The sequence below is a fragment of the Thiosulfatihalobacter marinus genome (assembly GCF_016019955.1).
Taxonomy (GTDB): Bacteria; Pseudomonadota; Alphaproteobacteria; order Rhodobacterales; family Rhodobacteraceae; genus Shimia; species Shimia marinus_A.
In genome coordinates this window covers 55,486-111,151 of record NZ_JAECRZ010000007.1, presented here as the reverse complement: position 1 = coordinate 111,151, position 55,666 = coordinate 55,486, and the positions used below count along the sequence as shown (strand labels likewise).

57 protein-coding genes (1 of these 57 cut by a window edge) are annotated in these 55,666 nt (G+C 62.0%); 26 read left to right on the top strand and 31 right to left on the bottom strand.

Features of this window, described 5'->3' with window-relative positions:
• On the top strand, positions 1-279 hold the 3' portion of the coding sequence (locus I3253_RS12195) for an iron-sulfur cluster assembly scaffold protein (RefSeq protein WP_197917953.1). It extends 174 nt beyond the left edge of the window; only the last 279 of its 453 coding nucleotides appear in the window; its start codon lies off the left edge, out of view; the stop codon is at positions 277-279.
• A gap of 232 nt (positions 280-511) precedes the next feature.
• On the opposite strand, the gene I3253_RS20640 is transcribed toward I3253_RS12195, so the two are convergent.
• The 5 genes from I3253_RS20640 to sciP form a co-directional block, all read right to left on the bottom strand.
• A complete protein-coding gene (locus tag I3253_RS20640; RefSeq protein ID WP_269648685.1) occupies positions 512-634 on the bottom strand; it encodes a hypothetical protein in 123 nt (40 codons plus the stop codon).
• Between the two features lie 118 nt (positions 635-752).
• Positions 753-2,843, bottom strand: a complete 2,091-nt coding sequence (gene recG, locus I3253_RS12190) for an ATP-dependent DNA helicase RecG (protein ID WP_197917952.1) — start codon at positions 2,841-2,843, stop codon at positions 753-755.
• Positions 2,840-5,092 (bottom strand): NAD-dependent DNA ligase LigA, encoded by a 2,253-nt coding sequence (ligA, locus tag I3253_RS12185; protein ID WP_197917951.1) that lies wholly within the window; start codon positions 5,090-5,092, stop codon positions 2,840-2,842. Before ligA ends, recG begins: the two co-directional genes overlap by 4 nt.
• Before the next feature lie 117 nt (positions 5,093-5,209).
• The gene (gene ctrA / locus I3253_RS12180) at positions 5,210-5,929 is read right to left on the bottom strand and encodes a response regulator transcription factor CtrA (protein WP_197917950.1); all 720 of its coding nucleotides are present in this window, start codon (positions 5,927-5,929) and stop codon (positions 5,210-5,212) included.
• A gap of 93 nt (positions 5,930-6,022) precedes the next feature.
• Positions 6,023-6,301: a CtrA inhibitor SciP gene (sciP, locus tag I3253_RS12175; RefSeq protein ID WP_197917949.1), complete on the bottom strand. Its 279-nt coding sequence runs from the start codon at positions 6,299-6,301 to the stop codon at positions 6,023-6,025.
• Between the two features lie 120 nt (positions 6,302-6,421).
• Here sciP and mnmA point away from each other — a divergent pair, with 120 nt between their 5' ends.
• Positions 6,422-7,567 carry a tRNA 2-thiouridine(34) synthase MnmA gene (mnmA, locus tag I3253_RS12170; protein WP_197917948.1) on the top strand — a complete coding sequence of 382 codons (1,146 nt, stop codon included), beginning with the start codon at positions 6,422-6,424 and terminating at the stop codon, positions 7,565-7,567.
• On the opposite strand, the gene I3253_RS12165 is transcribed toward mnmA, so the two are convergent.
• The 14 genes from I3253_RS12165 to pyrH form a co-directional block, all read right to left on the bottom strand.
• Positions 7,564-8,118 carry a hypothetical protein gene (locus tag I3253_RS12165; protein ID WP_197917947.1) on the bottom strand — a complete coding sequence of 185 codons (555 nt, stop codon included), beginning with the start codon at positions 8,116-8,118 and terminating at the stop codon, positions 7,564-7,566. The two genes, mnmA and I3253_RS12165, sit on opposite strands and share 4 nt — an antisense overlap.
• The gene (gene lpxB, locus I3253_RS12160) at positions 8,115-9,278 is read right to left on the bottom strand and encodes a lipid-A-disaccharide synthase (RefSeq protein WP_197917946.1); all 1,164 of its coding nucleotides are present in this window, start codon (positions 9,276-9,278) and stop codon (positions 8,115-8,117) included. The genes I3253_RS12165 and lpxB overlap by 4 nt, the downstream gene beginning before the upstream one ends.
• Positions 9,278-10,078, bottom strand: coding sequence for an LpxI family protein (locus I3253_RS12155; RefSeq protein WP_197917945.1), 801 nt, complete (start codon positions 10,076-10,078; stop codon positions 9,278-9,280). The genes lpxB and I3253_RS12155 overlap by 1 nt, the downstream gene beginning before the upstream one ends.
• 3 nt (positions 10,079-10,081) lie before the next feature.
• Complete coding sequence (gene lpxA, locus I3253_RS12150) at positions 10,082-10,864, bottom strand: acyl-ACP--UDP-N-acetylglucosamine O-acyltransferase (RefSeq protein ID WP_197917944.1); 783 nt, start codon at positions 10,862-10,864, stop codon at positions 10,082-10,084.
• A gap of 2 nt (positions 10,865-10,866) precedes the next feature.
• Positions 10,867-11,334: a 3-hydroxyacyl-ACP dehydratase FabZ gene (gene fabZ, locus I3253_RS12145; protein ID WP_197917943.1), complete on the bottom strand. Its 468-nt coding sequence runs from the start codon at positions 11,332-11,334 to the stop codon at positions 10,867-10,869.
• Between the two features lie 73 nt (positions 11,335-11,407).
• Positions 11,408-11,962 carry an OmpH family outer membrane protein gene (locus I3253_RS12140; protein WP_197917942.1) on the bottom strand — a complete coding sequence of 185 codons (555 nt, stop codon included), beginning with the start codon at positions 11,960-11,962 and terminating at the stop codon, positions 11,408-11,410.
• A gap of 6 nt (positions 11,963-11,968) precedes the next feature.
• The gene (bamA, locus tag I3253_RS12135; protein ID WP_197917941.1) at positions 11,969-14,320 is read right to left on the bottom strand and encodes an outer membrane protein assembly factor BamA; all 2,352 of its coding nucleotides are present in this window, start codon (positions 14,318-14,320) and stop codon (positions 11,969-11,971) included.
• A 186-nt stretch (positions 14,321-14,506) separates the two neighbouring features.
• Entirely contained in the window at positions 14,507-14,644 is a 138-nt protein-coding gene (locus I3253_RS12130) for a hypothetical protein (RefSeq protein ID WP_197917940.1), read from the bottom strand.
• Between the two features lie 79 nt (positions 14,645-14,723).
• Entirely contained in the window at positions 14,724-16,070 is a 1,347-nt protein-coding gene (rseP, locus tag I3253_RS12125) for an RIP metalloprotease RseP (RefSeq protein ID WP_197917939.1), read from the bottom strand.
• Positions 16,071-16,079: 9 nt separating this feature from the next.
• On the bottom strand, positions 16,080-17,252 hold the full coding sequence (gene dxr, locus I3253_RS12120; protein WP_197917938.1) for a 1-deoxy-D-xylulose-5-phosphate reductoisomerase: 1,173 nt from the start codon (positions 17,250-17,252) through the stop codon (positions 16,080-16,082).
• A complete protein-coding gene (locus I3253_RS12115) occupies positions 17,249-18,034 on the bottom strand; it encodes a phosphatidate cytidylyltransferase (protein WP_332255688.1) in 786 nt (261 codons plus the stop codon). Before I3253_RS12115 ends, dxr begins: the two co-directional genes overlap by 4 nt.
• Positions 18,031-18,753, bottom strand: coding sequence for an isoprenyl transferase (locus I3253_RS12110; RefSeq protein ID WP_197917937.1), 723 nt, complete (start codon positions 18,751-18,753; stop codon positions 18,031-18,033). The genes I3253_RS12115 and I3253_RS12110 overlap by 4 nt, the downstream gene beginning before the upstream one ends.
• 4 nt (positions 18,754-18,757) lie before the next feature.
• Positions 18,758-19,324 carry a ribosome recycling factor gene (gene frr, locus I3253_RS12105; protein WP_197917936.1) on the bottom strand — a complete coding sequence of 189 codons (567 nt, stop codon included), beginning with the start codon at positions 19,322-19,324 and terminating at the stop codon, positions 18,758-18,760.
• 61 nt (positions 19,325-19,385) lie between these two features.
• Positions 19,386-20,120 carry a UMP kinase gene (pyrH, locus tag I3253_RS12100; protein WP_197917935.1) on the bottom strand — a complete coding sequence of 245 codons (735 nt, stop codon included), beginning with the start codon at positions 20,118-20,120 and terminating at the stop codon, positions 19,386-19,388.
• Between the two features lie 116 nt (positions 20,121-20,236).
• Here pyrH and miaA point away from each other — a divergent pair, with 116 nt between their 5' ends.
• The 6 genes from miaA to I3253_RS12070 all read left to right on the top strand — a co-directional run bounded on the left by miaA (position 20,237) and on the right by I3253_RS12070 (position 27,670).
• Positions 20,237-21,118 (top strand): tRNA (adenosine(37)-N6)-dimethylallyltransferase MiaA, encoded by an 882-nt coding sequence (miaA, locus tag I3253_RS12095; RefSeq protein ID WP_197917934.1) that lies wholly within the window; start codon positions 20,237-20,239, stop codon positions 21,116-21,118.
• 113 nt (positions 21,119-21,231) lie between these two features.
• Positions 21,232-22,086 (top strand): AraC family transcriptional regulator, encoded by an 855-nt coding sequence (locus I3253_RS12090; RefSeq protein WP_197917933.1) that lies wholly within the window; start codon positions 21,232-21,234, stop codon positions 22,084-22,086.
• Between the two features lie 395 nt (positions 22,087-22,481).
• Entirely contained in the window at positions 22,482-23,567 is a 1,086-nt protein-coding gene (locus I3253_RS12085) for an ABC transporter permease (RefSeq protein WP_197917932.1), read from the top strand.
• Positions 23,568-23,582: 15 nt separating this feature from the next.
• A complete protein-coding gene (locus I3253_RS12080) occupies positions 23,583-25,034 on the top strand; it encodes an ABC transporter permease (protein ID WP_197917931.1) in 1,452 nt (483 codons plus the stop codon).
• A gap of 109 nt (positions 25,035-25,143) precedes the next feature.
• The gene (locus tag I3253_RS12075) at positions 25,144-27,231 is read left to right on the top strand and encodes a dipeptide ABC transporter ATP-binding protein (protein ID WP_197917930.1); all 2,088 of its coding nucleotides are present in this window, start codon (positions 25,144-25,146) and stop codon (positions 27,229-27,231) included.
• Between the two features lie 103 nt (positions 27,232-27,334).
• Positions 27,335-27,670, top strand: a complete 336-nt coding sequence (locus I3253_RS12070; RefSeq protein ID WP_197917929.1) for an antibiotic biosynthesis monooxygenase family protein — start codon at positions 27,335-27,337, stop codon at positions 27,668-27,670.
• Here I3253_RS12070 and I3253_RS12065 read toward each other — a convergent pair.
• Positions 27,667-28,815: a cytochrome-c peroxidase gene (locus tag I3253_RS12065; RefSeq protein WP_232237024.1), complete on the bottom strand. Its 1,149-nt coding sequence runs from the start codon at positions 28,813-28,815 to the stop codon at positions 27,667-27,669. The genes I3253_RS12070 and I3253_RS12065 overlap by 4 nt on opposite strands.
• A 71-nt stretch (positions 28,816-28,886) precedes the next feature.
• On the bottom strand, positions 28,887-29,474 hold the full coding sequence (locus I3253_RS12060) for a lytic transglycosylase domain-containing protein (RefSeq protein ID WP_197917928.1): 588 nt from the start codon (positions 29,472-29,474) through the stop codon (positions 28,887-28,889).
• Positions 29,475-29,711: 237 nt separating this feature from the next.
• On the opposite strand from I3253_RS12060, the gene ssb reads away from it, so the two are divergent.
• Together ssb and pepT are read left to right on the top strand one after the other, a co-directional pair.
• Positions 29,712-30,215 carry a single-stranded DNA-binding protein gene (gene ssb / locus I3253_RS12055; protein WP_197917927.1) on the top strand — a complete coding sequence of 168 codons (504 nt, stop codon included), beginning with the start codon at positions 29,712-29,714 and terminating at the stop codon, positions 30,213-30,215.
• 19 nt (positions 30,216-30,234) lie between these two features.
• Positions 30,235-31,479, top strand: a complete 1,245-nt coding sequence (gene pepT / locus I3253_RS12050; protein WP_197917926.1) for a peptidase T — start codon at positions 30,235-30,237, stop codon at positions 31,477-31,479.
• Between the two features lie 48 nt (positions 31,480-31,527).
• On the opposite strand, the gene aroB is transcribed toward pepT, so the two are convergent.
• The gene (gene aroB / locus I3253_RS12045; protein WP_197917925.1) at positions 31,528-32,640 is read right to left on the bottom strand and encodes a 3-dehydroquinate synthase; all 1,113 of its coding nucleotides are present in this window, start codon (positions 32,638-32,640) and stop codon (positions 31,528-31,530) included.
• Positions 32,641-32,642: 2 nt separating this feature from the next.
• Positions 32,643-33,188, bottom strand: a complete 546-nt coding sequence (locus tag I3253_RS12040; protein ID WP_197917924.1) for a shikimate kinase — start codon at positions 33,186-33,188, stop codon at positions 32,643-32,645.
• Between the two features lie 130 nt (positions 33,189-33,318).
• On the opposite strand from I3253_RS12040, the gene I3253_RS12035 reads away from it, so the two are divergent.
• The 5 genes from I3253_RS12035 to I3253_RS12015 all read left to right on the top strand — a co-directional run bounded on the left by I3253_RS12035 (position 33,319) and on the right by I3253_RS12015 (position 38,424).
• Positions 33,319-33,468: a hypothetical protein gene (locus I3253_RS12035; protein ID WP_197917923.1), complete on the top strand. Its 150-nt coding sequence runs from the start codon at positions 33,319-33,321 to the stop codon at positions 33,466-33,468.
• Positions 33,458-34,981: a hypothetical protein gene (locus tag I3253_RS12030; RefSeq protein ID WP_197917922.1), complete on the top strand. Its 1,524-nt coding sequence runs from the start codon at positions 33,458-33,460 to the stop codon at positions 34,979-34,981. Before I3253_RS12035 ends, I3253_RS12030 begins: the two co-directional genes overlap by 11 nt.
• 2 nt (positions 34,982-34,983) lie before the next feature.
• Positions 34,984-35,925, top strand: a complete 942-nt coding sequence (locus tag I3253_RS12025) for a site-specific tyrosine recombinase XerD (protein WP_197917921.1) — start codon at positions 34,984-34,986, stop codon at positions 35,923-35,925.
• A gap of 62 nt (positions 35,926-35,987) precedes the next feature.
• On the top strand, positions 35,988-37,295 hold the full coding sequence (locus tag I3253_RS12020; protein WP_197917920.1) for an HlyC/CorC family transporter: 1,308 nt from the start codon (positions 35,988-35,990) through the stop codon (positions 37,293-37,295).
• Between the two features lie 256 nt (positions 37,296-37,551).
• Positions 37,552-38,424: a DMT family transporter gene (locus I3253_RS12015; protein ID WP_197917919.1), complete on the top strand. Its 873-nt coding sequence runs from the start codon at positions 37,552-37,554 to the stop codon at positions 38,422-38,424.
• Between the two features lie 284 nt (positions 38,425-38,708).
• Here the strand turns inward: I3253_RS12015 and I3253_RS12010 are convergent, their stop codons facing one another.
• The gene (locus I3253_RS12010; RefSeq protein ID WP_197917918.1) at positions 38,709-40,250 is read right to left on the bottom strand and encodes a sensor histidine kinase; all 1,542 of its coding nucleotides are present in this window, start codon (positions 40,248-40,250) and stop codon (positions 38,709-38,711) included.
• A gap of 321 nt (positions 40,251-40,571) precedes the next feature.
• On the opposite strand from I3253_RS12010, the gene eno reads away from it, so the two are divergent.
• Entirely contained in the window at positions 40,572-41,846 is a 1,275-nt protein-coding gene (eno, locus tag I3253_RS12005) for a phosphopyruvate hydratase (protein ID WP_197917917.1), read from the top strand.
• A gap of 52 nt (positions 41,847-41,898) precedes the next feature.
• Here eno and I3253_RS12000 read toward each other — a convergent pair whose 3' ends face one another.
• Complete coding sequence (locus I3253_RS12000) at positions 41,899-42,189, bottom strand: DUF1330 domain-containing protein (protein ID WP_197917916.1); 291 nt, start codon at positions 42,187-42,189, stop codon at positions 41,899-41,901.
• Positions 42,190-42,208: 19 nt separating this feature from the next.
• Complete coding sequence (locus I3253_RS11995) at positions 42,209-42,457, bottom strand: DUF1330 domain-containing protein (RefSeq protein ID WP_197917915.1); 249 nt, start codon at positions 42,455-42,457, stop codon at positions 42,209-42,211.
• A gap of 127 nt (positions 42,458-42,584) precedes the next feature.
• Between I3253_RS11995 and I3253_RS11990 the strand changes: the two genes are divergently transcribed.
• Positions 42,585-43,022, top strand: a complete 438-nt coding sequence (locus tag I3253_RS11990; protein ID WP_197918090.1) for a cupin domain-containing protein — start codon at positions 42,585-42,587, stop codon at positions 43,020-43,022.
• A 10-nt stretch (positions 43,023-43,032) separates the two neighbouring features.
• Here the strand turns inward: I3253_RS11990 and I3253_RS11985 are convergent, their stop codons facing one another.
• Positions 43,033-44,139: an anhydro-N-acetylmuramic acid kinase gene (locus I3253_RS11985; protein ID WP_197917914.1), complete on the bottom strand. Its 1,107-nt coding sequence runs from the start codon at positions 44,137-44,139 to the stop codon at positions 43,033-43,035.
• A gap of 63 nt (positions 44,140-44,202) precedes the next feature.
• On the opposite strand from I3253_RS11985, the gene tyrS reads away from it, so the two are divergent.
• Both tyrS and I3253_RS11975 read left to right on the top strand, forming a co-directional pair.
• A complete protein-coding gene (gene tyrS, locus I3253_RS11980) occupies positions 44,203-45,450 on the top strand; it encodes a tyrosine--tRNA ligase (protein ID WP_197917913.1) in 1,248 nt (415 codons plus the stop codon).
• A 180-nt stretch (positions 45,451-45,630) separates the two neighbouring features.
• Positions 45,631-46,386, top strand: coding sequence for an SDR family oxidoreductase (locus I3253_RS11975; protein WP_197917912.1), 756 nt, complete (start codon positions 45,631-45,633; stop codon positions 46,384-46,386).
• A gap of 128 nt (positions 46,387-46,514) precedes the next feature.
• Here the strand turns inward: I3253_RS11975 and I3253_RS11970 are convergent, their stop codons facing one another.
• Complete coding sequence (locus tag I3253_RS11970) at positions 46,515-47,015, bottom strand: GNAT family N-acetyltransferase (RefSeq protein WP_232237022.1); 501 nt, start codon at positions 47,013-47,015, stop codon at positions 46,515-46,517.
• Positions 47,016-47,223: 208 nt separating this feature from the next.
• On the opposite strand from I3253_RS11970, the gene I3253_RS11965 reads away from it, so the two are divergent.
• Positions 47,224-47,751: a hypothetical protein gene (locus I3253_RS11965; RefSeq protein WP_232272151.1), complete on the top strand. Its 528-nt coding sequence runs from the start codon at positions 47,224-47,226 to the stop codon at positions 47,749-47,751.
• Between the two features lie 226 nt (positions 47,752-47,977).
• On the opposite strand, the gene I3253_RS11960 is transcribed toward I3253_RS11965, so the two are convergent.
• The 3 genes from I3253_RS11960 to I3253_RS11950 are packed head-to-tail and all read right to left on the bottom strand — an operon-like array spanning position 47,978 to position 51,117.
• Positions 47,978-49,795: an ABC-F family ATP-binding cassette domain-containing protein gene (locus I3253_RS11960; RefSeq protein ID WP_197917910.1), complete on the bottom strand. Its 1,818-nt coding sequence runs from the start codon at positions 49,793-49,795 to the stop codon at positions 47,978-47,980.
• Positions 49,796-49,855: 60 nt separating this feature from the next.
• Entirely contained in the window at positions 49,856-50,608 is a 753-nt protein-coding gene (locus tag I3253_RS11955) for a GNAT family N-acetyltransferase (protein ID WP_232237031.1), read from the bottom strand.
• A gap of 53 nt (positions 50,609-50,661) precedes the next feature.
• On the bottom strand, positions 50,662-51,117 hold the full coding sequence (locus tag I3253_RS11950; protein WP_197917908.1) for an outer membrane protein assembly factor BamE: 456 nt from the start codon (positions 51,115-51,117) through the stop codon (positions 50,662-50,664).
• A gap of 85 nt (positions 51,118-51,202) precedes the next feature.
• On the opposite strand from I3253_RS11950, the gene I3253_RS11945 reads away from it, so the two are divergent.
• The 6 genes from I3253_RS11945 (at position 51,203) to I3253_RS20465 (ending at position 55,624) form a co-directional block, all read left to right on the top strand.
• Positions 51,203-51,760 (top strand): YceD family protein, encoded by a 558-nt coding sequence (locus tag I3253_RS11945; protein ID WP_197917907.1) that lies wholly within the window; start codon positions 51,203-51,205, stop codon positions 51,758-51,760.
• 152 nt (positions 51,761-51,912) lie between these two features.
• A complete protein-coding gene (gene rpmF, locus I3253_RS11940) occupies positions 51,913-52,119 on the top strand; it encodes a 50S ribosomal protein L32 (protein WP_197917906.1) in 207 nt (68 codons plus the stop codon).
• Between the two features lie 21 nt (positions 52,120-52,140).
• Entirely contained in the window at positions 52,141-53,238 is a 1,098-nt protein-coding gene (gene plsX, locus I3253_RS11935; protein WP_197917905.1) for a phosphate acyltransferase PlsX, read from the top strand.
• 12 nt (positions 53,239-53,250) lie between these two features.
• Entirely contained in the window at positions 53,251-54,225 is a 975-nt protein-coding gene (locus tag I3253_RS11930) for a beta-ketoacyl-ACP synthase III (protein ID WP_197917904.1), read from the top strand.
• A gap of 127 nt (positions 54,226-54,352) precedes the next feature.
• Positions 54,353-54,655: an integration host factor subunit alpha gene (gene ihfA, locus I3253_RS11925; RefSeq protein ID WP_197917903.1), complete on the top strand. Its 303-nt coding sequence runs from the start codon at positions 54,353-54,355 to the stop codon at positions 54,653-54,655.
• Positions 54,656-54,670: 15 nt separating this feature from the next.
• Positions 54,671-55,624, top strand: a complete 954-nt coding sequence (locus tag I3253_RS20465) for a MerR family transcriptional regulator (RefSeq protein WP_232237021.1) — start codon at positions 54,671-54,673, stop codon at positions 55,622-55,624.
• The last annotated feature ends 42 nt before the right edge of the window (positions 55,625-55,666 follow it).

Here is a 55,666-nt window from a genome sequence, read left to right as displayed (position 1 = left end):
GAATTCGGGCAAGACGTTAAGGCCTGTGCCCTTGGACAGGCCGCCGCCGCCGTGGTGGGTGCCAATGTGATCGGCCGAAATCGCGAGGAAATCGAAACCGCGCGCGACGCGCTCAAGGCCATGCTCAAACAGGACGGGCCGGCCCCAGCCGCCCCCTTTGACGGGCTCCAGGTGCTGCGCCCGGCGCGCGATTACAAGAACCGCCATGCATCGATCCTGCTGTCGCTGGAAGCCACGGCCGAGGCGATGGAACGCGCAGAACAGGCCAACTGTGCCTGACCGGCCCGCCCGGTTAACCACATCATAACCCGGACAGCATAAAAAAACCGCCGCACTCTCATGCGAGAGGCGGCGGCAGTCATTGCGTCTTTACGTGGGACCCGGTCCATCCCTGAAGGGGAATTGAGGCAGAACCCTTCGGGACTTGGGACAGGCAGTGTCAGTCGAACCGCATCAACAAATGGGGACAGGATGCGGAGGATGGACCGGCGTAAAGGCCGCAGGCAGAAATTCAGACAAAGCCGGGCACGTGCAGCGCCACAACCATCATGACAACAACAGCAACCCCGCCAACAGCGTCTTGAATCAGCGTGGCGCGTGAATTGCGGATCACGGTTTTGATCTGATACATCATCGGGCTGCTCCTGCTCTCGTTTATCTTGTTGCCACTTTGTTCTCATATCCTTAACGCTCTGTAAAGAACTTTTTGAGAACATTTGAGAACATTTGAGAACATTCGGGGAATTAGCGGGCTAACCTACTGAAATCAAACGGATCGCCTGATCCTGTTCCATTAGCCACATCAGAACGCGCGCGGCCCTTCCGCGTGGGCTGACCAGATCCGGATCGTCGGTCAGCAGTTTGCGCGCGTCGCTCTGCGCGATCGCCATCAGCGATGCCTGGTTTTCCAGGTCGCCAATGCGAAATCGGGGCACGCCAGACTGGGCTGTTCCGATCAGATCGCCGGCACCGCGCATCTCCAGATCGGTTTCGGCGATACGGAACCCATCCTCGCTTTCGCGCAACACCTTCAAGCGTTTTTCGCCCGCCTCGCTCAAGGGCGCCTGATACATCAAAAGACAGGTGGATGCTTGCGACCCGCGCCCGACACGTCCGCGCAACTGATGCAGCTGCGCCAGGCCAAATGTCTCGGCCCGTTCGATCACCATGATCGTGGCATTGGGAACATCTACCCCCACCTCGATCACCGTCGTGGCCACCAGAACCTGGGTCTGGCCATCCTGGAACGCCGCCATCGCCGCGTCCTTTTCCGCCGGGGGCATCTGCCCGTGCACCAGCCCCACGATCCCCTCGCCAAGTTCGGCCCGCAGGTGTCTGAAACGGTCCTCGGCCGCCGCCAGATCCACGCTTTCGCTTTCCTCGACCAACGGGCACACCCAGTAGCATTGTTTGCCCTCGCCAACCGCACGGCGCAGATGCGCCACAACCTCGTCCATGCGCCCGGTCGAGACCAGCGCCGTGGAAATCGGCTGGCGTCCGGGCGGCTTTTCGTCCAGCACCGACACATCCATATCCCCGTATTGCGCCAGCGCAAGCGAGCGCGGGATCGGCGTGGCCGTCATCACAAGCACATCCGCCCCGGCGCCTTTCTTGCCAAGTTCCAGCCGCTGGCGCACGCCAAACCGGTGTTGCTCGTCCACAATCGCCAGCCGCAGATCGGCGAAATGCACATCCGCCTGAAACACCGCATGAGTACCCACCAGTATCTGGATGTCGCCGCGCGCCAGCGCCGCAAGTTTGGCCCGCCGTTCCGCCCCCTTGTCACGCCCTGTCAGGATTTCCAGAACAACCCCCGCGCTCTCGGCCAAAGGCCGCAGCCCCGCCAGGTGCTGGCGCGCCAATATCTCGGTCGGGGCCATCATCACCCCCTGCCCGCCGGCCTCGACCGCCACCAATAGCGCCATGAACGCCACCAGCGTCTTGCCCGCGCCCACATCCCCCTGCAACAACCGGTTCATCCGCACCGGACGCGCCATATCCAATGCAATCGCCTCGATCGCCCGTTTTTGCGCCCCTGTTGGCGCATAGGGCAGCGCCGCGCGTACCAGCGCCTGCAAGTCGCCCGTCGCCTGAGATATGATCCCCTTGGCACGCTGTAGCCGCGCCCGCGCCAGCGCCAACGTCAGCTGATGCGCCAGGAATTCATCATAGGCCAGACGTTCCCGCGCCGGATCCCCCGCCGAAATCTCCTTGAGGGATCGGGGCGTATGGGCCTTGTGCATCGCCTCCTGCCAGCCGGGCCAATGCGCCCGGTCCTTCTGTGCCGGATCGATCCATTCCGCCAGTGCAGGCGCCCGCGCCAGGGCCGAGCCGACGGCCCGCACCATGGTTTTCTGCGTCACACCCGCCGTCAGCGGATAAACCGGTTCAAATTCCGGGATCTCCGCGGCCTTATCCGGGCGCAGGATATACTCGGGATGCACCATCTGCGCGATGCCGTCGAAATACTCCACCTTGCCCGACACGATCCGCCGCTCACCTTCTGGCAGAACCTTTTTCAGGTATTCGGGGCGGGCGTGGAAAAACACGATCTGAAACCCTGTCCCCGCATCCTCGGCAGCTATCCTATACGCACCGCCCCGCGCGCGCGGCGCACGGTGGACACCTATCTGCACCTCGACCGTCAAAGTTTCCGGCAGGTCGGCCCCCAGAACACTTTCCCGCCTGCGCCGGTCAATTCCGGAATAAGGCAGCAAAAACAACAGGTCACGAGGTTTGTCAATCTCGATTTGCGCCAGGTGCTGGGCGGTCCTTGGGCCAATCCCCTCCAAGGCGGTCAATTCCCCGAACAACGGGAACAGAATTTCCGGGCGCCCGCTCATAGACCCTCGATCAGCGCCAGCCAGGCATCTTCGTCGATGGTGACGACACCCAGTTCCGCAGCCTTTTTCGCCTTGGACCCGGCGCCGGGACCGGCCACCAGAATGTCTGTCTTTTTCGACACCGATCCGCTGACCTTGGCGCCCAGCGACTCCGCGCGCGCCTTGGCCTCGTCCCGCGTCATCTTTTCCAGCTTGCCGGTAAACACCACCGTCTTGCCCGCCACCGGGCTGGCCTGCGCCGGGGCGGCGGGGGCCTGGATGTCCAGATGTGCCACCAGCGCATCGATCGCCGCGCGCTCGTCTTCATTGGCCAGCGCGTCTGACAACGACAGGCCGACCGTGGCGCCAATCCCGTCGATTCCGATCAGGTCTGCCCAGGCCTCCATCGCCTCATGCGGCACGTCCAGGGGCGCAATCGCGGCATCTCGGGTTTCCTTGATCCGCGCGCGCCGGTCCTCGCGCGCCGCCGCCTGCCGCTCCCGCTCTTCGGCCTCGTCCGCCGCGCGATGGGCCTGTGCAGCCGGTCGGGCGCGATCCACCGCCAAAACCAACGCGTTCCAATCACCGTAATGCAGCGACAGATCCTTGGCGGCCACCTCACCAACATGACGGATCCCCAGCGCAAAGATCAACCGCGCCAGCGCAATTTGCCGCCGCTCGCGGATCGCGGCAAACAGATTCTCCGCGCTTTGCGCGCCCCAGCCATGGCGGTTTTTCAACCGCGCCAGGTTGCCCGCGTCGCGCGTTTCCAGCGTAAAGATATCCGCCGGTTGCCGGATCGGCAGATCCGCGTCGTCAAAGAACATCTCCACCTGTTTCGCACCCAAACCTTCGATATCGAAGGCCTTGCGCGACACGAAATGGCGCAGATTCTCCTTGGCCTGGGCCGGGCAGATCAGCCCGCCGGTGCAATACCGCACCGCGTCCCCCTCTTCGCGAACCGCAGCAGAGCCGCATTCCGGGCAGATCTCGGGGAAGACATAAGGCAGCGCGCCAGCGGGCCGTTTGCTCAGGTCCACATCCGCAACCTTGGGGATCACGTCGCCCGCGCGGTAAACCTGCACCCGGTCGCCAACACGTATATCCTTGCCGTCGCGAATCTCTGCGCCTTTGCTGTCCCGCCCGGCGATGTAATCTTCATTGTGCAGGGTCGCGTTCGACACCACCACGCCGCCAACCGTCACCGGTGCCAGCCGTGCCACCGGGCTCAGCGCGCCGGTGCGCCCCACCTGGATGTCGATCGCGTCCAGCCATGTCCAGGCCGTTTCCGCCGGGAACTTGTGCGCAACAGCCCAGCGGGGCGTTGTTGCGCGAAACCCAAGCCGCGTCTGAAAGTCCAGCCGGTCAACCTTGTAAACCACGCCATCAATGTCATAACCCAATGTCGCGCGCTGGTCCTCGATCCGTCGATACTGAGAAATCATCGCCTCCGGCCCTTCGCATAATGTGGTCAGATCATTGGTGGCAAATCCGAACTCGGCCAGCCGACACACGGCCTGCATCTGCGTTTCTGCCAAGGGTGCGCTAAGTTCTCCCCATGCATAAGCAAAGAAACGCAAGGGCCGGTTGCGCGTGATCGTGGCATCCAGTTGGCGCAACGACCCGGCGGCGGCGTTGCGGGGGTTTGAAAACGTGGGAAGGGCGCGTTGGCCGGCCTGTTGCCGGTCGCGATTGGTGGCTTCGATCCCTGTGTTCAGGGCCGCAAAATCCGCGTGGCTCATATAGACTTCGCCGCGCACCTCCAGCACGTCGGGCGCCCCGTCAATCTGATGGGGAATATCGGAGATGGTGCGCGCGTTTTCGGTCACGTTCTCGCCGGTCTCGCCATCGCCACGCGTGGCCGCGTGCACAAGAACGCCGCCCTCATACCGCAGCGACAGGCCCAGCCCGTCAATCTTTGGCTCTGCGGTATAGGCGATCCCTTCATCGCCCAATCCCAGATAGCGCCGGATCCGGGCATCAAAGTCAAAAACGTCGGCCCCGTCGAACACATTCCCCAAGCTCAGCATCGGCACCGCGTGGGTGATCTTGCCAAACCCGTCGGTCGGTGCGGCGCCAATCTGGTTGGTGGGGCTATCGGCGCGCTTCAAGGCGGGAAAGGCAGCCTCGATTTCGGCGTTGCGCCGTTTGAGCCGGTCAAAATCCGCATCTGTCATCACCGGCGCATCGGCGCCGTGATACGCGGTGTTGGCCTCACGCAGGATCCGGGCCAGACGCGCCAGTTCCTCACGCGCCTGTATCTCTGTCATTTGAGAAACGTCACCTTCGTCGCTCACCGTCGCCCACTCCCCGTCACTTCAGACAAGTGATAGGCGGGGCGGGGCGCGGCGTCCAGAGCCGGGATGGTTCAGACCGTGCGTCGCCGTTCAGGCGCGCAGGGCCATCTGCTCTTCTTCGCTGATGCTGTCCGGTTCGGGGTCGCGCAGCACATAGCCGCGCCCCCATACCGTTTCGATGTAATTGGCACCATCGGTCGCTTCGCTCAGCTTTTTGCGCAGCTTGCAGATAAACACGTCGATGATCTTGAGTTCGGGCTCGTCCATGCCACCATACAGGTGGTTCAGGAACATTTCCTTGGTCAGCGTCGTGCCCTTGCGCAGGCTCAACAGTTCCAGCATCTGATATTCCTTGCCGGTCAGATGAACCGATTTGCCATCGACATCCACCGTCTTGGCATCAAGGTTCACGGCAATGCGCCCGGTACGGATGATGGATTGGGAATGCCCCTTGGAGCGGCGGATAATGGCATGGATCCGCGCCACCAACTCGTCACGATGAAACGGTTTGGTCAGGTAATCATCCGCGCCAAATCCAAATCCCTTCAGCTTGCTTTCCGTGTCATCCGCGCCCGACAGGATCAGAATTGGCGTATCCACCCTGGCCACCCGCAACTGACGCAGCACCTCGTGCCCGTTCATGTCGGGCAGGCCCAGATCCAGCAGGATCAGATCGTAGTCATAGAGCTTGGCAAGATCGATCCCCTCTTCCCCCAGGTCGGTGGCATAAACATTCAGGTTGGCATGGGTCAGCATCAACTCGATGCTCTTCGAGGTGGTGGGATCATCCTCAACCAAAAGCACACGCATATTTCTTTCCTCGCATAGGGCGTCGTTGGAATTAACCGTGAACAAAAAAGGTTAACCTCGGGTTACTGCTACGACAAAACTAGCGGCTTCCCCCTATGGTTGTCTATAGCGCTGTATGGTTGTCGCTTTAAGTGCATCGATTCCATGTTGCGAAACGGCATTCACCCACTCGCTGAACTCCTCGTCACTCAGCCCGTATCGCTCCAGCGCCTCTTCACGGCTGATCAGCCCATAGGCCACCCCGCGCACCACCGCCGCCTTGCGCGACGCGACCCAACGCCGCGTATCTGGCGGGGGCAGATCCGCCTGGCTCATCACCTTGCCATCGGCCAGTGTCACGCAACGCGGCCCATCCACTTTCTTCAGAAACATCGTTATCATCCTTGCAGCTTCGGACATGCTGGGCGAAACCGCTTAACGAGCCATGAAACCGGGGCTTGAGAGTAATTAGGATTTTCCTATATTCTCGTCGACTTCTGATCGGAGATTCGCATGGCCCTTGATGCCGACCCCAAACTCAACTCGCTTGGGTTTGCAAAACCCCCGTCTGAAACCCGCGTGGTGGTGGCCATGTCGGGGGGCGTGGATTCGTCGGTCGTGGCCGCGCGGCTTGCCGACGAAGGCTATGACGTGGTGGGCGTGACGCTCCAGCTTTATGACCACGGCGCCGCCCTGGCCAAGAAAGGCGCCTGTTGCGCGGGGATCGACATCCACGACGCCCGCCGCGTGGCCGAGGAAAAGGGATTTCCCCATTACGTACTGGACTACGAAAACATCTTCCAGGATGCGGTGATCGATGAATTCGCCGACAGCTATCTTGCCGGGGCCACACCCGTGCCCTGCATCCGCTGCAACGAGCGGGTAAAGTTCAAGGACCTGTTGGAAACCGCCCGCGATCTGGAGGCCGACTGTATGGCCACCGGCCACTACATCCAGCGCAAGATCGGCGCAAACGGGCCGGAACTGCACAGCGCCGCCGATCCCCGCCGCGACCAGTCCTATTTCCTGTTTTCGACCACCCGGGAACAGCTTGAGTACCTGCGCTTTCCGCTTGGACACTTGCCCAACAAAGACGCCACCCGCGCGCTGGCCGCCGAATATGGCCTGGCCGTGGCCGACAAGCCCGACAGCCAGGACATCTGTTTCGTGCCCAACGGGGATTACGCCAGCGTGATCGAGAAACTGCGCCCCGGCGCTGCCGAACCGGGCGAGATTGTCGATCATCTGGGAAATGTGCGCGGCACGCATGACGGCGTGATCCATTACACGATCGGTCAGCGCCGGGGCCTCGGGATCGGCGGCCTGACCGAACCGCTCTACGTGGTCAAACTGGATGTCGACGCAAAACAAGTGGTCGTCGGCCCCAAAAACATGCTGGCCACCCGCCAGATCCCGGTACGCGAAATCAACTGGCTGGGCGACGATCCGTTCAACTCGCGCCGCGAATGGCACCTCTCGGTCAAGGTCCGCTCCACCCGCCCCCCACGCGAGGCGATCGTGCGCCCCACGGGGCCGGATACGGCCATGGTCGAATTGCTGACCCCCGAGGAGGGCGTATCTCCCGGACAGGCTTGCGTGTTTTACGAATCCGAAGGCAGCCGCATTTTCGGTGGCGGCTGGATCTGGAAAGGCGCCTAAACCGAATCCGTCGCCGTGTTCAGCAGGACGTAGATTCCCACCGCGATCATCACGAACGGCGCCAGCCGCTCTAATACGGCACCCAACCGCGCCGAAAGCCCCGAGGCACTCAGTCCGGCCAGAACAAGCGCGCTCCCGGCGGCAACCGCGCCGTAAAGCCCGGCAAACCGATACCCCGGCGCAGCGTCCGCCAACAACGGGGCCAGCACCGAGAGGCTGTCGGTCGATACGCTCAGGAAGGTCAACACCAGCGCCACAAAGGTCGAGGGCCGTTCTGCGGTTGCGGGTGCCTCCCCATGGCGGCGCAACAGCTCTCGCAGGCCCAACAGAATCGGCACGACGCCCAGATACCCCACATAGCGCGGAAACGCCTGGGCACCTTCGGCCACCAGAAGCGCCAGGATCAGAATGATCCCCAACGCCAGCGCATAGGCCCCGGCCACCTTGCGCGCGGGCAGCCGCGCCAACAGCGCCACCATCAGCGCCAGATTGTCGAGATTGGTCATCACCAGCGCCAGCGCCGCCGACATGCCATACAGCAACACGCTCACGCGCGCCTCCCCAACCCGTCCAGCACCGCGCGCGCGGCGCGCAGTCCCGGCGCCTCGCCACCCAGCCCCAGCGCCTGCATGGTCTCGGCCATGGCGGCGGCCTGTTCACCGGGGTTTTCCAGCACGTCCAGAACCGCCGGCGCGATCAGGTCCGGGCGACAGTTTTCCGCGATCAGCTCCGGCACCACCCGTGTCCCGCTGATCAGGTTGACCAGCGTGAACGTATCCACCTTCAGCATCATCCCGGCAATCTTGCGCGTCAGCCAGTTCAGATCGTAGGCAATCACCATCGGCGTTCCCGCCGCCGCCAGTTCCAGCGACACCGTGCCGGACGCCGCCAGCGCCACATCCGCCGCCCGGAACGCCGCACGTTTTTCCCGCGCCGCCACCTCGGGGCTCTTGTCTCGCGGGTCGAGCACCACCACCTCCAGGGGCCAGTCGCGCACGGTTTCCCTGACCAGCCCCGCGACCGAGGCGGTTGTCGGCAGCACCACCTTCAGATCGGGCCGCGCTTTCAGCACATTCGCCAGTGTCTGGCCAAAGACCGGCCCCAGCCGCGACACCTCGCCCCGGCGGGATCCCGGCAATGCCAGCAAAAGCGGCGCATCGCCCAGCCCGTTGGTTTCGCGCAGTTCCAAAACCTCGGCATCGTTCGCAACCGGATCGGCCACCACCGGATGCCCCACGAAATCACAGCGCATTCCGGCAGCTTCCATATAGGGCGGCTCAAATGGCAACAGCGCCAGAACCTGGTCGATCATCTTCGCCATCTTGCCGGCCCGCCCCGCGCGCCAGGCCCAGACTGTGGGGGCGACGTAATGCACGGTGCGAATATCGCTGCGGGCCTTGACGATCTTTGCCACGCGCAGCGAAAAATCAGGGCTGTCGATGGTGATCAACACGTCGGGCCTGGCCGCGACCACGGCCTCGGCAGTCTGTGCGATCCGGCGTTTGAGGTGGCGATACCTGGGCAGCACCTCGGCAATGCCCATGACGCTCAGCTCGTCCATCGCAAACAGGCTGTCCAGCCCCTGCGCCTGCATCGCCGGCCCGCCGATCCCCTCGAAGGACACCTCGGGCACCAACTGTTTCAGCCCCGCCATCAGCGCGCCGCCCAGCTTGTCGCCCGACATTTCCCCGGCGACCAGAAACACCTTCATCACAGCACGCGGCCCAAAAGGAACAAACCGGTCTCGTCCAATGCCCGGCGCGTTTCGTCGGCCTGCAACAACAGAACCCTGCCCGCCGAAACCACAATCCCCTCCAGCCCGGCGGCGGCGGCGTTGCGCACCGTGTCCGGGCCAATGGCGGGCATGTCCACCCGCAAATCCTGCCCCCGCTTGGGCGCCTTCACCAGAACACCCCGGCCCCGGCGCAGCGCTTCGGGCGTTTCGCCCACGAACCGCAGCATCGCATCGGTGCCCTGCAAGGTTTCCACCCCCAGGCACAGCCCGGCGGACACCACCGCGCCCTGTCCCACATCCAGCGGCGACAGCGCCAGCAGAATGTCAAACGCCCGCGACGCATCTGCGAGCGCCGCATCCGTTGGCACAGGACCGCCAAACAGCCCCTCGGGCACGGTCAGCTCCGGCAGCAACTCATGCGCGCCGCGCACGCAAAACCCCTGTTCCTCGAACACGGCGATCATCAGGCGCAGGATGCCATCATCCCCGCTCTGCATGGCCGGCAGCAGGCGCGGCGCAATCGCCATCATGCCTGCATCGAACTCGGCCGGGTTCAGCGCCGGACGCCCCATCGCCCCGGCCAGCACCAGGTCACTCGCCCCGCCCGCCCGCAAGGCATCGAACAGCCCGCCCATCCGGTTCAGGCTGTGTTGCTCTACAGGTGCGGGCATCTGGTGGGGCACATCGTCAAACACGATGCGCAGCGCCTCCGGGTAAGCCGCCGCCAAAGCCGCAGGCAACGCCCCCCCGCCGGACAGAATCGCCAAGCGTTGCATCGTTCAGCCCGGAGTCATGAAGTTGCGATCCGTATCGCCCAGGATGAAGGCGACGATCTCTTCCACATAGGCGCTCTCGGTTTCCTCGCCCAGCCTGCGGGCGCGATCCATGAAGGGCCCTTCGCCCTGGGCCAGCATCTGGAACGCCGCGCGCAGGGCGGTGATATCGGCCCGCGACACGCCGCGCCGCTTCAGACCGACAAGGTTCAGCCCATCCAGCACACCGCGTGGCCCCTGGACCAGCCCATAGGGGATCACGTCATTGGGCACCATCGTCATGGCGCCGATAATGGCGCCGCGCCCCACGCGCACCCACTGGTGCAACCCGCTCAGCCCGCCGATGATCACATCATCCTCGACCACGCAATGCCCGGCCACGCCAACCGAGTTCACCACGATCACGCGGTCCCCGATCTGCACATCATGGGCAATATGCACGCCCGCCATGAACAGCCCGTCATTGCCGATCCGGGTCACGCCACCACCGCCCTGCGTGCCGCAATTCATCGTCACATGCTCGCGGATGCGATTGCGCTCTCCGATCACAAGCCGGGTCTCTTCACCGCCAAATTTCAGATCCTGCGGGATCTCGCCGATCACGGCAAACGGGAAGATGATCGTATCCGCGCCCACCTCGGTATTGCCGGTCACAACCACATGGCTTTTCAGTTCGACCCGATCCCCCAGCACAACGCCGGGTCCGACCACGCAAAACGCGCCCACCTTGACGCCTTCGCCAAGCTGCGCGCCCTCTTCAATGATCGCAGTGGGATGAATATCGGCCATGTTCACTCTCCTGGTGTCCAGTCGACATAGGCCGAGAATTCGGCCTCTGCCGCAACGTCGCCCTCAACCGTGGCCACGCCCTGAAACTTGAACAGCTTGCCGCGCGGTTTGCCACGCAGCGTGGTAACGTGCATTTCCATCACGTCGCCCGGCACCACCTTGCGGCGGAACTTGCACTTGTCAATCGACATGAAATAGATCAGCAGATTGGTATCCACCACATCGAACCCGACGCCCAGCATCACACCCGCCGTCTGCGCCATCGCCTCAACGATGGTCACGCCGGGCATGATCGGGGCCGAAGGAAAATGGCCCTGGAAATGCGGCTCGTTGAACGTCACATTCTTGATCCCGCGCGCAGCCGAATAGCCGTCGATATCCACCACCTTGTCAACCAGCAGGAACGGATACCGGTGCGGCAGAATCCGCTGGATCAGTTCGATATCGGCGCTTTTCAGTTCGTTGGACATCCGCAGGCTCCCGCATTGGTCATGATTTGATGCGCCTGTCCCTAGCAACACCGGCGCGGTTGGGCAAGCGCGGCTATTGTTGCTCTGGTACCAGCGTCATGCCATCGCCGATCGCGGTGTTCAGACGCTGGATCGCCTCTTCTGTCACATCCACCGCCTTGTTGGACAACAGCACCGTACGCTGCTCCAGAATGACCGAGGCACCGAACTCGCGCATCAATTCCGCCAGAACCGGCCGCGCGGACTGGATGAACAGCGCCTGCTGCCGCTCCTGGCGCTGGGCGATCTCGCGCGATTTGTTGTCCTGCTGGGTGCGAATCTCTTCCACCCGTACGTCGAACGCATCCGCGACAGCCCGGAAATCCGCGGCTGACATCGCCTTGCGCTTTTCCGTCAGAACGCGCTCTTCCGCGCTCAACTCGGCCTCGATCTTGCGGTTTTCCGCCAACAGGATCGATTGCTCCGCCGCAATCTCGCGCGTGACCCGCTGACCGAACATCGAACGCGCGAACAGCGCCTCGCTGTCGATTGTCAGCACTGGCGCCACCGGTACGCCCAACTGCTGCGCGCCGCCCGCCCCGGCCAACGCCCACACCAGCATCACGACAAGCGCAAGGCCCCGCTTCATATCCGATCAGAACTGGGTGCTGATGGTGAAATCGAAATTCTGCTCACGGTCAAACGCTTCCTTCTTCAATGCCTTGGAGAAGTTGAAACGCAGCGGTCCGATCACCGTATCCCAGAAAATCGAGAACCCGACCACATGGCGCAGGCTGAAGTCCTGGTACAGAACATTGGCCGAGGTTTGATCCAGCCCCCAAAGCGACCCGACATCATAGAACAGCCCGCCCCGGATGCCGATCTCGTCGGCCAATCCCAGCGGGAATTCGGCCTCGAACCGCGCCACCGCGAAATAGTTCCCGCCCAACGCGTCGTCCTGTACGCCACCCGCCTGATATTCGCGCGGACCAATACCATAGGGATCAAAACCACGAATATTGCGGGCCGTGGTGATATAGCGGTCATCCACACGGCTGTCCTTGTCGGGCGAATACAACATCCCACCCTCCAAAACGGCGCGCAGCGTGACTTCCTCGTGGAAGACGCGCGTTTCCGCAACCGCCTTGGCGCCGGTTTTCACAAAGGTGTAATCACCACCCAAACCGCCAAAGTCCTGACCGAATTCCAGCAACACGCCCCGGTTCGGATCCAGACCCGTGTTGCGCGTGTCATACGTGTACTTGTACCCGACCGAACTTTTCCAGATATCGCCACGCGCCGCTTCGGCGTCAATCAGGGATCCGGCTATGCTCTCGCCCGAATTGATGGACATGTCCACGTTCTTCAGCGAATAGTTCAGGTCCAGCCGCCCGAACTCGCTGACCGGAAAGCTCAGTGTCGGGGTGAATTCGCCGACAATGTTCGAGAACCGCGCGTCGCTGGGTTCGTACTCGCGATATCCCAGCGTGAAACCCGCCGCCAGATCACGCCCCAGAAACGCGGGTTCGCCAAAGGAGATACCGTAATCCGTGATTTCCGAGGCGGTCGAAAACGAAAAGCCGAGCGATTGGCCCCGCCCAAGGAAGTTGCGTTCCTTGAACTGTGCCGTCAGGCCAAAGCCGCTGTTGGTTGAATAGGACCCGCCAAACGACAGCGAGCCCGTTGGCTGTTCCTCGACATCCACGTCGATGATCACCTGATCGGGAGAATTGCCTTCGCGGGCATTCACCTCGGCGGAAGAAAAGAACCCCAGGGCCCGGATACGCTCTGCACTCTGGCGGATTTCGCGCGGATTGAACGGGTCGCCTTCAACGATGCGGAACTGCTGACGGATCACGCGGTCCAGCGTGGTGGTGTTGCCCTCGATGTCGATGCGCTCCACAAAGATACGCGGCCCGCGCACAATGGCGAATTCCACATTCAGCGTCAGGTCGCGGTCATTGCGTGTGATGCGCGGGTCGATCCGCACGAAATCCAGACCCTGTTTCAGGCTCAGGTTTTCCATGCGGGTGATCGCGTTTTCCACCTGCAAGGGCGAATAGATCACGCCGGGCTTGAGTTTGATCGCATCCTGGTATTCCTGCGGATCAACCCCGGCCACTTCGCTTACGGTGCTCACATTGCCGAATTGAAACTGCTGCCCCTCTTCAACGTTGAACGTGATGAAATAGCTGTCGCGTTCCCGTGAAAGCTCTGCGTTCACACTGGTGACACGGAAATCCACAAAGCCGCGCGACAGGTAGAAATCACGCAGCACCTGCTTGTCGAATTCGATCCGGTCGTTGACGAACGTGTCCTGCTTGAAAAACACCCGAAACACGCCGGCCTGCTTGGTGCCCAGAACACGGCGCAGGCGGCGGTCGGAATACTCCTGATTGCCGACAAATCCGATGCGCTCGATCTCCACGATACCGCCCTCGAAGATCTCGAATACCAGATCTGCCCGGTTCTCGCTGCGCCGGATAATGCGCGGTGTAACCCGCGCCGCAAGCCGGCCGGACTCGGCATAGGCCTGGGTGATGCGCGCCGCGTCACGCTCTGCCACAGTTGGATTCAGAACCAGCCGGGGTTGTGATTCCACCAGTCCTTCCAGAACATCATCCTTGAGACGCGCGTTGCCTTCAAAACTGATCTGGTTGATCGTCGGATATTCCTTGACCTTGATCACCAGCCTGTTTCCGCTGGGCACCATATCCACGGATTCGAACAGCCCACTGTCCAGAACCCTTTGATAAGCACCGTTCAACTGTCCGCCGCTGACGGCCTGGCCCGTGGTGATTCCTGCGTAATTGATGATGGCAGAGGATTCGATCCGCTGGTTGCCCTCGACCGCGATCGACCCGAAATTGTACTGCTGCGCCAGTGCCAAATTCGGCAGTGCCAGCAAAAGTGCTGAAATCAAAAAGAAAAAGGCAAAGCCAAGCTGCCTGATTCGCGTATAGCCGCCGTCCCTGGCACAGGCCAAGGCTCTTCCTTGTTTGGACATTCCCAAACTCCGCAAGACATCCCAGTTGGAACGTGACTAGCGGGAATGGGACCACTTGTCAAAAGACCAATCGGCGCAGACTGTTGCAATACGGGAGATAAAGTTATCCACAGGCACTGGTATGAACACCACAACCCGCCACATCATCTGGTGGCGGGTTGTGGGTCTCAACCAGTCCCGGAGGGTTCAGAACTGCGCCAGGAACATCCCGATATAGGCACCCAGCATCAACCCGGCCAGAATGGCCGCCGGAAACAACAGCCGATCCCAGTTGATATCGATCAGCAAGCCAATCGCGCGATATCCGTCAGTGATGGTATGCATGGGGATCACCCTGGTTCTGTCTTCATCTGCGCCCAACATAGGCGCGAATTCTGGCAGAATTAGGGCAACGGTCGGGCGGTTATGGGCAGAACAGATCGTTGGTCAGCCCGAACAGCATCAGCCCCAGCACGATAATCAGCCCCATCGTCATCAGCACGCGCAGCGCCCCGTCACTGGGCGGTTTGCCCGTGACCGCTTCATAAGCGTAGAACACCAGATGCCCGCCATCCAGAACCGGTATCGGAAACAGGTTCAGCATCCCGATCGCGGTTGACAGAACGGCGATGAACCAGACAAAGCTCTGCACCCCCTGGCTTGCCATCGCGCCCGAGGTCTGGGCAATGCCCACCGGACCAGACAGGTTACAGCTGCTGATCGCGCCGGTAATCATGTGATACAGCCCCGAAATGGACCCTTCGATGATCCGCCCGGTCTGCTGCACGCCGCTCCATACCGCCGCCGCCGGCCCAAGCGACTCGGTCGCCGGCTCAAAGGCCAGCCCGCCGCCAATGCCGATCCGCCAATAGGTCTGGAACCCGCCATCGGCCTGTGGCTCGTCCACCCGGCGCGGGGTCAGGGCAATATCCTGCTCCTCGCCCGCCCGGTTCACCGTCAGCATCAACGTGCGCCCGTCGCCATTCTCGACCGCATCTTTCAGTTCGGAAAAGGCCACGATCGGTTTGCCATCGATTGCCGTGAACACGTCGCCCACCTGCAAACCAGCGCCATAAGCCGCGGATTTGGGTGCAAGCTGCAATACGATGGGCGGATACAGGTACGGACCCGTCACCTCGATCACCTCGTCAGCCCGGCGCACCTGATAGGGCAGCGGATTGGCCTTGGTCATCTCTTCCCAGAACCTGTCATAGGCCTCGCCATTGCCCAGCGACGGCAGCGCCTGCCCATCGATTGCCAGCACTTCGTCGCCCGGACGCAGCGTATAGCTCACATTCGGAAGCTCCCGCAATTCGCCCACGATCAGCGATTCGCCCACCTTGCCGTTAGACATCAGGACAATCGCGAAAATCAGGATCGACAGGGCAAAATTGAACACCGGCCCTGCCGCCACCGTCGCCGTGCGGGCCCAAAGCGGGGCACCGTGCATGGTGCTGCGCAATTCGTCCTCCGACAGCCGCTCCATCGCCGCGCCATCCTTGCCGCTGGCGGCATTGGAATCGCCCTTGAACCGCACATAGCCCCCCAGCGGAATCGCCGCGATCTGCCATTTCGTGCCGCGTTTGTCATCGCGCGCCCACAGAACCGGACCAAACCCCAGCGAGAACACCTCGGCATGAATGCCCGACCAGCGACCGACAATGTAATGCCCGTATTCATGGATCGCCACGATCACCGACAGCGCCACCACAAAGGCCAGCACCACGAGAATCGAATTTCCGAAGCTCGGGAGAAAGGCGAAAATGTCCAAAACCGGGTCCTACCTGTTGATGTCTGCCATGGCCGCTTCGGCCGTCTTTCGGGCCAAATGGTCTGTTTCCTGCACGGTATCAAGGGTGATTTCGGCATTCTTGAGGCATTGTGATCCCGTCAGCCGCGTCAACACCTCTTCCACAACTTCGGCCATTTGCAGAAAACCGATGCGTCGCTCCAGAAACCCGTCCAGCGCCCGTTCCTTGGCCGCGTTGAACACTGCCCCGGCCAGCCCGCCCGCCGCCAGCACCTCATGCGCCAGCCGCAGCGCCGGGTACCGGGCCGGATCGGGCGCGCGAAAGGTCAGCTGCCCGATCTGCGCGAGATCCAGCCGTTCCACCGGCAGCGCCCTGCGCGCTGGCCAATGCAGCGCATAACCTATCGCGTGGCGCATATCCGGCGGTCCGACATGCGCCATCAGCGCGCCGTCATTGAACCCGACCAGCGCATGAACCAGAGATTCCGGGTGCACCAACACCTCAATCATCTCATGCGGACACCCAAAGAACTCTTTGGTTTCAATAACCTCCAGCGCCTTGTTAAACATGCTCGCGCTGTCGATCGTGATCCGCTGGCCCATGTCCCAATTGGGATGGGTCGCGGCCTGTTCAGGGGTTGCCCCTGCCATCTGCTCAAGGCTCCAGTCGCGAAACGCGCCACCGCTGGCGGTGATGACGATGCGCTCTACCGCGTCCATGTCTTCGCCAACAAGCGCCTGGAACACCGCCGAATGTTCGCTGTCTACCGGTAGAATGCGGGCGCCGTGGCGCGCGGCGGTGTCCATAACCAGCGCGCCCGCCGTGACCAGCGATTCCTTGTTGGCCAACGCCAGCGTCGCGCCCTGCTCCAGCGCCCGAAGGCCGGGTTTCAGCCCTGCCGCCCCCACGATCGCGCTCATCACCCAATCCGCGGGCCGCGCCGCCGCCTCATCAATGGCCGCGGCCCCTGCCGCCGCCTCGATTCCCGTCCCGGCCAGCGCCGCGCGCAGTTCTTCTAGCCGCGCCTCATCAGCCGTCACCGCGACATCCGCGCGCAACCGTCGTGCATCCGCGGCCAGACGGGCAATGTTGCGTCCGCCGCTCAGCGCCACCACATCATAGGCTTCGGGATCGCGCGCGATCAGATCGATCGTGTTCTGCCCGATCGATCCCGTGGCGCCGAATATCGAAACTTTCCTCATACCGCCGGCAGCCCCAGCGCCGCCCCCATCAGCAGCACAAACAACGCCGCCCCCAGCATGGCGTCAAACCGGTCCAGCAAACCGCCGTGACCGGGGATCAGGTTGGAACTGTCCTTGATGCCTGCCCGCCGCTTTAGCGCGCTCTCGGCCGCATCTCCCATCTGCGAAGAGAAGGATGTCATCACGCTCAGAACGATCAGCGGCACACCGCCAAATACCATGCCCACGCCCGCCGCCGCGATCCAGCCCGCAACGGTGCCCGACCAGGTTTTCTTGGGGCTGACACTGGGCCAGAATTTTGGCCCACCCAACAGTTTCCCTGCGAAATATCCCGCCACATCCGTGACCACCACAACGCTGACCAGCCAGACGATCCAATAAGCGCCCCGCGTTTCGCGGATCACGATCAGCCCGAAACAGGCCAGGATCAACGCCGCCGCGTAAAGCCCGTAAACCAAACGATCTTTTTCAAGCTGAGTGGCCCCGGCTATGGCCACGGCCAACAGCACCGGGAATATCGCCTGGGCGGGCAATACCGCCGTCGACGCCAGCGCCACCGCCGCCAACAGCCCCATGGGGACGGCAAACCGCTGCTTGTCGGGCCCCATCAGGCGCGAAAATTCCCAGATCATGCCGCCGCCGATGACCGCGACCAATACCTGAAACCACATTCCACCGGCCCAGATCGCCGCGGCGCCAACCGTCAGCATCACCGCCGCCGATCCCACCCGCGCCGGCAGATCGCCCCATCTTCCGGGAGTGTTTCCGCCGGTCCCGTTCACGCGCTGATCGCACCGAATCTGCGGTCACGCGCCGAATAGGCATCCACCAGCCCGCGGAACTCTTCCTTCGAGAAATCCGGCCACAGCGTGTCGATGAACTCGTACTCGGCATAGGCCGACTGCCACAGCAGAAAGTTGGAAATCCGCGCCTCACCACTGGTGCGGATCACCAGGTCGGGATCGGGCAACACACAAGTGTCCAGATATTTCGGAAGCGTCTCCTCGTCCACGTCCTCGGGTTTCAGACGCCCCTCCGCCACATCCTGGGCCAGCCTCTGTGTGGCCCGCGCCACCTCGTCGCGCCCCCCATAGTTCAGCGCGATCGTCAGGTGCACGTCATCGTTTTCCTGGGTCAGTTCCTCCAGCTCATCCATCAGCGCGCGCAGCTTGTCGTCCAGCTTCACCCGGTCGCCGATGAAACGCACACGCACGCCCTCGGCCTTCAGCGCACGCGCTTCCTTGCGGATATACTGGCGAAACAGGCTCATCAGCCCGGCAACTTCGGCCTGGGTGCGCTTCCAGTTTTCTGTGGAAAAACCAAAGATTGTCAGATACTTGACCCCCAAAGGCTTGCAGGCGCGCACGATTTCCTTGACGCGTTTGGCGCCTGCATGGTGGCCAAACAGCCGAGGCCGCCCCCGGGCCTGTGCCCAACGGCCATTGCCATCCATGATGATGGCCACATGCCGCGGGCCCCGCGGGGACTGATCCTCGGGCATCCGCTCAGACCTGCATGATTTCGGATTGTTTGTGGTCCAGCGCCTTGTCGACCTGCCTGATGAAATCGTCGGTCAACTCCTGCACCTCGGATTCCCAGATTTTCTGGTCGTCTTCCGACATACCCGCCGCCTTGGCTTTCTTGATCTGGTCCATGCCGTCGCGGCGCACATTGCGGATCGCCACCCGCGCGTGTTCGGCATATTGTGCCGCCACCCGCGCCAGCTCGGCACGGCGCTCCTCGTTCAACTCGGGGATCGGCAGCATCACGATGGTGCCGTTGGTCTGCGGATTGATGCCCAGACCGGAATTCATGATCGCCTTTTCAACCGCGCTCACCAGCGAACGGTCCCACACGTTGATCGTCACCATGCGTGGCTCGGGCACGTTCACCGTACCCACCTGGTTGATCGGGGTTTTCTGGCCATAGGCCTCCACCATCACCGGCTCCAGCATCGTGGCCGAGGCCCGCCCCGTACGCAGCGAGGCAAACTCGGTCTTGAGCGCCCCCATCGCGCCTTCCATCCGGCGGGTCAGGTCGTCGGTATCAATCTCGAAATCTTCGTCGGACATTGGCTTGCTCTTTTTCTTTTCCGGGCCCACGGCCCCCAGTTTCTTTCCTACTCTAGCGGGATCACTGGACCTTTGTATAGGTGCCCTGCCCCGCCAGAATGCCCTTGAACCCGCCCGGCTCGTCCAGGCCGAAAACGATGATCGGCAGGTTGTTTTCCCGTGCCAGGGCGATGGCGCTGGCATCCATCACCTTCAGGCGCTTGGTAAGCACGTCATCATAGCTCACCTGATCATAGCGTTTTGCGTCACCATGCGCCTTCGGGTCCTTGTCATACACACCGTCAACCCCGTTCTTGCCCATCAGGATCGCTTCGCAGGCCATTTCATTGGCCCGCAGCGTTGCGGCGGTGTCGGTGGTGAAATAGGGGTTGCCGGTTCCCGCGGCAAAGATGCAGACACGTTTCTTTTCCAGGTGGCGCACGGCGCGGCGCCGAATATAGGGCTCGCACACCTCATCCATGCGGATCGCCGAGATCACGCGGGTGAACACACCCACGGCTTCCAGCGCCGACTGCATCGCCAGCGCGTTCATCACTGTGGCCAGCATCCCCATGTAATCGGCGGTTGTGCGCTCCATCCCCTGGGCCGAACCCTGAAGGCCGCGAAAGATATTGCCGCCCCCGATGACCATGCAGATCTCCACCCCCATGTCATGCACCGACTTCACTTCGCGCGCGATACGCTGCACGGTGGGCGGATGCAGGCCGAAACCCTGATCCCCCATCAGCGCCTCCCCCGAAATCTTGAGCATCACACGTTTGTAGGTGGTGTCCTTCGGGGCGGTGTCGTCGCTCATGTTGCACTCCGTCTGCGCGTCGAATTAGGATCGGGCGCAAAATGTCGGAAAACGCGGTCAGGTTCAATGCGAGAGTTCCCCAAATCCCACGAATTCGCGAAATGCCGGCCGCCGCAATGAGCGAACTGCCCGACATCCCCGCCGATTGCCCGGTTCTGATCGCCGGCCCGACCGCCTCGGGCAAAAGCGCGCTTGCGTTGCGCATCGCCGAGTCCGGCGGCGGCGTGATCGTCAATGCCGATGCCATTCAGGTCTTTGCAAACTGGCGGATCCTCACCGCGCGCCCCTCGGTCGAGGACGAATTGCGCGCCCGCCATGCGCTTTATGGGCATGTGGCAGGCGATGCGGACTATTCCGTAGGTCATTGGCTGCGTGAGGTGGCGCCGCTGCTGGCCGGGCCGGAACGGCCAATCATCGTTGGCGGCACCGGCCTCTATTTTTCTGCGCTCACCAACGGGCTGGCGCAAATCCCCCCCACCCCGCCCGATATCCGCGACGAGGCCAATGCCCGTGTGGCCACCCATGGATTCCGGTCGCTTCTGGCAGAGCTGGACAGCGAAACGGCGGCGCGTATCGACCGGCTCAATCCGATGCGGGTTCAGCGCGCCTGGGAAGTGTTGCGTGCCACCGGCCGGCCGCTGGCAGACTGGCAGGATGAAACGCCGCCGCCACTCCTGCCGCTGGATCAGGCCCGCCCCCTGCTCGTGGACGCGGATCGCGATTGGCTAAACACCCGTATCGCGCGTCGGTTCGATCAGATGCTGGACTTGGGCGCGCTGGACGAGGCGCGCGCCAATCTGGACGGCTGGACCCACGAAAATCTGTCGACCAAGGCCATCGGCGCGCCGGAACTGATCGCCCATCTGCGCGGCGAACTGTCTCTGGAAGAGGCCCGCAGCCGCGCCACCATCGCCACGCGGCAATTCGCCAAGCGTCAGCGCACATGGTTCCGTTCCAAAATGGGCCACTGGCATCGATATCGGCCGGATTCCGCCTGACCACCGCAGACACTCCCTTGCGCTTTTGAAACATTGCGCGCATGTTTTCCGCCGCCATGGCCGAGCACAGTTTACATATCCCATCATTCATGACCCGCAAGGGCCAACCTGCCATGCAGGAGCAAAGCCCCAGGCCGACCGTCACCGGACATCCTTCGCCGGACAAGCCCCTGGCACGCATCAAGGTTGTCACCTTCCCGCAGCTGATCAAGGGCGAATCCTGGCTACTTGAGCAGTTGCATGTGCGCAACCACCATATTCTTTTGTGGACAACACGCGGACAGGGCCGGGTTCTGCTGCACGGGATCCGGCGCGGGTTCGGCGCCCATAACGCGCTGTTTGTCCCGGCGGGCAAGCTGCTGGCCTTCGAACTTGGGCTTCAGGTACAGGGACAGGCCATTCTGATCCCCGATGACGGGCGGGTCTCCCTGCCCGATCGTACTCAGCATCTGCGCCTGACCGACGGGCTGGCCCAGGCCGAAATGACCTCGGTCTTCGATGCCCTTCGCCGCGAACTGCACGAGGACCGGCCTTTTCTGGCCGAGGCGCTCAACGCCCATGTCCAACTTATGTCGATCACGCTGCGCCGCCAGATACAGGAGGCCGGCCCGCTGCCCCCGGCCAGGGCCGCCGAACGGCTCGTGCGCCGCTTTTGCGATCTGATTGCGCAGGATTTTCGCTCGGGACAGGGCATGGCCGCCTATGCGGACCGGCTGGACATCACCCCCACCCACCTGACCCGCGTGTGCCGGCAATGCGCGGGCCTGACGGCGGCGGACATGCTCAGCCAGATGATCCAGCACGAGGCCCGCTCGCTGCTGATCCACACGGACCTGCCAATCAACGAGGTCGCCGCGTCGCTGGGCTTTGGCAGCGCGGCCTATTTCACCCGATTCAGCCAGCAGCATTTCGGCCACGCCCCCAGCCAGATTCGCAAGGTCGCCCGTGGCGAAACCACCCGCGCCTGACACGCCCTCAAGCGAAGATTGCCAAAATTCGACATGCCCAATGTCGTTTTTTGTCTCCCAAATGACGAATGCAGCCGTTGACGTGGCGCGATTTCTGATGCCGAATGGCACAATACAAGGCCGGAGCACCAGAACCATCAAACCGGCCACCAAGCTCGCTCAGCGCGCGACCCGGCATTCCAGTGGGAGGGGAATTTGCCAGACGCCCGCCGGATCACGGTCAGCTTGCCTGCTTTGGCGGGACGGTCCGACGTGATTGCACCGGTCACTTTCACTGTCGTGAACCGCTCTGAACGCAACTGAAATCGGCCTCGCCCCATGGGCGGGACCGGCCTTGCCACCGGGCCAGTCATCCGTTTCGCGGGTGCCGCCCCGGTCCAGCGACAGGGAACCACATGGGACTATTCATCTTAAGACGGTTTGGAATGATGGTGCTCACGGCTATCTGCCTGACATACATCGTTTTCTTCCTGACCAACCTTTATCCGAACCTTGAGAAACTGGCCAAGACCCAGGGCAATTTCCGCATGTCCGAAGAAGCCGTCGCAAGCTTTCTTGGGGATCGGGGATATCTGCAACCGACACCAGTGAAATATCTGCAATGGCTGGGCGTTCTGCCTGGGTACGTCAAGGTCAAGGAAGACGGCACCCAACTGGGCAAATGCGTGCGCCCCGGTATCGCCGCCGAGGACACGCCCCGGTTCTGCGGCATCCTGCAAGGCGACTGGGGCTTTTCCACCGTGGCCAAGGAGCCGGTGGCCAATGTGCTTGGCTCGCGGCTGGCAAATACCGGCAAGCTCATGTTCTGGGTGATGGTCGTGATGGTGCCCTCGGCACTGATCATTGGCGTATTGGCCGGGATGAACGAGGGGTCGCGCACAGACCGGACGCTATCCACCACGTCGATCCTGTCCACCGCCACGCCGGAATATGTGTCGGGTGTGATCTTTATCGCGCTGTTGGCCTCGACCCGGTTTGGTCTGGGGCCATGGCTGAACGAAATGGGACTGATCGAGGGCAAGGCGCTGTTCAAGGGGACGGCAAAATCGGCCATGGACGGGATCACCTTTGAAAACTTCACCCTGCCGGTGGTCACGATCGCCCTCTATGGCATGGGCTATATCGCCCGCATGACCCGCGCCTCGATGGCCGAGGTCATGACCGCGCAATATATCCGCACCGCGCGTCTCAAGGGCGTGAGTTTCCGCAACATCGTTCTCAAACACGCCCTGCGCAACGCGTTGATCGCACCCTTCACCGTCATCATGTTGCAGTTCCCATGGCTGCTTAATGGCGTGGTGATCGTGGAAACGCTGTTTTCCTATACCGGCTTTGGCTGGCAACTGGTGAACGCGGCCGGCAATAACGATATCGAGATGCTTCTGGCGGTCTCGGTTGTCTCGGTCTTCGTGGTTCTGGTGACACAGCTGATATCGGATATCGGCTATGTTTACCTCAACCCGCGCATCCGCATTTCATAAGGGAGGGTCTGAGACATGGAACCACTTACCTGGACAGGCCCTTTCGGCAGCATCGTCGATCCGGTTTTCACCATCGTCGCCTATTTCTTCATCATCACCGTGGTGTTGCAGATCATCGGCTCCTTCGTCCTTCCCGCGATAGAGGAATCCGTCAATTCCGATGGCACGATCAAACGAACCATGGGCCCGAACCTGATGATCGCCATGGGCGTGAAATACAGCCTGCTGGCGCTTTTGGCGCTTTGCGTTCTTTACATCCTTGCGGGTATGTTTACCCCGCTGGGCACGGTGGGCATCATCGGTGCGGTTGCGGCGCAGTTCGCGCCGGTCTGGATAGCGCTGGTCATCACTTTCCTTCTGTCAATCACCTACAAGCGCAAGCTGGGCCTTTATGGCAAACTGTTTGACAGCTTGATCGGCATGATCGGTTTCGGATTGCTGATGTTCTGGTTCTACACCGCGCTGTTTGTGGGCCTCTTTGACATGGTCGCCACGCTGGACCCGCTGACCCAGGCGTCTGGCATGAAGAACAAACTGCCCGGCACCCCGCTGCGTGGCGCCGAAGAGGGCCAGTATGCCTATTACCTTCTTGGCGGCGACAACCTGGCGCGCGACGTGTTTTCGCGCATGGTCTACGGCTCGGTGATCGTGATCGTGATCGCGCCCTTTGCCACGCTCTTTGCCTTCATGGTTGGCATTACCCTTGGCCTGCCCGCGGGCTATTTTGGCGGCAGGCTGGACGCGTTCCTGTCGTTCCTGGCCAACCTGGTCCTGGCCTTTCCGGTGATCCTGCTGTTTTACCTTCTGGTAACTCCGGAAATCGTGGCCACGGGCATTCCCAACTACATGGCCATGGTCCTGTTCGTGTTCCCGATCATCTTTGTCGGCGTGCTGCTGAACTCGCGATTCTACACACGCCCGAAACTGCGCACCCCGCTTTTGTCGGCCGTCCTGCTGGCAATGATCTGGATCTATCTGTCGGCGATTTCCGCTCCCGGCACTGCCATCAGCGTGCTGCCCGGGTTCATGGATCTCTTTGACATCAATTCCGGCATCCTGGTGGTGTTCGTGTCGGTGGTTTTCGTGAACTCGCCAACGGTGTTCCGGATCGTGCGCGGGCTGGTGCTTGATATCCAGACCCGCGACTATGTGGCAGCGGCCCAGACACGGGGCGAAGGCCCCTGGTACATTATGCTGTGGGAGATCCTGCCCAACGCACGTGGGCCGCTGATCGTCGATTTCTGTCTGCGCATCGGCTATACCACGATCCTTCTGGGAACTTTGGGTTTCTTCGGGCTTGGCCTGCCGCCCGAAAGCCCTGACTGGGGCACCACGATCAATGACGGGCGCAAGCTCTTGTCGATCTACCCCCATCCCGCGATCGTACCCGCGCTGTCACTGCTCAGCCTTGTGCTGGGGCTGAACCTGCTGGCCGATGGCTTGCGCGAGGAAAGCCTTAGGGATTGATCCTACTGGTGACCGGGGGGCCAGCCCCCCGGACCCCCCGGAGTATTTCCGGAACAATGAAGAGACAAAAGGGGCGCAAGGCCCACCGCTCCAACAGGGAGAACGGAACATGACAAAAATGGCGGAATATGACGGCCCGATCCTGGAAATCGACAAGTTGTCCATCTCGTTTTTCACCCGGTTGCGGGAAATCCCGGCGGTTATGGACTTTTCTGTCCGGGTTCAGCCGGGCGAGGCCGTGGGGCTTGTTGGCGAATCCGGGTGCGGCAAATCCACCGTGGCACTGGGCGTAATGCAGGATCTTGGCAAGAACGGCCGCGTTGTCGGGGGCACGATCAAGTTCAAGGGCCGCGATCTCAGCGAAATGAGCGATGCGGAACTGCGCGACATTAGAGGCAACGAAATCGCCATGATCTATCAGGAGCCCATGGCCTCGCTGAACCCTGCGATGAAGATCGGCAAGCAGTTGATGGAAGTGCCGATGATCCATGAAGGCATCGGCGAAAATGACGCCTTCCAGCGCGCGCTGGAAGTGGTAACGGATGTGCGCCTGCCCGACCCGGAGCGGATGCTGAACTCTTTTCCCCATCAGCTTTCAGGTGGCCAGCAGCAGCGTATTGTCATCGCCATGGCACTGATGTCGAAACCCTCGCTGCTGATCCTTGACGAGCCCACCACCGCGCTGGATGTGACCGTCGAGGCGGCGGTTGTCGAACTGGTCAGGGATCTGGGCAAGAAATACGGCACCTCCATGCTGTTCATCTCGCACAACCTTGGCCTGATTCTGGAAACCTGCGACCGCCTGTGCGTGATGTATTCCGGCGAGGCGGTGGAACGGGGCAGCATCGAGGACGTGTTCGACAATATGCAGCACCCCTATACTCAGGCGCTGTTCCGCTCGATCCCGCTGCCCGGCGCCGACAAGAACGCGCGCCCGCTGGTGGCGATCCCGGGCAACTTCCCCTTGCCGCACGAGCGCCCGCCAGGCTGTAATTTCGGCCCACGTTGCGATTATTTCGAGGAAGGGCGATGTGATGCGCAGGACATTCCGATGGTGAATGTCAAGGGCTTCGAACGTCATTCGACCCGCTGCCTCAAAAGCGAGGAAATCGATTGGGACGCGCCGCTTACGTTGGCCGAAACCAAGGAGAAGGGCGAAATTGGCAAGGTTGTTCTCAAGATGGACAACCTCAAGAAATACTACGAGGTCGCTGCAAACGCCCTGTTCGGCGGCGGCGGCAAGAAAGTGGTCAAGGCCAACGAGACCCTTTCCTTCGAGGCGCGAGAAAGCGAAACCCTGGCCATCGTGGGTGAATCCGGCTGTGGCAAATCCACTTTTGCCAAGGTTTTGATGGGGCTGGAAACCGCCACCGAGGGGACAATCCTGCTGGACGGCAACGAGATTCAGAATACCCCGATCCAGAAGCGGAACACCAAAACAGTGGCCGATGTGCAGATGGTGTTCCAGAATCCGTTCGATACGCTGAACCCGTCGATGACCGTGGGCCGCCAGATCATGCGCGCGCTGGAAATCTTCGGCATCGGCGACAGCGAGATCGGCCGACGCAAAAGGATGCTGGAACTGCTCGACCTTGTGAAACTGCCCCGCGCCTTTGCTGATCGGATGCCGCGCCAGCTTTCCGGCGGTCAGAAACAGCGCGTTGGCATCGCCCGCGCGTTTGCCGGGGGCGCGCGGATCGTGGTGGCGGACGAACCCGTCTCGGCGCTCGATGTGTCGGTTCAGGCCGCCGTGACGGACCTCCTGATGGAAATCCAGCGCGAGGAAAAAACCACTCTGCTGTTCATCTCACATGATCTCTCCATCGTGCGGTATCTCAGCGACCGCGTGATGGTCATGTATCTCGGCCATGTGGTCGAAATGGGTACCACGGATCAGGTCTTCGCCCCCCCCTACCACCCGTATACCGAGGCGTTGCTCTCGGCTGTGCCCATCGCGGACACGTCGGTGCAAAAGGAACATATCGTGCTCGACGGCGACATCCCCTCGGCGATGAATCCTCCGTCTGGCTGCCCCTTCCAGACGCGCTGCCGCTGGAAATCCGAGGTGCCGGGCGGATTGTGCGAACAAGACGTGCCGCCAGTCCGCCAGTTGGGCGGCGGCCACCAGGTCAAGTGTCACCTGGCCGATGATATCCTGGCACGCATGACCCCGGTCATCAAGGTCACCGCCGAGTAGCAACCCGCGCCCTGCCCTTCTTTTGGCCCCAAATATCCCGGGGGGGCCGCCCCACGGGGGCGGCGGGGGCAGAGCCCCCTCCCCGGTTCCAGACAGGTTCCCAATGTCACGTTTTGCCCCCCTGCCCGATCCTCCCTATTATGCGGTCATCTTCACCGCACAGCGCACCGAAGCCGATCACGGATATGGCGCCATGGCCGACAGGATGATGGCGCTTGCCGCCGATCAGCCTGGCCATATCGGCGTCGAATCTACCCGCGACGCCGACGGGCTGGGCATCACGATCAGTTATTGGACGGACGAAGCCAGCCTCCTGGCCTGGAAAGCCCAGGCCGAACACCTGCTCGCCCAGAAGCTCGGCAAGACTCGCTGGTACAGCCACTACACGTTGCGCGTGGCGCGGGTCGAGCGGGCCTATTGCGGTCCCGACGGGCGCTAGTTTTCCAACAGACCCTCGTATCGCGCGTCCGTCAGGGTCTTCAGGAAGGCCACAACTGCATCGATTTCCCGCTCTGTCAGCGCCTGCCCACGAGTCAATTCCCCTACCGCCAGTGTCTGGAAAGTCTCGGGCATGCGCCACGTCCTCCCGGTTTCGGGGTTGGTCTGCCATTTCTTCCGCGAGGACTGATATTTGTTATAAAACCGCACCGCTGTGCGCAAGTCGGCGAACACGCCGTTATGCATATACGGCCCCGTCACTGCCACATTGCGCAAACCCGGCACGCGAAACCGGCCGGCCTCGGCCGGATGATCCACCGCCGGATTTCCCAGCAGTCCCGGATCGCGCCCCACCATGCCGTTGCCAGCCCGTGCCGCCGTGTTCACCGGCACGCCGATATTGTGGTACTCAAAACTGGTGAACGGCTCGCGCCGATCCTGCGCCGATGCGCTCAATTGATGGCACAGGCTGCAATTCGTCGCCTCCGGATCGAAAAACAAATCCCGCCCGCGCGCCTCCTGCCGGGTCAATTCCGCTTCGCCCCGCAAAAACCGGTCATAGCGCGAATCGAACGGCGCCAGATCCGGCATACGCTCAAAAGCCGCCAACGCCCGCGTCATCGCCGCAAAGGCCGCGTCGTCGTCTGACAAGACGCCCAGCCCAAACAATGCCTCGAAGGCGCGCGTATAGGCTGCGTTCTCCGCCAATCGTTCCCGCACTGCCGACTTGTCAGGCAACCCCATCTCGATCGGGTTCAACACCGGCCCACCGGCCTGAACCTCCAGCGTCGCCGCGCGCCCGTCATGAAACAGCCCGCCCACATAACGCCCTGCCCAGGTGCGCTGGAACGGCGGCACCAGCGCCACATATCCCAGCGCGGGGGCGTTGCGATCTCCAAGCGAGACCCCGTCATCGCCCCGCGACACCGCCGCGCCGCCCGGGTCGGAAAACCCGCGCGCCGGATCATGGCAACTGGCACAGGACTGGGTGCGATTCTGGCTCAGATCGGGATCGAAAAACAACGCCTCGCCCAAACCGCTCAGCGTCACCGGCGCCGGATCAGACGCGGGCTCTGCCAGGGCAACAGCCACCGCCGCCAACAAACCCGGGAATATCGCCATCAGCCGCATCTGCCAGGACTCCATACGAAAGCTCGCAAGCAGACCTAGCAGGTTCCGGAAACGTGGAATTGATATCCGTCAACCCGGCGGCATGTTCACAGCCCCAGGATAACGCGCACGTAGTTACGGGTTTCCTTGTAGGGCGGCACACCGCCATATTTCTCCACCGCCTCCGGCCCCGCATTATAGGCTGCCAGTGCCAGCCGCCATGAACCGAACTTGCGGTATTGCTGGCTCAGATAACGCGCGCCGCCTTCAAGATTCTGCTGTGGCACCAGCGGATCCACCCGCAACAGGCGCGCGGTCTCGGGCATCAACTGCGCCAGCCCCAGCGCGCCCTTGCTGGACTTGGCGTTGGCGTTCCAGCCGGATTCCTGCTGCACCAGCTTCAGGAACAAATCCACCGGTACACCATGCAACAACGCCGCCTTGCGTGCCATGTCCAGATAAGGGCCGTCATACTTGCCCTGATAGCTGCCATCGCCCCATTTGGACGGCGTATAGATCGGCGCGGGTTTCAGCCGGACAGAGCTGTTGTATTGTTGAGAAGCGCGCCCATCCAGAAGCTTGGTCTGGTTCTTGAACAGCCGGGCCTGGGATTTCGTGGAAAACGCGGTCTGTGCCCATACCGGGCCCACCATCAGCGCGGCCACACCCACTGTTGCGATCACTTTCCAAGACATGCCAAGCCTGCCCTTGTCCTCGTTTCGCGCGGTTATAAACCATTTTCAGTGGATTTTTCCAACACTATCCGTCACGGCCGGTGTCGGGCGGCACGTTTCCGCGCCCAACTCCGCGCCCGGCCTGACGCGGAGATGGGCGGGTTTTCTCAAGAATCGGCTTCCCATTGGCGGCGCGCAATGGTGTATGGTGGCCGGAACAGAAATCGACACAGAATCTTTCGACGGGAGAATGGGCGCATGGCCGGATCGGTGAACAAGGTAATTCTGGTGGGCAATCTGGGGCGCGACCCCGAGGTGCGCAATTTTCAGAATGGCGGCAAGGTGTGCAACCTGCGCATCGCCACTTCGGAAAGCTGGAAAGACCGAAACACGGGCGAACGGCGCGAAAAGACGGAATGGCATTCCGTCGCGATCTTTCAGGAAGGTCTGGTCCGCGTGGCCGAGCAATACCTGCGCAAGGGCTCCAAGGTGTACATCGAAGGCCAGTTGCAAACCCGCAAATGGCAGGACCAGTCCGGCCAGGATCGCTACTCGACCGAGGTCGTGCTTCAGGGCTTCGGCGGCACACTGGTGATGCTCGATCCGCGCGGCGGGGGCGGCGATCAGGGCTTTGGCGGCGGCTCTCAGGGCGGCAGCTATGGCGGCGGCTACGATCAGGGCGGCGACAGCTCCTATGGCGGCGCTCCCAGCCAGGGCAGCCCGGCGCCGTCGCGCGATCTGGACGACGAAATCCCGTTCTGATCCTTTCCGGGGGGCCAACATGACCGACATGCCAGCCTTTGACCGCGCGCTGGAGGCGCGGCTGGTTGCCTATTGCTCGATCGACAGCCAAAGCGACGAGACCTCCGCCAGCCAACCCAGCACGGCGATCCAGATGGACATGCAGCGCCATCTCGTGGACGAGCTGGAACGGATCGGCGCGCAGGATGTCACGCTGACACCCTATGGTGCCGTGCTGGCCACGGTTCCGGCCACCGCGCCGGACGCCCCGACCATCGGCTTTTGCGCGCATGTCGACACCGCACCGCAATTCAACGCCACCGGTGTTAAACCGCGCGTGTTTCGCGGCTGGGACGGCAACGACATCACCTATCCCGATGCTCCGGACCTGAGCCTCAGCGCGAACGGCTCTGCCTATCTGGCGCAAAAGATCGGGCATGACATCGTGACGGCCTCGGGCCTCACGCTGTTGGGCGCGGATGACAAATCCGGTGTCGCCATCATCATGACACTGGCTGAACACCTGCTGACAACACCGGGCCTGAACCATGGCCGTGTCCGGCTGGCCTTTACCCCCGATGAAGAAATCGGGCGCGGTGTGGACCCGCGCCTGCCCGATGATTTCGGTGTCGATTTCGCCTATACGCTGGACGGCGCGCGCCTGGGCGAGATCGAATACGAAAGCTTTTCGGCCGACGCCGCGCAGGTTTCCATCACCGGCATCTCCGCCCATCCCGGCTATGCCCGGGACAAGCTGGTCAATGCCCTGCACGTGGCCGCCCATATCGTCGCCGCGCTGGATCAGCCGGGCGAAACCCCCGAAACAACTGACGGGCGCGACGGGTTCATCCATGTCTACAAGCTCGAAGGCGGTTCGTCCGAGGCGAGGATCGGTCTCCTTTTGCGCGATTTCGAACGCGACGGCCTGGAACAGCGCGCAACCAGACTGCGCGCCGCCTGTGCCGCCGCCCAAGCCGCCTTTCCCGGCGCACAGGTTCGCTGCGATATCACCAAACAATACCGCAACATGCGCTACTGGCTGGAAAACGACATGACCCCGGTCGATCTGGCGCGCACTGCGGTGCGCGACGAAGGCCTGACTCCCCATTCGGTGCCGATCCGGGGCGGCACGGACGGATCACGCCTGACCGAACTGGGCGTGCCCTGCCCCAATCTGTTTACCGGGATGCAGGAAATCCACGGCCCGCTGGAATGGATCAGCGTTCAGGACATGGCCGCGGCCACGCGCGTCTGCCTTCGCCTCATCCAAATCGCCGCCCGGTAGGCGCGGATTGCACACCGCGCGTCCGGGTCGCCTTCCGACACCCTGGCCTCAGCGGCGGGCCAGCTCCTCCCGCAACAGCCCCAGAACCGCATCACGTGGCACATCCGCCGTGACAAATGCCGCACCGATCCCGCGCGCCAGAACAAACCGCAACTGCCCGTCCACCACTTTCTTGTCCTGCCCCATCAGCTCCAGCAGCCCTTCGGCATCCGGCAGGTCTCCGGCGATGTCTTTCAGATCCACCTTCATGCCCATCTCGGCAAGGTGCTGACGCACCCGGCTCGGGTCTTCCTGCGCACACAGGCCCAATCGGGCCGACAGTTCAAACGCCAGCGCACAACCAATCGCCACGCCCTCGCCATGCAACAAGCGCGTGCCATAACCCGTCGCGGCCTCCAGCGCGTGACAGAACGTGTGGCCCAGGTTCAGCAGCGCGCGATCCCCCTGCTCGGTCTCATCGCGCATCACGATCTCGGCCTTCATCTCGCAAGAGCGTTTTACCGCCGCGATCCGCGCCGCCATATCCCCGGCAGCCAGCGCCGGGCCCTGCGCCTCAAGCCATTCAAAGAACGCATTGTCGCCAAGCAACCCGTATTTCACAACCTCACCATACCCGGCAAGGAAATCGCGCGGCGTCAGCGTGCCCAAAACCGCCGTATCCGCCAGCACCAAGGCCGGTTGGTGAAAAGCCCCGATCAGGTTCTTGCCCTGCGTGGAATTGATCCCGGTCTTGCCCCCCACCGAACTGTCCACCTGCGCCAAAAGCGATGTCGGAATCTGCACGAACCCCACGCCGCGCCGCAGAACGGCAGCGGCAAAACCGGTCAGATCCCCGATCACCCCGCCACCCAGAGCCACCACCAGATCACGCCGCTCCACCTTCTGCTCCAGCAACCATTCGACGGCGCGCTCGAATTGCGGCCAGCTCTTGGTGCTTTCCCCGGCTGGCAAAACCAGTGCCTCGCAGGCGATGCCCTCATCCGCCAGCCCGTCGCGCAACGCCTCCAGATGCAGCGGCGCCACGTTTTCATCGGTGATCACACATACCCTTTTGCGCGCCAGACCCGGCCCGATCAGCACGCCCGCCTCGGCAAGCAAGCCGGGGCCGATATGAATGTCATAGGCCCGCTCGCCCAGACCCACATGAACCGTTTCACGCATCGTCACACCTCTTTCAACACGTCAGGCCGCGTCTTCAGCGCGTCAACCACCCGGTCCGCCGTTTGCTCGATGGAACAGCCCGCTTCCGTCTTTACCGGCAGATCCGCCAACGCGTAAACCGGCACCCGCGCGGCATAGATCTGTTCCAGCGTTCCGCGCGGATTGGCTGTGCGCAACAGGGGGCGCGTATCCTTGTGCTTCACCCGGCTCCACAGCAAATCGATATCTGCATCCAGCCACACAGCGACCCCCAGATCCGAGATCATCGCCCGATTGCCCTCCGCAAGATAGGCCCCGCCCCCCGTCGACAGGATACCGCGCTCGCTTTCCAGCAGGCGTGCGATCACGCGGGCTTCCTTCTCGCGGAAAAAAGGTTCGCCATCGCGCGCAAAAATCTCGGCAATGGACATGTTGGCGGCTTTTTCAATCTCGGCATCCGAATCCAGGAACGGGACACCCAGCCGTGCGGCCAGCGCGCGGCCCACCGCCGTCTTGCCCGCGCCCATCATGCCCACCAGCACAACCGTTTTCTTCAGTTCCAAGCCCATGAACCGCCCATTTGCCGGCCCGATCGGCCAAGCCTTGCTCAAATTTCACGTTTCGGCATTGAATGACGTGATCTTGTGTAAAAGGCCAGTTATAAGTTGGAAAAAACGGGCAGGAAAATCGGGGAAAACAATGGGCAAACTGATCCGGGCGATTCTGGCGCTGGTGCTTCTGGCGGTGATTGCGTTGGTGATCTACGCCTATGTCGGGCCGATGTTCGGCGCGGATTTCTCTGCGCCGCAGGGCGAGATACGTATTCCGATGGAACTTGATGGCAAATAGCGCGCGCCTCAGCCCTGCCGCGCTGGCCCTGCTTCTTGCCGGTCAGCCGCTGACAGCGCAAGAGGCGCCGCTGTCGGCCATCGATTGGCTCAACCCCACCCCGACCGTGACCCTGGACATGGGTCTGCCCATCGGCGAAACCCCTGTGTCCGAAGGGGTGGCCACCCCCTCGGTAGATGTGACCTCGCTGGATCAGCAGGGGCGCGATTCCGTCGGCCTTCTGTCAGCCACCGTGACCGGCCTGCCCGCAACTCTCTGGTCCTATTCCTATGCCACGCGGCTGGCCGATCTGGTCTCGGACCAGCGCCCCGAAGTGCTCCCCGCGATGCAGGCGCTGCTATATACCCTGCTTCTGGCAGAGGCCAACGCCCCGCTTGACGCGGGTACGGCCAGCGAATTGCTGTTGGCGCGGGTCGACAAGCTGGTGGAAATGGGCGCGTTGGAACAGGCGGCCGCGCTTCTGGAACGCGCCGGGCCGGACACGCCTCAGTTGTTCGCCCGCTGGTTTGATGTGACCCTTTTGATGGGACATGAAAATGCCGCCTGTGAACGCCTCGTTGCCCAGCCCTATCTCGCGCCCGGTTACGGCGCGCGAATCTTCTGCACCGCACGTTCGGGCGACTGGCGCGCCGCGGCGCTTACACTGGACACAGCAAAGGCGCTGGGCCTCATCGATGACGAGCTTGACGCGCTGCTTTTGCGTTTTCTCGATCCGGATCTGTTCGAGGGCGAACCGCCCCCGGTCTCGCCTGGCCCACCCACGCCTCTCAAGTTTCGCCTGTACGAGGCGATCGGCGAAGCGCAAACCACCAGTTCTCTGCCCCGTCCCTACGCCCATGCCGATCTGCGTGACAATGTTGGATGGAAGGCCCAGCTTGAAGCCGCCGAACGCCTGGCGCGCACCTCGGCGCTGCACGAAAACCGCCTTCTGGGAATCTATAGCGAGCGCGCGCCCGCTGCTTCGGGCATGATCTGGGACAGGGTCGCCGCGATCCAGAGTTTCGATGCCGCCATGACCGCGCGCGACGTGTCCGCCGTCACCGAAACCCTGCCTGCCGCCTGGGCAGCCATGCAGCAAGTCAATCTCGCCGTTCCCTTTGCGCGGCTCTATGGGGCGAACCTGTTGTCGCTTCCCTTGCAGGGCGTAACCGCGACACTGGCACGTGACATTGCGCTTCTGTCCGGCGATTACGAACGCGCCGCCCTGTCCGGGCCGCGCGATTTCCTGGCCGGCCTCGCGTTGGGAATGCCGCCACGTCTGCCCCAGGATCGCACGCAACGCGCCATCGCCGAAGCGTGGCACGGCGCCGGCGTGCCTCAGGCCTTGTCCACCATGCTGGCCCGCGGCCAGTTGGGCGAAACCATCCTGCGGGCCATGTCGCTCATGGATGACGGCGCCGCCGGAGATCTGCGCGCCCTGACCGAGGCGCTGGCCACCTTGCGCGCTGTCGGACTGGAAGACACCGCCCGCCGGGCCGCGCTCCAGATCGCGCTTCTGGACACGCGCGGTTAGCCATGGACAACCTGCGCTGGATATCCACCTTCCTCGAAGCTCAGGCCGCCGAACTGGGCGCCGCGCAAAACACCCGGCTGGCCTATGCCCGCGATCTGCGCGACTTTTCAGATTGGGCGGACGGCAAGGCCATCGGCTTTGCAGCGATCCAACGGGCCGATATCGAATCCTACCTTGTTGACTGCGACGCCCAGGGGCTTGCCATGGCCACCCGCGCCCGGCGGCTTTCGGCCATAAAGCAACTCTACCGCTTTGCCTTCGAAGAAGGCTGGCGTACGGAAAATCCGGCAATCCAGATCAAGGGGCCGGGCCGTGCCAGGCGCCTGCCCAAAACGCTGGACGTGATCGAAGTTGACCGCCTGCTGGACGCGGCCCGCAGCACCGGGCGCACGCAATCGGACCGGCTGCGCAACACCTGCCTGATGGAATTGCTCTACGCCACCGGGATGCGCGTCAGCGAACTGGTCGGTCTGCCGGTCGCCGCGGCGCGGGGGGATCCCCGGATGTTGCTTGTCATGGGCAAGGGCGGCAAGGAACGCATGGTGCCGCTCTCGCCTCCGGCCCGCGCCGCTCTTGCTGCCTGGCTCAAGGATCGCGACACCACCGAAGACACCCGCCGGGCCAAGGGCCTCGCATCCTCGCGGTTCCTTTTCCCGTCTCATGGCAAGGCCGGGCATCTGACGCGCCACCGCTTTTACACGCTGATCAAGGAACTGGCCGTGGCCGGGGGCGTTTCGCCGGACAAGGTCACGCCGCACACGCTGCGCCACGCCTTCGCGACGCACCTGCTGGCCAATGGCGCAGATCTGCGCGCGATCCAGACCCTGCTGGGCCATGCCGACATCGCCACAACGGAAATCTACACGCATGTGCTTGATGAACGGCTGCGCGAACTGGTGCTGGGAAACCATCCCCTGTCGCGCGATCTGAAACGCTCGGGCTGACCGCCCCTTGATTGCGCCCCCGCCTGCCCCCATAACCCAACAGGTACAAACAGGTCAGGACCATGGACGCCACCACCGCCACATTCGACAGCGCATTCTGGATCACCGCCGGGGCCATCGTTGCCCTTCTGGTGCTTTCCGCCTTTTTCTCGGGCAGCGAAACCGCGCTCACCGCCGCGTCGCGCGGCAAGCTGCGCACACAGGCCGACAAGGGCAACCGCGGCGCCGAACGCGCGCTTGCCATCACCGAAGACAACGAACGCCTGATCGGCTCGGTGCTGCTGGGCAACAATCTCGTCAACATCCTTGCCGCGTCGTTGGCGACCGCGCTCTTTACCCGGGCCTTTGGCGAAAGCGGGGTGGCGCTGGCCACTCTGGTCATGACGCTTCTGGTGCTGATCTTTGCCGAGGTGCTGCCCAAGACCTATGCCATCACCGCGCCCGAAATCGCCGCTGCCCGCGTTGCGGGGATCATCGGGTTTGTCGTGCGCGTCTTTGCCCCGGTCGTGTCGGCCGTGCGCCTGCTGGTGCGCGGTGTGCTGCGCGTCTTCGGCGTGCAAACCGATCCTGACAGCCACATCCTGGCCGTGCGCGAGGAAATCGCCGGCGCGATTCAACTGGGCCATTCCGAAGGCATCGTCGAAAAAGAGGACCGAGACCGCATCCTGGGCGCGCTGGACCTGTCCGAACGCGCGGTCGAAGAGATCATGCTGCACCGGTCCGGCATCGAGATGATCAACGCCGACAGCGACCCGGCCCAGATTCTGGCCCAATGCCTTCAAAGCAATTACACGCGCCTGCCCGTGTTCAAGAACGAACCTGAAAACATCATCGGCGTCGTGCATGCCAAGGATCTGTTGCGCGCCATGCACAGCCAGATTTCCGAGTCCAGGGGCAGCCTGTCGGACCTGACCAATTTCGACATCACACAAGTGGCGAAAAAGCCCTACTTCATTCCCGAAACCACCTCGCTGGACGATCAGATGCGCCAATTCCTGCGCCGCCGGTCGCATTTTGCGCTGGTGGTGGACGAATATGGCTCGCTCCAGGGGCTGATCACGCTTGAAGACATTCTCGAAGAGATCGTGGGCGAGATCACCGACGAATTCGATCCCGACGCCGAACACCCTATCGGCAAGTCCGAAGATGGCCAGTTCCTTGTGGACGGCGCCATGACGATCCGCGACCTGAATCGCGCGACCGACTGGAACCTGCCCGATGACGAGGCCAACACCATCGCCGGGCTGGTGATCCACGAAGCCCAGATGATCCCCACCGTGGGACAGGTGTTTTCCTTTCACGGCTTCCGGTTCGAGGTGACGGGGCGCACCGCAAACCGCATCACCGCGCTCAAGATCCGCCCTCTTTGATCCCCGGCATATGGGACAGTGTTTGGGGTTTGATCCCATGGACCGGCAAGCCCCCTGCCACGTCTCGATTGCCGGAAACCATCCTGAGCTGAATTGGCGTTCGCGCCACGAAGGGCAAAGCCCCTTCACTTGTCGTGATGGGCACCCCGCCAAAAGATGGGCACCCCGCCAAAAATTGATAACATGTTCGGTAATCCGGCTTGCTCCCTGTAGGCCTCTGGCGCCACATGAGCGAAACCCGGTTCGGAGCGCGCGCATGAACAACCTGCAAGGCATATTTCTGGTGATCGGCGCAATGCTGGGGTTCGCCCTGGGCGATGTATTCGTCAAGCAGCTGTCCGCCACCCTGCCCACCGGGCAGATTCTTCTGACCATGGGCGCGGTTTCGGCAGTGATTTTTGCCGCGCTGGCCCGCGCCACAGGCGCCCGCGTGACCGCGCCAGCCGCCTGGAGCCCGATTCTGGTGTTCCGGGCCGTCACCGACGGGTTGTCCGCCCTGTTCTTCATGTCGGCGCTGGCCTTCAACGAGCTTTCCATCGTGGCCTCGGTTTTCCAGACGCTGCCGCTGGTCATAACGCTGGGGGCTGCCCTGTTTCTGGGCGAAAAGGTCGGCTGGCGCCGATGGAGCGCGATTTGTATCGGCTTTCTTGGGGTGCTGCTCATCATCCGCCCCGGTCTGGATGGGTTTGACCCAAATGTCCTTCTGGTTCTGGGCGCGGTGGTCACGATTGCCGCGCGCGATCTCATCACGCGGCGGGCCGATGTGTCGGTTTCATCCCATGTGCTGGCGGTGCAGGGCATGACGGCGCTGTGTATTGCCGGAGCCATTCTGCTGATGTTCGGCCCGCGCGATCTGGCCCCGATGCCTGTCCCTGTGCTGGGGCTTCTGGCCGGGGCGGTCGTGTTCAACGCGCTGGGCTATTGGGGCATTGTCACCGCGATGCGGGTGGGCGAGGCGTCAATCGTCGCGCCGTTCCGCTATTCACGGCTCATTTTCTCGGTTGCGGGTGGCATGATCGTCTTTGGCGAACGCCCGGACGCGCTTACCTATTCCGGCGCGGCGCTGGTCATCGCCTCGGGTCTTTACACATTCCTGCGCGAACGTCGCCAGGCGCCCGGCGGCCCCTGACCGTCCGGCGCCACCCCGGCTTAGGGTCAGGACCCATTAATCTTGCGCCACTGGTTTGACAGATTTGCTGTCTGGCTACGTACAATGCCGCAGGAATAGTGGTTCTATTTCAAGGCATTGAAAGGACGTCAGGCGGCAAATCCGTCAAATCCGTAGGACGCCAAATCCACTTCATTTCAGCGGCTTGGCACGCTTGGAAATAGAGCCACTATTTCCGGCGCGCGCCAAACCCCCGATATTTCGTGGATTTGGCGCCAGTGGTGCAGGATTAATGGGTCCTGACCCTAATGGTCGATCAGCGGGAATTCCACCCAGAACGTGGCGCCTGCTTTCTCGGTATTGAAGAAACCGATCGTCCCGCCCATGTCATGCGCCATGCGCTGCGAGATCGGCAAACCCAACCCGGTGCCCCGCACCGTGCGCTTGTCATCCGACTGTCCCTGCGTGAACTTGCGAAACATGCGCCCTTCCAGCTCGGGCGGCACCCCCGTGCCCTGATCCGTCACCGATATCCGCAACGCCCGGTTCCTGAGCCGCACCTGAAGGCGCAGGCTGCCATCATCCGGTGAAAACTTGGCGGCGTTCGACAGCAGATTGGCCAGGATCTGGCCCAGCCGCGCCGCGTCCACATGCAGCACCGCCCCGGCAAGCCGCCCGGGCATGTCGATCACCAATGCCTGATCCGGCTTCAGATAGCCCTCCATGGCCGCTGCCGCATCCTGAATAATCGGCCCTACCAAAGCGTTGTCCATCTCGTATTTCAAGGCGCCGGCTTCCAGCGATTTCAGATCCAGCAAGTCATTGACCAACGCCAGCAACGTGTCACAGCCCCGCTCCGCCACGCCCAGCATCTTGCGGGCCGGGTCGCTCACCGGCCCGATGCCGCCGCTGTTGACCAGCTTGATCGCCCCCATGATCGAGGTCAGCGGCGTGCGCAGCTCGTGGCTGACCGTGGACAGGAACTCGTCCTTCTGCTGCTCTGCCTTCACGCGGTCGGTGATATCCGAACACTGGAACAGGAACCGCACATTCTCGTCCTTGTCGAAAAACCGCACCCCCTTGACCAACACATGCCGCCGCGACTTGTCCTTGCACAACAGCGCCGTTTCAAAGGTGATGTCTTCGGTCTTGCCGGAATAGAATTCCTGTTTGCGGCGCACTTCGTCCGGGTCCATGTCAAACCAGACCAGCTTCATCAGATTCATGCCCAGAACCTCGGTCTGCGTATATCCCAGCATGTCGCTGAATACGCGGTTGCAATCCTGAACCCGGGCATTTTCGGAAAACACGGCCATGCCGACCGGCGAGTATTTCAGCATGAGCCGGTTGCGCTCGTTGGTTTCCATGGCGATCCGGCGCGTGGTTTTCTCGGCGGTCACATCCACATGCGTGCCCGCAAGCTGAAGCGGTCTGCCGTCCTCGCTCCACTTGATGATACTTGCATTGGTCTCGATCCAGACCCAGTGACCGTCGTCATGGCGCAACCGGACCGTGCTCTTGTTGTGGGGCACCCGCCCTTTCATCACCTCCCGGTCAAGCGCCTGCATCCGGTCCCGGTCGTCGGGATGCAACCGCTTCAACCACTCGGTCTGCGGCTCGATATCCGCATCCGGCGCCAGCCCGATCATGGTTTTCCAGGTCGGCGAAACCCGGGACTTGCCCGTTTCAAGATCGATGTTGAACAATCCAACACCCGAGGATTCCAGGATTTCAAATACCGTATCCGTGTCCAGCAACATTGACGATCCCGCCCGGTGTCCTGCACCGTCGCCCTGTCCGGCGCGGCTGCGCCTTGTGTTGCTGTTATCCTCACGGGCATCGCTCATAGCCAACCTGCCATCTCATTGCCCTGGCGAAGTCGATCCGCCAGATTGTGCCCCCCCGGATGTGTTCAAGCGTAACAAACTTCAGGGATGTATCAATGCCCGGCTTTTCAACTTCTCGTATATTTTTCCGCGCCCATCTTTCCGGCAACACTTGCGCGCAATTCCGGCGCGCTCCGTGCCACGCCCCACCATCGCGCCAACATGTCGCTGTCAGCGCTAACGCGCGCCCAATTTGCCGTTAGCGCTATCATTGCCGGTTTACTTTCCCCCCGCCCCTGCTATAGCTGCGCGCAAACCTTTGGCCATTTCAGGGACCGCACCATGAGCACCATTATCGATATCCATGCCCGTGAAATCCTCGACAGTCGCGGCAACCCCACCGTCGAAGTCGACGTGATCCTCGAAGACGGCACCATGGGCCGCGCCGCCGTGCCCTCGGGCGCCTCCACCGGCGCGCATGAGGCCGTTGAAAAACGCGACGGAGACAAGTCCCGCTACATGGGCAAGGGCGTTCTGGAAGCCTGCGCCGCCGTCAATGGCGAGATCGCCGAGGCGCTGGTGGGCATGGACGTGACCGAACAGGTTGCCATCGATGCCGCGATGATCGAGCTTGACGGCACCCCCAACAAAAGCCGCCTGGGCGCCAATGCCATCCTGGGCGTCAGCCTTGCCTGCGCCAAGGCGGCGGCCGATTTCACCGCCCAGCCGCTGTTCCGGTATGTCGGCGGCACCTCTGCCCGTGTCCTGCCGGTGCCGATGATGAACATCATCAACGGTGGCGAACACGCCGACAATCCGATCGACATTCAGGAATTCATGATCATGCCCGTTTCGGCCGCAAATATCCGCGAGGCCGTGCGCATGGGCGCCGAAGTGTTCCACACCCTGAAAAAGGAACTGTCCGCCGCCGGCCTGTCCACCGGCATCGGTGACGAAGGCGGGTTTGCCCCCAATATCGGCTCCACCCGCGCGGCGCTCGATTTCATTCAGTCCTCGGTCGAAAAGGCCGGATACAAGCTGGGCGAAGACATCTACCTGGCGCTCGATTGCGCCTCGTCCGAATACTACAAGAACGGCAAATACGAGCTGAAGGGCGAAGGCAAATCGCTCACGTCGCAGGAAAACGCCCAATACCTGGCCGATCTGTGCGCCGATTATCCGATCATCTCGATCGAGGACGGCATGGACGAAGACGATTGGGAAGGCTGGAAACTGCTGACCGACAAGATCGGCGACAAGGTGCAACTGGTTGGCGACGATCTTTTCGTGACCAATCCCCTTCGCCTGGCGGACGGCATTGCGCAAGGCGTCGCCAACTCGATGCTGGTCAAGGTCAACCAGATCGGCAGCCTGACCGAAACGCTGCAAGCCGTCGAAATGGCCCACCGCGCGCGCTATACCAATGTGATGAGCCATCGCTCGGGCGAAACCGAAGATGCCACCATCGCCGATCTGGCCGTCGCCACCAATTGCGGCCAGATCAAGACCGGCTCGCTGGCCCGTTCCGACAGGCTTGCCAAATACAACCAGCTGATCCGCATCGAGGAACTGCTGGGCGAAACCGCGCAATATGCGGGCCGCTCGATTCTGAAATAGACACGGGCACATTGGGCCTTCTGACACCCCGCGCACCCGCGCGGGGTTTTGTCTATGAAATCCCTTCCACCAGGATCAAATCGGTTTCCGCCGCCTGTTCACGCACCGCCCGCGCCGCCGTGTACGCATCAGATTCATAAAACCCGCGCGCCTGTGCAAGGCTGTCGAACTCGATGACAATGGACACGCCCCTTGCCCCGCCTTCGCGGTGATCGATCTCGGGATTTCCAACCAGAACCCGCCCGCCGTAATCGGCGATTGCCGGCGTGGCCATACGGCGGAACTCTGCGAATTTTTCGGTGTCATGCACCCGGATATGGGCCACCAGATAACCTTTGGGCATGTTTCCCCCTGTATTACGGTCAATGTGTGGTTGGTTTGCGGGCCGCCGCATAGGCGTCGGACTCAAAGAACCCGCGCGCCTGTGAAATACTGCCAAACCGCACCACCATCATCTGCGGCGCTTTGTGCGCGGCCCCGCCTTGCGCCCGCGCCGATGCCACGTGTTTCCCCTGAAACGCATCAACCACTGGCTGGGTTCTTGTACGATACTCATCAAAATCCGCGCTGCCTTGCTCCCGCGAGCGCGCCACCATATACACAAACGTCATTGCAAAACCTTTTCACCAATTACCCGCCCAGCATACACCAAACGCGCGTCATTTTCACCCTCACCGCCCGATGCCGGGCCGTCCACTCACGAACCCACTGGCCTTATGTGATAAAATCGGAATGACCATGACCGCTGCCGAGATCATTTCCCGCCTGAACCTCGCCCCCCATCCCGAAGGAGGCCACTACCGCCAAACCTGGGCCGCCCCCGCCACACCCGGCGCGCGCCCTTCGGCAACCGCGATCTATTTCCTGCTGGCCGCCGGGGAATACTCGCACTGGCACCGCGTCGATGCCACCGAGATCTGGCTGTTCCATGCCGGCGCGCCGCTTGTGCTGTCCCTGTCGGATACCGATCATGGCCCGGCGCGCGACCACCTGCTGGGCCCCAACCTTGCCACAGATCACGCGCCACAAATGATCGTGCCCCCGCATCACTGGCAATCCGCCCACAGCACCGGCGACTGGACCCTGGTCAGCTGTACCGTGTCGCCCGGCTTTCAGTATTCCGGCTTCACCCTGGCCGAACCCGGTTTCGACATTCCCCGCGCACCAAAATCCTGATGAGGGCAGGTTAGTCCGGCACGCTCACCGTGCCCCCGCCCACCAGCGCCCGCACCCCGGTTGTCGTGGGACAAGAGGTGGGCAGCCCCCGCGCCACCCGCACCGCCAGATAGGCAAAGGCCTGCGCCTCCAGCATATCCCCATCCAGGCCGACATCCTCCACAGGCGCCACCGGACAATCCAGCGATACGGACAGCATTTCCATCAGCACCGGGTTCAGCCGCCCGCCCCCCGTCACCAGAACCCGCCCGGGCGGCGCGGGGCAATGCTGCATCCCCTGCGCCACCGCCGCGGCACACATCGCCGTCAGCGTCGCCGCGGCATCCGCGTCCGACAACTCGCTCACCAATTCTATCATTTCTGAAAAATCGTTCCTGTCCAAAGACTTCGGAGGCATTCTTGAGAAATACGGCTCCGCCAGAAACAGTTCCAGCGCCCCGGTTTCCACGCGCCCGCGCGCCGCGATCCGCCCGTCCTCGTCAAACGCAATCCCCCGTCGCTGGCGCAACAGATCATTCAGCGGCGCATTCGCCGGCCCCGTATCAAACGCCAGCAACGCGCCGGCCTCCTGCGCCGCCGCCTTGCGCGGGTCCACCCATGTCAGGTTGCCCACCCCGCCCAGGTTCAGGAATGCCAGCGGCGCCGTCGCCCCCATCCAGCGCGCGCAGGCAAAATGGAAAAACGGCGCCAAAGGCGCGCCCTCACCGCCCAGCTTCACATCCGCGCTGCGGAAATCCCACACCACCGGCACCCCCAGTGCCCCGGCCAGAACCTGCCCGTCCCCCACCTGCAACGTCCCGCGCCCGCGCGGAGCGTGCGCCAGCGTCTGGCCGTGAAATCCCACCAGATCCACGCCCTCGAATTCTCCCAGAACCTCCCGATGCGCCGCCTCCACAACCTGCGCCGCCGCAGCCACCTGTGGCCCGTCCCATCGCCCCAGCGCCGCCATCAGCACCGCCTGTTCCTGACGCGTATAGGCCCGGTACCCGGTCTCGCCAAACCCGAGAATATCCTGCCCGTCCGTCACCACCACGGCCGCGTCCACCCCGTCCAGCGACGTGCCCGACATCGCCCCCAGCGCGCGCACCGGTCCACCCGTATCTGCGGCCTTCAACATGGCCTTTTCCTTCTGCTCATCCACCCCTATACACGGGCGCGACAAACATACGGGACGCAGACCATGACCTACCAGCCCAAATCGGATTTCCTTGCTGTCATGCTGGAACGCGGCTTTGTCGCCGATTGCACCGATTACGCCGGGCTGGACGACGCCCTGACCAAAGGCGTTGTGCCGGGCTATATCGGGTTTGACGCCACCGCCAAATCCCTCCATGTCGGCTCGCTGATCCAGATCATGATGCTGCGCTGGCTGCAAAAAACCGGACACAAACCGCTCACCCTGATGGGCGGTGGCACCACCAAGGTGGGCGACCCCTCCTTCCGCGCCGACGAACGCCCCCTGCTGACCCCCGATCAGATCGACGCCAACATCGCCGGCATCAAACAGGTCTTCGCCAAATATCTCAGCTATGGCGACAGCGATACCGATGCGCTGATGCTCAACAACGCGGAATGGCTCGACGATCTCAACTACCTGGAATTCCTGCGCGACATCGGTCGCCATTTCTCGGTCAATCGGATGCTCAGCTTTGAATCGGTGAAATCGCGCCTTGATCGCGAACAGTCTCTGTCATTCCTCGAATTCAACTACATGATTCTCCAGGCCTATGACTTCCTCGAACTCAACCGCCGCTACGGCTGTCTGGTTCAGTTCGGCGGCTCGGATCAATGGGGCAATATCGTCAACGGCATCGACCTCACCCGCCGCACCGATGACACCCGGATCTTCGGTCTCACCTCCCCCCTGCTCACCACGTCGGACGGCAAGAAAATGGGCAAATCCGCCGATGGCGCGGTCTGGCTCAATGCCGACATGCGCGCGCCCTACGAATTCTGGCAGTTCTGGCGCAACACCACCGACGCCGATGTCGGCCGTTTCCTCAAACTCTATACAGAGCTTCCGGTAGACGAATGTGACCGGCTTGGACAATTGGCCGGCTCGGAAATCAACACGGCCAAAGTCATCCTCGCCAACGAAGTGACAACCCTCTGTCACGGGGCGAATGCCGCCGCCGCCGCCGAAACAACCGCGCGCGAAGTCTTTGAAAAAGGCGGCGTGGGCGACGACCTGCCCACCCTCACCCTCACCGCCGCAGACCTGCCCGCCTCCATCGTGCAGCTGATCGTGAAATCCGGCCTCGCCAATTCCGGCAAGGAAGCCAAACGCCTGATCGCCGAAAACGGCGCCCGGATCAACGACGCCCCGCTCACCGACGCGGGCCTGATGATCGACGCGCCCGCGCTGTCAGCCCCAATCAAGCTTTCGGCGGGCAAAAAACGCCACGCGCTGGTGCAACTGACCACCTGACCGCGCCACAAGCACAGGTCCCTTCCTTCATTTTGCCATAAATACTCCGGGGGAGTCCCAGCCCCGCTGGGACGGGGGCGGCGCCCCCACGCCCTCGCGACGCCGCGAAACACTGGACAGAAGCCCTTTTCCCGCATTATCTGAACGTATGTTCATTTCATGACGCCAGAGGAGAGCCCCATGAAACTCGAAACCACCCGCGCCATCATCACAGGTGGCGCCTCCGGTCTGGGCGCGGCCACCGCCCGCCACTTTGCCGCCAACGGCGCCAGCGTCGCTCTGTTTGACCTCAACGAAGACCTGGGCACCGCCCTGGCCAGCGAACTGGGCGGCACCTTCCACAAGACCGATGTCACCGACGAGGCCAGCGTCGCCGCCGCCATTGCCGCCGCGCGCAAAGCCATGGGCACCATCACCGCCTGCGTGAACTGTGCCGGCATTGCCCCCGCCGCCACCACGCTCGGCAAGAACGGACCGCACCCTCTGCACACGTTCCAGCAAACCATCGACATCAACCTTGTTGGCTCCTTCAACGTCGCCCGTCTTGCTGCCCAGGTCATGGCCGAAAATACCCCCGAACCGGACGGCGCGCGCGGTGTGATCATCAACACGGCCTCGATTGCCGCCATGGATGGCCAACGCGGCCAGGCCGCCTATGCCGCTTCCAAGGGTGGTATCGTCGGCCTGTCGCTTCCGATGGCCCGCGATCTGGCCCGCTCCGGCATCCGCGTCATGGCCATTGCGCCCGGTATCTTCCTCACGCCGATGCTTCAGGGCCTGCCACAAGAGATTCAAGACCAGCTGGCCAATGATGTCACCTGCCCCAAACGGCTGGGCGACCCGTCCGAATATGCCCGCCTGGCCGGGTTCATCGTGGAAAACGGCTATCTCAATGGCGAGGTCATCCGCATCGACGGCGCGTTGCGGATGCAGTGAAAAACAATTGCCTCAGACCGGACGGCGCGGCATTTGCTCTGTCCGGTCACGTCCAGACGGGCCCACCCCCTCTCAGGACACCTTCCGCTGTCCCCCACCGGGCACCGCCTTTTGCCCAGGCTTCCGGCTCAGGCGTTCGGCAAGTCCCTCATCATTTCATGCCACTGGCCCCCACCATGCTCTGATGCGGAAGGCTTCGCATAGCAAAACCCGAACCTCTCATAAAGTGGCACATGATGCTCTCTGCACATGAGATGGATGGACTTTTTCCCGAGAGAGATCATACGTTTGACGAATTCATCCATAAGCGCCCCGGACAGGCCACGCCCCTGAAACACCGGATCCACCACAACGGACATGATCACCACATGCGCCGCCGCCGGATCATGCCCGATCAACTCCTTGAAATCGTCGTCAGACATTTCAACATCGTGGGCACAGCCGCTGTTGATAAATCCGGCAATCGTGGCATCGACTTCAAGAACCAGAAAGCCTTGCGGATAAGCGCCAATGCGCCTGGCGATCTTTTCAAACGTGGCCGCCTCTTCGCCGCCATAGGCCGCGGCCTCGATGTCGAAACAGCGCGACGCATCCGTTGGCACGGCATTGCGAAATCGTCGTATGGTCATGGCCCTGTTCTACTCGCCGGAAACGATATCACATGCTAACGGATCAGCCCCCAAGAAACCAGATTGCACGGGGCCGCCGCATCGCAAGCAATTCTTCCCCACGTCTCTTGCCTCATCCCCCGGCGTCCCTCACAACCGTGCCATGCCCCTCCAGAACCGCGTTCAACCGACCTCGGAGATCATCGCACACCCCGCGCGCGGGGCTTTCATGGGCAATCGTGGCATCCTGCACGATGAACATGGCCTGACCCGCCGCCGCTGGCGTCACAAGGCATGGGTCTGCTGCCTGACCCGTTTCAAGGGCCGTAAACGCCCGCTCATGGTCCCGGGGCACTACACGGAACTGTTCTTCCATGACGAGGCTGTCGCCCTCGCCGCTGGCCATCGCCCCTGCGGCGAATGCCGCCGAACTGCCTACCGAGCCTTTCTCCATGCCACCGGGCATTCCGGCTCCATCTCCGAATTCGACACCATTTTGCATGCGGCCCGCGCTATTCCGCGTCGCTTTACGCAACGCCGTTATGACGCCGAGGCCGCAACGCTCCCTGACGGCGCGTTCATCCTGACGGAAGCCGGCCCCGCCCTGATCTGGCACGACGCTGTTTGTCCCTTCCGCCCTTCAGGCTATGCCACACCGCAACCACGCCCCGCTGGGCACGTCACGGTCCTGACCCCATTGCCCTCTCTCAAGGCTCTGCGCGCCGGATACATCCCGCAAATCGGCCTTCCCGACTGAACCTTGCCAAAAAACCCATATCCGTCCACGCGCCATTTCGATCCGTATGCCTGGCGCCCAAGGCACCACCCGCTCCACTTTAAGCGCGAAACCTTACCAAACCCTTGCGCACGCGCGGTTAACCGCCGGTGCCCTGGATGTCCGAACCGATGCAATACCGACGCAATACCGACGTGCTGCCGACGCGCGACTCCCTGAAAAACAAGGGCGTTAACCTTTGAGTCTCTCAGGCTCCCGAATCTTCCGCCTTTTCCGCAAGTTCAAGCCACTCTTCCTCTGCTTCCGCCAGCGCCTTCTGGCGCTCCACAAGCGCTTCCGTCGCCTTCCGGAACTTCACAGGCTCCTTGGAGAACAATTCGGGATCGGCCATGAACGCTTCCAGCCTGGCAATCTCCGCCCCCAACCGATCCATCACCTCCGGCAATGCGTCCAGCCGGTGTTTCTCGGTAAAGCTCAAGCCCTCCCTAGCTGCTTTCTCCTGCTTGACCTTCTCCGCTTTCGGCACTGTTTTTACAGCATTTTTTTCCGGAAAATCCTGCCCACGCTGACGGCGATAATCGCTCCATCCCCCGGCATAAATCACCGCGCGCCCAGTACCGTCCATCGCTACCGTTGTCGTGGCCACACGGTCCAGAAAATCCCGATCGTGGCTCACCAGAAGCACGGTGCCGTCGTAGTCGTCCAGCACCTCCTGCAACAGGTCGAGCGTTTCCACATCCAGGTCATTTGTCGGTTCATCCAGCACCAACAGGTTGCTTTCCCTGGCCATCAGCCTCGCCAAAAGCAGACGTGCTTTCTCACCCCCGGATAGAGACCTCACAGGCGCGCGCGCCTGCCGTTCGTCAAACAGAAATTCCTTAAGATAACCAACAACATGCTTGGGGTTGCCGCGCACCATCACCTGATCGGCCTTGCCCGAAACCCGCATCTCCGGATCGCCCGTCAGGCTGTCCCACAAGGACAACTCCGGGTCGAGCTTGCTGCGCGCCTGATCAAACACAGCCGGCAACAGGCCAGTGCCCTGTGTCACCGTGCCTTCATCCGGCGTCACCTCGCCCATCAGCATCTTGATCAGCGTCGTCTTGCCAACTCCGTTGGGTCCGACAAACGCAACCCGATCACCGCGCTGCACCGTGATCGAAAAATTCCGCACGATATGCTTGCCGTCAAAACACTTGGACAAACCTCTGGCATCAATCACTTTTCTTCCCGATTTCGGCCCCGAAGTCAAATCCAGCGCCGCCGCGCCTTGTCGCTGAATCATCGACGCCCGCACAGCCCGCAATTCTTTAAGCGCGCGCACCCGTCCCATGTTCCGCTTGCGCCGCGCGCTGATCCCCTCTACGGCCCACCGCGCTTCCGCCTTGATCTTGCGATTCATCTTGTGCCGCGCGGTGTCTTCCTCATCCCATATCTTGTCGCGCCAGGCTTCGAACCCTTCAAATCCCTTTTCACTTCGACGCACCATACCCCTGTCAATCCAGAGGGTTGCCCGCGTCAATTCACGCAAAAAGGCGCGATCGTGGCTGATCAGAACAAAGGCTGCCCGCGTTTCCTTCAGCTCTGCCTCCAGCCACCCGATCGCTTCGATGTCCAGATGATTGGTCGGCTCGTCCAGCAACATCAGATCATGCGCTTCGGCCATCAGCCGCGCCAGCGCCGCCCGCCGCCGTTCCCCGCCCGAGGCCGTCTGAACCGGTCGTGCTGGATCAAATTTCAATCCCTCCCCGGCTCGCTCCACCTTGTACATCTCGCCTGAATTCAGCCCCGCCGACGCAAAGTCTCCCAACGTGGAAAACCCAGTCATATCAGGGTCTTGCTCCATGTATCCCACGCTGGTTCCCGGCGGGACCACCATGTTGCCGTGATCCGGCTCCACCAGCCCGGCCATCACCTTCATCAAGGTCGACTTGCCCGATCCATTACGCCCCACCAGCGCCACCCGATCTCCGGGCTGCACCACAAGGTTCAGATCGTCAAACACCGGCTCCCCGCCAAAGGTCAGGGAAATGTCGCTCATCTGTAAAAGGGGTATACGTGCCATGTGCACCGGCTAAACCGCCGTGCCGATCCGGTCAACTGCCTTTCATTGTTCCCCAAATACTCAACTGGCAATCGCTCGCAACAGGCGCTTGCGCGCCGGGGGAATCGCCCGGATCTCCAATCCTGTAAACACGTGCAACGTGTTCATCTGCTGGTCGACCACGGCATGATCGCTGACCCATCCGCCCATCAGAAGATAGGAACGCAGCAGGGGCGGCATACGCAACTGCGCCAGCTTCGGGTTGGGCTTGCGCCGCAGCCGTGTCGCGAACCGAAATACATCGGGCGCCTTGACCTTCGGAAGCCACCGTTTGGGGGCGATGTGGCGGTCGCGCAGCATCGCAAAAGCATCCAGGTACTCCCGCGTGTCCGTTCCGGAAAAAGACGAGCACCCAAACAACATTTCCACATTGTTTTCATCCACATACGCGGTCATCGCGCCCCAGGCCACGCGCAGGATGTCTGGGTCTGTGCAATCAGGATCTATACAGAACCGCCCCATCTCGACCATCGGACCGTCAAATCTGCGCAATGCGCTCAGCTCGTAGAACTGCGCAGAATAGCTGCGCTCGATCTCACCCCCGCCGCTGAAAGTCAGAAAACGGAAACAGCAAACCAGCCTCCCGGATTCGGCCTCCTCGACCAGAATATGTGCACAAATCTCATCGAACGGGTCTGCGTCACGCCGCCCGCCATCTCCACCCAGAAACGCGCGCTGGCGCAATCGTTGCGCGGCGCCGATATCCTGCGGCGTCTGCGCCAGGCGCACGCAATACCGTCCCCTGCAAAGTGAAACCATGTCCGGCCCGCCCATCTGATGCGTTGCACTATACATGGGCGCAGGTAACAGCCGAGCGACAATTTCGCTTAGATACCAAAACCGGACGGGTCAAAATTGCCGATGCTGCCCAACAGTTGCTTGAGAAAGCTGACATTGCCCAGATTGCCATCTGTCACGCGCACCACCAGCGGAACTGCCCGTCCGTCTTCCAGACCGAACTGGCGTATGTTGCGCGCGATTCCGCGGTTATCGAAATCCACCGCCATCACCTTGCGCTCGATCACCTTCGGTTCGCGCGCGCCATAGGTTCTGACCCTGGAGCGCACGTAGTAAAAGCTGCCATCCTTCAACACCCCGCCCGCCGACGGCGACCCCAAGGTTTCGACCACGGTATCGCGTGTATCCACACCCAGTGTGATCGCCGCGATGTCCTCGTCCGGCGGCATGTAGCCGTGATTGCGGTACTGTGTCGTACAGGAAACCGCCACGATCAGCGCCATGCCGAAAAGTATCGATTTGATCGCCTTGCCGCCTCGTGCCATGCCTGCCCTCTTGCCTTGGCCTGTCCTGCCTTCTATCCCGCTTACAGAAGGAAAGCCCCCTGTTCAAGAATGGAAGCACCTGCCGATGCCTGCCAGATCCCGCCCCATCTCGTGTTTTCGCGTTGCCGACCTGCCACAGAACCGGCCCACGCGGTTCGAACTGCGCCCGGATCCAACATGGCTTGACGGGCTCACCAACGAGCTTGGCCTTCTTGGATTACGTAAATTGTCGCTGGTGGGCGGCATTACCGCAAGAGGCAAAACAGACTGGACCCTTCATGCGCGGCTGGGCGCCACAGTTGTGCAGCCCTGCGTCGTAACGCTTGCTCCCGTCACCACCCGGATCGACACGGATATCGTGCGCCACTTTATGGCGACGATGCCCGAATTGGGCGACGAGGAAGAGATCGAGATGCCCGAGGATGAAAACGCCGAACAGCTTGGGGCGCAGATCGATGTTGCTTTGGTCATGACCGAGGCGCTGGCTCTGCATCTGCCGCTTTATCCGCGGGCAAAAGGCGCGGAGATCTTCAAAACCGCCTTTACAGAACCTGGGATACAGGCGATGACCGACGAAGATGCACGCCCCTTTGCCGGCCTGGCCGCCCTGCGCGACAAACTGGGTGACAAGGACGAAAAATAGGGGGTTGCGTCGGGCGGAATTCGCAGTATTTTCGCGCGCTCATTGGAATTTAGAGTTGGACTCGGGCGCGCAGGTCGCGTAATGGCTCGGGACGCTCAGGAAATCGGGTGGAATGCGCTGTCATTCACCCCTGTAAATCGAAGGTTGCGACAATGGCTGTCCAGCAGAACAAAGTATCGAAATCGCGCCGCAACAACCGCCGTGCCCATGACGCCTTGGTTGCAGCGAACCCCAACGAATGCTCGAACTGTGGCGAACTGAAACGTCCGCACCACGTTTGCGCCTCTTGTGGTCACTATGATGACCGTGAGATCGTGGCCATGGTCGAAGAAGTCGATCTGGACGAAGACGCGGCTTAACTTTTTGGGACACGCGCCCGCATGTCAGGTTTGACTCATACAGCAAACCCGGGTGTCGGGCGCACTATTGTCTCTGTTGACGCCATGGGTGGCGATCGCGGGCCGGCAGCTGTTGTTGCCGGCATTTCGCATTCCGCCAGAAAGAACCCCGATATCGGGTTCATTCTGCATGGTGACAAGGCCAAGTTGGAAAAACTCGTGGCCCGGCGCAAATACCTTGCCGGACGGGTCGAGATTCGCCACGCGGACGATGTCGTGTCGATGGGCGACAAGCCCAGCCAGGTGATGCGGCACGGCAAGAATACATCGATGTGGTCGGCAGTCGACAGCGTGCGCAACGGAGAGGCCGACGCCTGCGTTTCCTGTGGCAATACCGGGGCGCTGATGATGCTTTCGGTGCTGCGCTTGCGCAAACTGCCCGGCGTCAGCCGCCCGGCCATCGCCGTGTTCTGGCCCTCGACCAACCCGCAAGGGTTCAACATTATGCTCGATGCGGGTGCCGATATCCGGGCCGACGAAAACGATCTGCTGCAATATGCGCTGATGGGCGCGTCTTATGCCCGCAACGGTATGGAAATTTCACGTCCGCGCATCGGTTTGTTGAATGTTGGCACCGAAGAGCACAAGGGGCGTTCCGAGCTCAAGCTGGCTAATGCCCTGATCGCCCAGAACGCCGAGGCCGCGAATTATGAGTATGTCGGATTTGTCGAGGGGCGCGATCTTCCAGGCAATGTGGCCGACGTGATCGTGACCGATGGCTTTACTGGCAACGTGGCGCTGAAGACCGGAGAAGGTATCGCCGGACTGATCGGACAGTTGCTGCGCGAAGCGTTCAAGTTCTCGCCCCTGTCCCGCCTTGCGGCACTTCTGGCCTATACCTCGCTCAACCGTCTGAACAAGCGGATCGACCCGCGGCGCGTGAATGGCGGCGTGTTTCTGGGGCTGAACGGAACCGTGGTGAAATCGCATGGCAGTTCGGATGCGACGGGTGTATCCTCGGCTGTGAAGCTGGCCTTCAAACTGGGCCACTCGGGCTTTTCGCAAAAGCTCGCGGCGCGGGTTGCATCCGCAGTCTCGCTGCCGCAAGATGCGCCGCAAGGCAGCGCAACAGACAACTAGCAAGGCATTGACATGACGACACGCGCCGTGGTGATGGGCGTAGGCCACTACTTGCCGGAACGGGTCGTACCCAATGCGGAATTTGAAAAATCGCTGGATACGTCTGACGAGTGGATTCGGTCGCGTTCAGGAATAGAGCGGCGCCATTTTGCCGCCGAGAATGAGACCACGTCGGATCTGGCGACGTTTGCCGCGCGTGCGGCGCTGGACAATGCCGGTCTGAGCGTTGATGACATTGATGCAGTTGTTGTCGCGACCTCTACCCCAGATCTTACTTTCCCGTCCGTGGCGACCATGGTGCAGGACAAATTGGGCATGACAAGGGGCTTTGGGTTTGACGTTCAGGCGGTCTGTGCCGGTTTCATCTTTGCCCTGACCAACGCCAACGCGCTGATCGTCTCGGGCCAGGCCAGGCGGGTTCTGGTTATCGGCGCCGAAACCTTCTCTCGCATCATGGACTGGACCGACCGATCGACTTGCGTGCTTTTTGGCGATGGCGCGGGCGCGCTTGTTCTTGAAGCTTGCGATGGCGCCGGCGACGTGACTGACCGGGGCGTTCTCTCCAGCGACCTTAATTCCGACGGCCGATATCGCGACATGCTTTATGTCGACGGGGGTGTTTCCACCACCGGAGACTCGGGCAAATTGCGTATGCAGGGCAATGCCTTGTTCCGTCAGGCGGTGGAAAAGCTTACATCCACCGCTCACGCTGCATTGTCCAAGATCGGGCTGGATGACAACGCAGTGGATTGGATCGTGCCGCATCAGGCCAATATCCGCATTATCCAGGGCACGGCGCGCAAGATGGGCGTACCGATGGAGCGCGTGATTGTCACAGTGCAGGATCACGGCAACACTTCCGCGGCATCGATTCCGCTGGCCATGTCTGTGGGTGTGACCCGTGGACAAATCAAGCGTGGCGATCTTCTGGTGGCCGAGGCCATTGGTGGCGGACTGGCCTGGGGCGCGGTCGTGTTGCGGTGGTAGGGGCAATACCGGCGGGTAACCCATTGGACTTCATTGCAATTAATCGCGCCTTCCCAGGCTGTTGTTATTGACTCGGAAATTCGCTTGGCCCTATGTTTTATGAAACATTGTTCAGGGGGAATTGGGAATGGCCGGAAAAACGTTGACGCGTATGGATCTCAGCGAAGCGGTCTTCCGCGAAGTTGGCCTTTCCCGCAATGACTCGGCCCAGCTGGTCGAAAGTGTGCTGGCCCATATGTCGGATTCATTGGTCGCGGGCGAGCAAGTCAAGATTTCATCCTTCGGCACATTCAGCGTGCGCGACAAGGCCGCGCGGGTTGGCCGCAATCCAAAGACCGGCGAAGAAGTGCCAATCAATCCCCGGAGGGTGCTGACATTTCGCCCGTCCCACCTGATGAAAGATCGCGTCGCGGCAGGAAACAAGAGCTAAGGCAGGACACCGGACATGGCCAAATCCCCGGACGCATTTCGCACAATCAGCGAAGTCGCCGAATGGCTCGATACCCAGGCCCATGTCTTGCGTTTCTGGGAAAGCAAATTCACCCAGGTCAAACCGGTCAAACGCGCCGGCGGGCGGCGCTACTATCGCCCACAGGACATGCTGCTATTGGGCGGCATCAAAACACTGTTACATGACGATGGCATGACAATCAAAGGCGCGCAGAAACTGCTGCGCGAAAAGGGAGTCAAATACGTCTCTGGCCTGTCACAGCCATTGGATGGTGAAGAAAGCACCACAGAGGAAATGGATGCCGTAGGCAAAATGGCAGAACCGATCCGCACTGAGGTGGCTGAAGCGGACTATCTACCCGAAAACGACGCTGTGCAAATGGCCGATGACGATCTGCCCGAAGTGGTCAGCATGTCCGACGAAGACGATGATCTGCCCGAACTGGACGCCGAAGATCTCAGGCAGATTGCCACTGCCGATGCGTCTTTCGAAACCGATTTGGACGACAACATCGAGGAAAGCCCAGAGCTGGCCTCGGAACAGTCCCAGGGCGGGGCCAGCGATCTGTTTGCCCATGCACAGGACACGTTGCACAGCGGCACGCCCGATGGGTCTGACGACAACGTGACGCCCTCACAAGATACGATTCCGGCCCTTATCAACCGTGTTTCCGAACAAACCTTGCGTTCCGGCGACGAAACACAAGGCGACAGCGCGGCGGCGGTCATCGACGAACCCGAAGACCGCGTGCCGATTCCGGAAACCGCGGCCGACGACACAACCGCCGAACGGTGCCCGTCGCCCCCCTCGCCCTATCTGCGCGAAGCCTTCATGCAGCAGCTTGCGCATACCACCCATATCGCGCCGCAGCACCGGGCCAAAGCCGCCCGGCTTGTCGCAGAACTGACAGCGTTGCGTGCCCACGCCGGTGAATGCGGAACCACCTGAGAAAAGTTGCGTTTTTGACTTGCTCCTGTCCGCAAATTCGCT

Excerpts from the sequence above, each read along its gene's own strand:
- I3253_RS20640 (WP_269648685.1), bottom strand. The coding sequence starts at position 634 with ATGATGTATCAGATCAAAACCGTGATCCGCAATTCACGCGCCACGCTG.
- recG (WP_197917952.1), bottom strand. The coding sequence starts at position 2,843 with ATGAGCGGGCGCCCGGAAATTCTGTTCCCGTTGTTCGGGGAATTGACC.
- ligA (WP_197917951.1), bottom strand. The coding sequence starts at position 5,092 with ATGACAGAGATACAGGCGCGTGAGGAACTGGCGCGTCTGGCCCGGATC.
- ctrA (WP_197917950.1), bottom strand. The coding sequence starts at position 5,929 with ATGCGTGTGCTTTTGGTTGAGGATGATCCCACCACCTCGAAGAGCATC.
- sciP (WP_197917949.1), bottom strand. The coding sequence starts at position 6,301 with ATGTTTCTGAAGAAAGTGGATGGGCCGCGTTGCGTGACACTGGCCGAT.
- mnmA (WP_197917948.1), top strand. The coding sequence starts at position 6,422 with ATGGCCCTTGATGCCGACCCCAAACTCAACTCGCTTGGGTTTGCAAAA.
- lpxB (WP_197917946.1), bottom strand. The coding sequence starts at position 9,278 with ATGAAGGTGTTTCTGGTCGCCGGGGAAATGTCGGGCGACAAGCTGGGC.
- I3253_RS12155 (WP_197917945.1), bottom strand. The coding sequence starts at position 10,078 with ATGCAACGCTTGGCGATTCTGTCCGGCGGGGGGGCGTTGCCTGCGGCT.
- lpxA (WP_197917944.1), bottom strand. The coding sequence starts at position 10,864 with ATGGCCGATATTCATCCCACTGCGATCATTGAAGAGGGCGCGCAGCTT.
- fabZ (WP_197917943.1), bottom strand. The coding sequence starts at position 11,334 with ATGTCCAACGAACTGAAAAGCGCCGATATCGAACTGATCCAGCGGATT.
- I3253_RS12140 (WP_197917942.1), bottom strand. The coding sequence starts at position 11,962 with ATGAAGCGGGGCCTTGCGCTTGTCGTGATGCTGGTGTGGGCGTTGGCC.
- bamA (WP_197917941.1), bottom strand. The coding sequence starts at position 14,320 with ATGTCCAAACAAGGAAGAGCCTTGGCCTGTGCCAGGGACGGCGGCTAT.
- I3253_RS12130 (WP_197917940.1), bottom strand. The coding sequence starts at position 14,644 with ATGCATACCATCACTGACGGATATCGCGCGATTGGCTTGCTGATCGAT.
- dxr (WP_197917938.1), bottom strand. The coding sequence starts at position 17,252 with ATGAGGAAAGTTTCGATATTCGGCGCCACGGGATCGATCGGGCAGAAC.
- I3253_RS12110 (WP_197917937.1), bottom strand. The coding sequence starts at position 18,753 with ATGCCCGAGGATCAGTCCCCGCGGGGCCCGCGGCATGTGGCCATCATC.
- frr (WP_197917936.1), bottom strand. The coding sequence starts at position 19,324 with ATGTCCGACGAAGATTTCGAGATTGATACCGACGACCTGACCCGCCGG.
- pyrH (WP_197917935.1), bottom strand. The coding sequence starts at position 20,120 with ATGAGCGACGACACCGCCCCGAAGGACACCACCTACAAACGTGTGATG.
- miaA (WP_197917934.1), top strand. The coding sequence starts at position 20,237 with ATGAGCGAACTGCCCGACATCCCCGCCGATTGCCCGGTTCTGATCGCC.
- I3253_RS12090 (WP_197917933.1), top strand. The coding sequence starts at position 21,232 with ATGCAGGAGCAAAGCCCCAGGCCGACCGTCACCGGACATCCTTCGCCG.
- I3253_RS12085 (WP_197917932.1), top strand. The coding sequence starts at position 22,482 with ATGGGACTATTCATCTTAAGACGGTTTGGAATGATGGTGCTCACGGCT.
- I3253_RS12080 (WP_197917931.1), top strand. The coding sequence starts at position 23,583 with ATGGAACCACTTACCTGGACAGGCCCTTTCGGCAGCATCGTCGATCCG.
- I3253_RS12075 (WP_197917930.1), top strand. The coding sequence starts at position 25,144 with ATGACAAAAATGGCGGAATATGACGGCCCGATCCTGGAAATCGACAAG.
- I3253_RS12070 (WP_197917929.1), top strand. The coding sequence starts at position 27,335 with ATGTCACGTTTTGCCCCCCTGCCCGATCCTCCCTATTATGCGGTCATC.
- I3253_RS12065 (WP_232237024.1), bottom strand. The coding sequence starts at position 28,815 with ATGGAGTCCTGGCAGATGCGGCTGATGGCGATATTCCCGGGTTTGTTG.
- I3253_RS12060 (WP_197917928.1), bottom strand. The coding sequence starts at position 29,474 with ATGTCTTGGAAAGTGATCGCAACAGTGGGTGTGGCCGCGCTGATGGTG.
- ssb (WP_197917927.1), top strand. The coding sequence starts at position 29,712 with ATGGCCGGATCGGTGAACAAGGTAATTCTGGTGGGCAATCTGGGGCGC.
- pepT (WP_197917926.1), top strand. The coding sequence starts at position 30,235 with ATGACCGACATGCCAGCCTTTGACCGCGCGCTGGAGGCGCGGCTGGTT.
- aroB (WP_197917925.1), bottom strand. The coding sequence starts at position 32,640 with ATGCGTGAAACGGTTCATGTGGGTCTGGGCGAGCGGGCCTATGACATT.
- I3253_RS12040 (WP_197917924.1), bottom strand. The coding sequence starts at position 33,188 with ATGGGCTTGGAACTGAAGAAAACGGTTGTGCTGGTGGGCATGATGGGC.
- I3253_RS12035 (WP_197917923.1), top strand. The coding sequence starts at position 33,319 with ATGGGCAAACTGATCCGGGCGATTCTGGCGCTGGTGCTTCTGGCGGTG.
- I3253_RS12030 (WP_197917922.1), top strand. The coding sequence starts at position 33,458 with ATGGCAAATAGCGCGCGCCTCAGCCCTGCCGCGCTGGCCCTGCTTCTT.
- I3253_RS12025 (WP_197917921.1), top strand. The coding sequence starts at position 34,984 with ATGGACAACCTGCGCTGGATATCCACCTTCCTCGAAGCTCAGGCCGCC.
- I3253_RS12020 (WP_197917920.1), top strand. The coding sequence starts at position 35,988 with ATGGACGCCACCACCGCCACATTCGACAGCGCATTCTGGATCACCGCC.
- I3253_RS12015 (WP_197917919.1), top strand. The coding sequence starts at position 37,552 with ATGAACAACCTGCAAGGCATATTTCTGGTGATCGGCGCAATGCTGGGG.
- I3253_RS12010 (WP_197917918.1), bottom strand. The coding sequence starts at position 40,250 with ATGAGCGATGCCCGTGAGGATAACAGCAACACAAGGCGCAGCCGCGCC.
- eno (WP_197917917.1), top strand. The coding sequence starts at position 40,572 with ATGAGCACCATTATCGATATCCATGCCCGTGAAATCCTCGACAGTCGC.
- I3253_RS12000 (WP_197917916.1), bottom strand. The coding sequence starts at position 42,189 with ATGCCCAAAGGTTATCTGGTGGCCCATATCCGGGTGCATGACACCGAA.
- I3253_RS11995 (WP_197917915.1), bottom strand. The coding sequence starts at position 42,457 with ATGACGTTTGTGTATATGGTGGCGCGCTCGCGGGAGCAAGGCAGCGCG.
- I3253_RS11990 (WP_197918090.1), top strand. The coding sequence starts at position 42,585 with ATGACCGCTGCCGAGATCATTTCCCGCCTGAACCTCGCCCCCCATCCC.
- I3253_RS11985 (WP_197917914.1), bottom strand. The coding sequence starts at position 44,139 with ATGTTGAAGGCCGCAGATACGGGTGGACCGGTGCGCGCGCTGGGGGCG.
- tyrS (WP_197917913.1), top strand. The coding sequence starts at position 44,203 with ATGACCTACCAGCCCAAATCGGATTTCCTTGCTGTCATGCTGGAACGC.
- I3253_RS11975 (WP_197917912.1), top strand. The coding sequence starts at position 45,631 with ATGAAACTCGAAACCACCCGCGCCATCATCACAGGTGGCGCCTCCGGT.
- I3253_RS11970 (WP_232237022.1), bottom strand. The coding sequence starts at position 47,015 with ATGACCATACGACGATTTCGCAATGCCGTGCCAACGGATGCGTCGCGC.
- I3253_RS11965 (WP_232272151.1), top strand. The coding sequence starts at position 47,224 with ATGGGCAATCGTGGCATCCTGCACGATGAACATGGCCTGACCCGCCGC.
- I3253_RS11960 (WP_197917910.1), bottom strand. The coding sequence starts at position 49,795 with ATGGCACGTATACCCCTTTTACAGATGAGCGACATTTCCCTGACCTTT.
- I3253_RS11955 (WP_232237031.1), bottom strand. The coding sequence starts at position 50,608 with ATGGGCGGGCCGGACATGGTTTCACTTTGCAGGGGACGGTATTGCGTG.
- I3253_RS11950 (WP_197917908.1), bottom strand. The coding sequence starts at position 51,117 with ATGGCACGAGGCGGCAAGGCGATCAAATCGATACTTTTCGGCATGGCG.
- I3253_RS11945 (WP_197917907.1), top strand. The coding sequence starts at position 51,203 with ATGCCTGCCAGATCCCGCCCCATCTCGTGTTTTCGCGTTGCCGACCTG.
- rpmF (WP_197917906.1), top strand. The coding sequence starts at position 51,913 with ATGGCTGTCCAGCAGAACAAAGTATCGAAATCGCGCCGCAACAACCGC.
- plsX (WP_197917905.1), top strand. The coding sequence starts at position 52,141 with ATGTCAGGTTTGACTCATACAGCAAACCCGGGTGTCGGGCGCACTATT.
- I3253_RS11930 (WP_197917904.1), top strand. The coding sequence starts at position 53,251 with ATGACGACACGCGCCGTGGTGATGGGCGTAGGCCACTACTTGCCGGAA.
- ihfA (WP_197917903.1), top strand. The coding sequence starts at position 54,353 with ATGGCCGGAAAAACGTTGACGCGTATGGATCTCAGCGAAGCGGTCTTC.
- I3253_RS20465 (WP_232237021.1), top strand. The coding sequence starts at position 54,671 with ATGGCCAAATCCCCGGACGCATTTCGCACAATCAGCGAAGTCGCCGAA.